This window comes from Rossellomorea sp. DUT-2 (assembly GCF_052665285.1).
On the sequence record NZ_JBQPEO010000001.1, the window covers coordinates 1 to 57,671 of the forward strand.

The 57,671-nt window shown below is 42.9% G+C and carries 54 protein-coding genes, 16 tRNA genes and 2 rRNA genes (1 of these 72 running past the window's edge); 61 read left to right on the plus strand and 11 right to left on the minus strand.

Translation table 11 applies throughout. From position 1 onward, the window contains the following. From ACOSV2_RS00005 to ACOSV2_RS00135, 27 genes are all read left to right on the plus strand, one after another. A 23S ribosomal RNA gene (locus tag ACOSV2_RS00005) occupies positions 1-126 on the plus strand; the annotation flags it as partial. Positions 127-401: 275 nt separating this feature from the next. Continuing rightward, positions 402-518 (plus strand): 5S ribosomal RNA (gene rrf / locus ACOSV2_RS00010). Between the two features lie 7 nt (positions 519-525). Next, a tRNA-Asn gene (locus tag ACOSV2_RS00015) sits at positions 526-600 on the plus strand. A 6-nt stretch (positions 601-606) separates the two neighbouring features. Next, positions 607-698, plus strand: a tRNA-Ser gene (locus tag ACOSV2_RS00020). A 19-nt stretch (positions 699-717) separates the two neighbouring features. Beyond that, positions 718-792: transfer RNA gene (locus ACOSV2_RS00025), tRNA-Glu, on the plus strand. A gap of 40 nt (positions 793-832) precedes the next feature. Next, positions 833-908: transfer RNA gene (locus ACOSV2_RS00030), tRNA-Val, on the plus strand. Positions 909-982: 74 nt separating this feature from the next. After that, positions 983-1,056: transfer RNA gene (locus tag ACOSV2_RS00035), tRNA-Met, on the plus strand. A gap of 107 nt (positions 1,057-1,163) precedes the next feature. Continuing rightward, positions 1,164-1,240, plus strand: a tRNA-Asp gene (locus tag ACOSV2_RS00040). Between the two features lie 18 nt (positions 1,241-1,258). Continuing rightward, positions 1,259-1,334, plus strand: a tRNA-Phe gene (locus ACOSV2_RS00045). A 13-nt stretch (positions 1,335-1,347) separates the two neighbouring features. After that, positions 1,348-1,423 (plus strand) — tRNA-Thr (locus tag ACOSV2_RS00050). Between the two features lie 19 nt (positions 1,424-1,442). Further along, positions 1,443-1,526, plus strand: a tRNA-Tyr gene (locus ACOSV2_RS00055). 8 nt (positions 1,527-1,534) lie between these two features. After that, positions 1,535-1,608 (plus strand) — tRNA-Trp (locus ACOSV2_RS00060). An 11-nt stretch (positions 1,609-1,619) separates the two neighbouring features. Further along, a tRNA-His gene (locus ACOSV2_RS00065) sits at positions 1,620-1,695 on the plus strand. 39 nt (positions 1,696-1,734) lie between these two features. Then, a tRNA-Gln gene (locus ACOSV2_RS00070) sits at positions 1,735-1,806 on the plus strand. A gap of 4 nt (positions 1,807-1,810) precedes the next feature. After that, positions 1,811-1,885 (plus strand) — tRNA-Gly (locus ACOSV2_RS00075). Positions 1,886-1,892: 7 nt separating this feature from the next. Continuing rightward, positions 1,893-1,966, plus strand: a tRNA-Cys gene (locus tag ACOSV2_RS00080). Positions 1,967-1,974: 8 nt separating this feature from the next. Next, positions 1,975-2,058 (plus strand) — tRNA-Leu (locus ACOSV2_RS00085). Between the two features lie 3 nt (positions 2,059-2,061). Further along, positions 2,062-2,135: transfer RNA gene (locus ACOSV2_RS00090), tRNA-Gly, on the plus strand. A gap of 369 nt (positions 2,136-2,504) precedes the next feature. Continuing rightward, the gene (locus ACOSV2_RS00095; RefSeq protein WP_397553171.1) at positions 2,505-3,446 is read left to right on the plus strand and encodes a carbohydrate ABC transporter permease; all 942 of its coding nucleotides are present in this window, start codon (positions 2,505-2,507) and stop codon (positions 3,444-3,446) included. Beyond that, positions 3,446-4,273, plus strand: a complete 828-nt coding sequence (locus ACOSV2_RS00100; protein ID WP_428973473.1) for a carbohydrate ABC transporter permease — start codon at positions 3,446-3,448, stop codon at positions 4,271-4,273. Before ACOSV2_RS00095 ends, ACOSV2_RS00100 begins: the two co-directional genes overlap by 1 nt. Before the next feature lie 82 nt (positions 4,274-4,355). Next, on the plus strand, positions 4,356-5,633 hold the full coding sequence (locus tag ACOSV2_RS00105) for an ABC transporter substrate-binding protein (RefSeq protein ID WP_428973474.1): 1,278 nt from the start codon (positions 4,356-4,358) through the stop codon (positions 5,631-5,633). 142 nt (positions 5,634-5,775) lie between these two features. Beyond that, positions 5,776-7,587, plus strand: coding sequence for a sensor histidine kinase (locus ACOSV2_RS00110; protein ID WP_428973475.1), 1,812 nt, complete (start codon positions 5,776-5,778; stop codon positions 7,585-7,587). Beyond that, positions 7,568-9,142 (plus strand): response regulator transcription factor, encoded by a 1,575-nt coding sequence (locus ACOSV2_RS00115; protein ID WP_428973476.1) that lies wholly within the window; start codon positions 7,568-7,570, stop codon positions 9,140-9,142. The genes ACOSV2_RS00110 and ACOSV2_RS00115 overlap by 20 nt, the downstream gene beginning before the upstream one ends. Before the next feature lie 15 nt (positions 9,143-9,157). Next, positions 9,158-9,883: a ThuA domain-containing protein gene (locus tag ACOSV2_RS00120; RefSeq protein WP_428973477.1), complete on the plus strand. Its 726-nt coding sequence runs from the start codon at positions 9,158-9,160 to the stop codon at positions 9,881-9,883. 21 nt (positions 9,884-9,904) lie between these two features. Then, positions 9,905-10,930, plus strand: a complete 1,026-nt coding sequence (locus tag ACOSV2_RS00125; protein WP_428973478.1) for a Gfo/Idh/MocA family protein — start codon at positions 9,905-9,907, stop codon at positions 10,928-10,930. 14 nt (positions 10,931-10,944) lie between these two features. Continuing rightward, positions 10,945-11,985, plus strand: a complete 1,041-nt coding sequence (locus ACOSV2_RS00130) for a Gfo/Idh/MocA family protein (protein WP_428973479.1) — start codon at positions 10,945-10,947, stop codon at positions 11,983-11,985. A gap of 12 nt (positions 11,986-11,997) precedes the next feature. Further along, positions 11,998-12,966: a sugar phosphate isomerase/epimerase family protein gene (locus ACOSV2_RS00135; protein WP_428973480.1), complete on the plus strand. Its 969-nt coding sequence runs from the start codon at positions 11,998-12,000 to the stop codon at positions 12,964-12,966. A gap of 364 nt (positions 12,967-13,330) precedes the next feature. Here ACOSV2_RS00135 and ACOSV2_RS00140 read toward each other — a convergent pair whose 3' ends face one another. Further along, on the minus strand, positions 13,331-14,002 hold the full coding sequence (locus ACOSV2_RS00140; protein ID WP_428973481.1) for a B3/B4 domain-containing protein: 672 nt from the start codon (positions 14,000-14,002) through the stop codon (positions 13,331-13,333). A 119-nt stretch (positions 14,003-14,121) separates the two neighbouring features. On the opposite strand from ACOSV2_RS00140, the gene queG reads away from it, so the two are divergent. The 13 genes from queG (at position 14,122) to proC (ending at position 26,013) form a co-directional block, all read left to right on the plus strand. Further along, complete coding sequence (queG, locus tag ACOSV2_RS00145; RefSeq protein ID WP_428973482.1) at positions 14,122-15,255, plus strand: tRNA epoxyqueuosine(34) reductase QueG; 1,134 nt, start codon at positions 14,122-14,124, stop codon at positions 15,253-15,255. A gap of 94 nt (positions 15,256-15,349) precedes the next feature. Continuing rightward, positions 15,350-16,228, plus strand: coding sequence for an amidase domain-containing protein (locus tag ACOSV2_RS00150; RefSeq protein WP_428973483.1), 879 nt, complete (start codon positions 15,350-15,352; stop codon positions 16,226-16,228). Positions 16,229-16,294: 66 nt separating this feature from the next. After that, positions 16,295-16,768: a tRNA (uridine(34)/cytosine(34)/5-carboxymethylaminomethyluridine(34)-2'-O)-methyltransferase TrmL gene (gene trmL, locus ACOSV2_RS00155; protein ID WP_113971500.1), complete on the plus strand. Its 474-nt coding sequence runs from the start codon at positions 16,295-16,297 to the stop codon at positions 16,766-16,768. 88 nt (positions 16,769-16,856) lie between these two features. Continuing rightward, positions 16,857-17,606 (plus strand): oxygen-insensitive NADPH nitroreductase, encoded by a 750-nt coding sequence (gene nfsA, locus ACOSV2_RS00160; RefSeq protein WP_428973484.1) that lies wholly within the window; start codon positions 16,857-16,859, stop codon positions 17,604-17,606. A gap of 438 nt (positions 17,607-18,044) precedes the next feature. After that, positions 18,045-19,940 (plus strand): PrkA family serine protein kinase, encoded by a 1,896-nt coding sequence (locus tag ACOSV2_RS00165; RefSeq protein WP_428973485.1) that lies wholly within the window; start codon positions 18,045-18,047, stop codon positions 19,938-19,940. A gap of 97 nt (positions 19,941-20,037) precedes the next feature. Further along, complete coding sequence (locus tag ACOSV2_RS00170; protein WP_428973486.1) at positions 20,038-20,220, plus strand: hypothetical protein; 183 nt, start codon at positions 20,038-20,040, stop codon at positions 20,218-20,220. A gap of 85 nt (positions 20,221-20,305) precedes the next feature. Further along, positions 20,306-20,479 carry a multidrug ABC transporter ATPase gene (locus ACOSV2_RS00175; protein ID WP_397553185.1) on the plus strand — a complete coding sequence of 58 codons (174 nt, stop codon included), beginning with the start codon at positions 20,306-20,308 and terminating at the stop codon, positions 20,477-20,479. A gap of 267 nt (positions 20,480-20,746) precedes the next feature. Continuing rightward, positions 20,747-21,907 carry a sporulation protein YhbH gene (yhbH, locus tag ACOSV2_RS00180; RefSeq protein ID WP_397540970.1) on the plus strand — a complete coding sequence of 387 codons (1,161 nt, stop codon included), beginning with the start codon at positions 20,747-20,749 and terminating at the stop codon, positions 21,905-21,907. Between the two features lie 141 nt (positions 21,908-22,048). Continuing rightward, positions 22,049-22,540: an STAS domain-containing protein gene (locus tag ACOSV2_RS00185; protein WP_428973487.1), complete on the plus strand. Its 492-nt coding sequence runs from the start codon at positions 22,049-22,051 to the stop codon at positions 22,538-22,540. Between the two features lie 107 nt (positions 22,541-22,647). Then, positions 22,648-23,364 carry a DUF421 domain-containing protein gene (locus ACOSV2_RS00190; RefSeq protein WP_428973488.1) on the plus strand — a complete coding sequence of 239 codons (717 nt, stop codon included), beginning with the start codon at positions 22,648-22,650 and terminating at the stop codon, positions 23,362-23,364. Positions 23,365-23,537: 173 nt separating this feature from the next. Then, positions 23,538-23,858, plus strand: a complete 321-nt coding sequence (locus ACOSV2_RS00195; protein WP_428973489.1) for a YciI family protein — start codon at positions 23,538-23,540, stop codon at positions 23,856-23,858. An 11-nt stretch (positions 23,859-23,869) separates the two neighbouring features. After that, a complete protein-coding gene (locus ACOSV2_RS00200) occupies positions 23,870-24,889 on the plus strand; it encodes a phosphotransferase enzyme family protein (RefSeq protein WP_428973490.1) in 1,020 nt (339 codons plus the stop codon). Positions 24,890-25,206: 317 nt separating this feature from the next. After that, a complete protein-coding gene (gene proC, locus ACOSV2_RS00205; RefSeq protein ID WP_428973491.1) occupies positions 25,207-26,013 on the plus strand; it encodes a pyrroline-5-carboxylate reductase in 807 nt (268 codons plus the stop codon). Positions 26,014-26,182: 169 nt separating this feature from the next. Here the strand turns inward: proC and ACOSV2_RS00210 are convergent, their stop codons facing one another. From ACOSV2_RS00210 to ACOSV2_RS00220, 3 genes are all read right to left on the minus strand, one after another. Beyond that, positions 26,183-26,836, minus strand: a complete 654-nt coding sequence (locus tag ACOSV2_RS00210; protein WP_428973492.1) for an SIMPL domain-containing protein — start codon at positions 26,834-26,836, stop codon at positions 26,183-26,185. An 8-nt stretch (positions 26,837-26,844) separates the two neighbouring features. Continuing rightward, positions 26,845-27,282: a hypothetical protein gene (locus ACOSV2_RS00215; protein WP_428973493.1), complete on the minus strand. Its 438-nt coding sequence runs from the start codon at positions 27,280-27,282 to the stop codon at positions 26,845-26,847. Between the two features lie 88 nt (positions 27,283-27,370). Further along, positions 27,371-28,321 (minus strand): L-lactate dehydrogenase, encoded by a 951-nt coding sequence (locus ACOSV2_RS00220; protein ID WP_113969478.1) that lies wholly within the window; start codon positions 28,319-28,321, stop codon positions 27,371-27,373. 307 nt (positions 28,322-28,628) lie between these two features. Here ACOSV2_RS00220 and ACOSV2_RS00225 point away from each other — a divergent pair, with 307 nt between their 5' ends. From ACOSV2_RS00225 to ACOSV2_RS00235, 3 genes are all read left to right on the plus strand, one after another. Then, complete coding sequence (locus ACOSV2_RS00225; RefSeq protein ID WP_428973494.1) at positions 28,629-29,165, plus strand: GNAT family N-acetyltransferase; 537 nt, start codon at positions 28,629-28,631, stop codon at positions 29,163-29,165. Positions 29,166-29,180: 15 nt separating this feature from the next. Further along, positions 29,181-29,666: a tetratricopeptide repeat protein gene (locus ACOSV2_RS00230; protein ID WP_428973495.1), complete on the plus strand. Its 486-nt coding sequence runs from the start codon at positions 29,181-29,183 to the stop codon at positions 29,664-29,666. A gap of 67 nt (positions 29,667-29,733) precedes the next feature. After that, positions 29,734-30,297, plus strand: coding sequence for a histidine phosphatase family protein (locus ACOSV2_RS00235; RefSeq protein ID WP_428974256.1), 564 nt, complete (start codon positions 29,734-29,736; stop codon positions 30,295-30,297). Positions 30,298-30,353: 56 nt separating this feature from the next. On the opposite strand, the gene ACOSV2_RS00240 is transcribed toward ACOSV2_RS00235, so the two are convergent. Next, positions 30,354-31,655 carry an NCS2 family permease gene (locus ACOSV2_RS00240; RefSeq protein ID WP_428973496.1) on the minus strand — a complete coding sequence of 434 codons (1,302 nt, stop codon included), beginning with the start codon at positions 31,653-31,655 and terminating at the stop codon, positions 30,354-30,356. Between the two features lie 239 nt (positions 31,656-31,894). On the opposite strand from ACOSV2_RS00240, the gene ACOSV2_RS00245 reads away from it, so the two are divergent. Continuing rightward, positions 31,895-33,538, plus strand: coding sequence for a M20/M25/M40 family metallo-hydrolase (locus ACOSV2_RS00245; protein WP_428973497.1), 1,644 nt, complete (start codon positions 31,895-31,897; stop codon positions 33,536-33,538). Positions 33,539-33,631: 93 nt separating this feature from the next. Here the strand turns inward: ACOSV2_RS00245 and ACOSV2_RS00250 are convergent, their stop codons facing one another. Continuing rightward, complete coding sequence (locus ACOSV2_RS00250; protein WP_428973498.1) at positions 33,632-33,787, minus strand: hypothetical protein; 156 nt, start codon at positions 33,785-33,787, stop codon at positions 33,632-33,634. Positions 33,788-34,024: 237 nt separating this feature from the next. Here ACOSV2_RS00250 and cydD point away from each other — a divergent pair, with 237 nt between their 5' ends. Together cydD and cydC are read left to right on the plus strand one after the other, a co-directional pair. Next, positions 34,025-35,758, plus strand: a complete 1,734-nt coding sequence (gene cydD / locus ACOSV2_RS00255) for a thiol reductant ABC exporter subunit CydD (protein WP_428973499.1) — start codon at positions 34,025-34,027, stop codon at positions 35,756-35,758. Further along, a complete protein-coding gene (cydC, locus tag ACOSV2_RS00260) occupies positions 35,755-37,473 on the plus strand; it encodes a thiol reductant ABC exporter subunit CydC (protein ID WP_428973500.1) in 1,719 nt (572 codons plus the stop codon). Before cydD ends, cydC begins: the two co-directional genes overlap by 4 nt. 47 nt (positions 37,474-37,520) lie before the next feature. On the opposite strand, the gene ACOSV2_RS00265 is transcribed toward cydC, so the two are convergent. Further along, the gene (locus tag ACOSV2_RS00265) at positions 37,521-38,132 is read right to left on the minus strand and encodes a nitroreductase family protein (RefSeq protein WP_428973501.1); all 612 of its coding nucleotides are present in this window, start codon (positions 38,130-38,132) and stop codon (positions 37,521-37,523) included. 149 nt (positions 38,133-38,281) lie between these two features. Here ACOSV2_RS00265 and ACOSV2_RS00270 point away from each other — a divergent pair, with 149 nt between their 5' ends. Then, positions 38,282-38,590, plus strand: coding sequence for a winged helix-turn-helix transcriptional regulator (locus ACOSV2_RS00270; protein ID WP_428973502.1), 309 nt, complete (start codon positions 38,282-38,284; stop codon positions 38,588-38,590). Between the two features lie 31 nt (positions 38,591-38,621). On the opposite strand, the gene ACOSV2_RS00275 is transcribed toward ACOSV2_RS00270, so the two are convergent. Beyond that, entirely contained in the window at positions 38,622-38,762 is a 141-nt protein-coding gene (locus ACOSV2_RS00275) for a hypothetical protein (protein ID WP_428973503.1), read from the minus strand. A gap of 162 nt (positions 38,763-38,924) precedes the next feature. On the opposite strand from ACOSV2_RS00275, the gene ACOSV2_RS00280 reads away from it, so the two are divergent. The 8 genes from ACOSV2_RS00280 (at position 38,925) to wrbA (ending at position 48,083) form a co-directional block, all read left to right on the plus strand. Then, entirely contained in the window at positions 38,925-39,887 is a 963-nt protein-coding gene (locus tag ACOSV2_RS00280; protein WP_428973504.1) for a LacI family DNA-binding transcriptional regulator, read from the plus strand. A gap of 202 nt (positions 39,888-40,089) precedes the next feature. After that, positions 40,090-40,551, plus strand: a complete 462-nt coding sequence (gene mscL, locus ACOSV2_RS00285; protein WP_428973505.1) for a large conductance mechanosensitive channel protein MscL — start codon at positions 40,090-40,092, stop codon at positions 40,549-40,551. A gap of 98 nt (positions 40,552-40,649) precedes the next feature. Continuing rightward, positions 40,650-41,582, plus strand: a complete 933-nt coding sequence (locus tag ACOSV2_RS00290; protein WP_428973506.1) for an ATP-grasp domain-containing protein — start codon at positions 40,650-40,652, stop codon at positions 41,580-41,582. A 227-nt stretch (positions 41,583-41,809) separates the two neighbouring features. Next, positions 41,810-42,991 carry an ATP-binding protein gene (locus ACOSV2_RS00295; protein WP_428974257.1) on the plus strand — a complete coding sequence of 394 codons (1,182 nt, stop codon included), beginning with the start codon at positions 41,810-41,812 and terminating at the stop codon, positions 42,989-42,991. Positions 42,992-43,360: 369 nt separating this feature from the next. Further along, positions 43,361-45,628: an RNA polymerase recycling motor HelD gene (gene helD, locus ACOSV2_RS00300; protein ID WP_428973507.1), complete on the plus strand. Its 2,268-nt coding sequence runs from the start codon at positions 43,361-43,363 to the stop codon at positions 45,626-45,628. A gap of 126 nt (positions 45,629-45,754) precedes the next feature. Continuing rightward, positions 45,755-46,585: an aldo/keto reductase gene (locus tag ACOSV2_RS00305; protein WP_428973508.1), complete on the plus strand. Its 831-nt coding sequence runs from the start codon at positions 45,755-45,757 to the stop codon at positions 46,583-46,585. Between the two features lie 284 nt (positions 46,586-46,869). After that, positions 46,870-47,277 carry a DoxX family protein gene (locus tag ACOSV2_RS00310; protein WP_397553208.1) on the plus strand — a complete coding sequence of 136 codons (408 nt, stop codon included), beginning with the start codon at positions 46,870-46,872 and terminating at the stop codon, positions 47,275-47,277. A gap of 191 nt (positions 47,278-47,468) precedes the next feature. Continuing rightward, positions 47,469-48,083: an NAD(P)H:quinone oxidoreductase gene (gene wrbA, locus ACOSV2_RS00315; protein WP_428973509.1), complete on the plus strand. Its 615-nt coding sequence runs from the start codon at positions 47,469-47,471 to the stop codon at positions 48,081-48,083. A 50-nt stretch (positions 48,084-48,133) separates the two neighbouring features. Here wrbA and ACOSV2_RS00320 read toward each other — a convergent pair whose 3' ends face one another. Next, positions 48,134-49,018 carry an RluA family pseudouridine synthase gene (locus ACOSV2_RS00320; RefSeq protein ID WP_428973510.1) on the minus strand — a complete coding sequence of 295 codons (885 nt, stop codon included), beginning with the start codon at positions 49,016-49,018 and terminating at the stop codon, positions 48,134-48,136. Between the two features lie 171 nt (positions 49,019-49,189). Between ACOSV2_RS00320 and ACOSV2_RS00325 the strand changes: the two genes are divergently transcribed. Beyond that, positions 49,190-49,591 carry a DUF5365 family protein gene (locus ACOSV2_RS00325; RefSeq protein WP_428973511.1) on the plus strand — a complete coding sequence of 134 codons (402 nt, stop codon included), beginning with the start codon at positions 49,190-49,192 and terminating at the stop codon, positions 49,589-49,591. Positions 49,592-49,778: 187 nt separating this feature from the next. Here ACOSV2_RS00325 and ACOSV2_RS00330 read toward each other — a convergent pair whose 3' ends face one another. Beyond that, complete coding sequence (locus ACOSV2_RS00330; protein WP_428973512.1) at positions 49,779-50,252, minus strand: thioredoxin family protein; 474 nt, start codon at positions 50,250-50,252, stop codon at positions 49,779-49,781. 1 nt (position 50,253) lies between these two features. Further along, the gene (locus ACOSV2_RS00335; RefSeq protein WP_428973513.1) at positions 50,254-50,679 is read right to left on the minus strand and encodes a disulfide oxidoreductase; all 426 of its coding nucleotides are present in this window, start codon (positions 50,677-50,679) and stop codon (positions 50,254-50,256) included. Between the two features lie 166 nt (positions 50,680-50,845). Between ACOSV2_RS00335 and ACOSV2_RS00340 the strand changes: the two genes are divergently transcribed. The 5 genes from ACOSV2_RS00340 to ACOSV2_RS00360 form a co-directional block, all read left to right on the plus strand. Beyond that, on the plus strand, positions 50,846-52,519 hold the full coding sequence (locus ACOSV2_RS00340; protein WP_428973514.1) for a glycoside hydrolase family 13 protein: 1,674 nt from the start codon (positions 50,846-50,848) through the stop codon (positions 52,517-52,519). 283 nt (positions 52,520-52,802) lie between these two features. Then, entirely contained in the window at positions 52,803-54,344 is a 1,542-nt protein-coding gene (locus ACOSV2_RS00345) for a GNAT family N-acetyltransferase (protein WP_428973515.1), read from the plus strand. A gap of 185 nt (positions 54,345-54,529) precedes the next feature. Next, positions 54,530-56,281: a phospho-sugar mutase gene (locus tag ACOSV2_RS00350; RefSeq protein ID WP_428973516.1), complete on the plus strand. Its 1,752-nt coding sequence runs from the start codon at positions 54,530-54,532 to the stop codon at positions 56,279-56,281. Positions 56,282-56,469: 188 nt separating this feature from the next. Beyond that, complete coding sequence (locus ACOSV2_RS00355; protein ID WP_428974258.1) at positions 56,470-57,585, plus strand: GAF domain-containing sensor histidine kinase; 1,116 nt, start codon at positions 56,470-56,472, stop codon at positions 57,583-57,585. A gap of 12 nt (positions 57,586-57,597) precedes the next feature. Next, on the plus strand, positions 57,598-57,671 hold the 5' end (the start) of the coding sequence (locus ACOSV2_RS00360) for a response regulator (RefSeq protein ID WP_428973517.1). It continues 562 nt past the right edge of the window; only the first 74 of its 636 coding nucleotides appear in the window; its start codon is at positions 57,598-57,600; its stop codon lies off the right edge, out of view.

Here is a 57,671-nt window from a genome sequence, read left to right on the forward strand (position 1 = left end):
CGAGATGAGATTTCCCATCACGTAAGTGAGTAAGATCCCTAGAAGATGACTAGGTAGATAGGTCAGAGATGGAAGCATGGCGACATGTGGAGTTGACTGATACTAATCGATCGAGGACTTAACCACATTATAAAGCGGAGGCGGCTTGAACAGAGACGACAAGCATTTCTGGGCAATCAGAAGAGGGTGCTTTTTACCCTCAGCTGATTGAACTGAAATGACCTCGAGTCTCTAGCCGCCGGAGCTAGATTGCAACAATTGGTCGATATTCGGCTTTCTTGACATCAATTCTTTATCTAGTTTTCAGGGAATAAATTTTATATGAAAATATAAAAAAACCTTGAAAAAATATATTTACGCGATATAATAGTACTTGTCCTTAAAAAAGAGACAAGAAATAGTCTGGTGACAATGGCGAAGAGGTCACACCCGTTCCCATGCCGAACACGGAAGTTAAGCTCTTCAGCGCCGATGGTAGTTGGGGGATCTCCCCCTGTGAGAGTAGGACGTCGCCAGGCATATCGTTCCGCAGTAGCTCAGTGGTAGAGCTATCGGCTGTTAACCGATCGGTCGCAAGTTCGAATCTTGCCTGCGGAGCCATCATATGGAGAGCTGTCCGAGTGGCCGAAGGAGCACGATTGGAAATCGTGTAGGCGGTTAATGCTGTCTCAAGGGTTCAAATCCCTTGCTCTCCGCCATAACATTTCTTCTTATCAAGGCCCATTGGTCAAGCGGTTAAGACACCGCCCTTTCACGGCGGTAACACGGGTTCGAATCCCGTATGGGTCACCAACACTTTTTTTGAAAGTGAAAATAAAACAATCATTATATTGGAGGATTAGCTCAGCTGGGAGAGCATCTGCCTTACAAGCAGAGGGTCGGCGGTTCGATCCCGTCATCCTCCACCATGATTTTTTACGAAACGAAAGCGGAGTAAAATAATCTTCATTAATTTATAAGTTTAACTTAACACTTATATCGTCGCGGGGTGGAGCAGTTCGGTAGCTCGTCGGGCTCATAACCCGAAGGTCGCAGGTTCAAATCCTGTCCCCGCAATACCATTTTTGACTTGGGATAGGATAATCCTTTATGAGTCACGCATGGATAGTTATTTTGACTGTCGTCAAGGTAATGAAAGTTATTTTGCTGACGCAAAAAACTCTGGTCCGGTAGTTCAGTTGGTTAGAATGCCTGCCTGTCACGCAGGAGGTCGCGGGTTCGAGTCCCGTCCGGACCGCCATTTTTATTTTTACATAGTGGCTCAGTAGCTCAGTTGGTAGAGCAATGGACTGAAAATCCATGTGTCGGCGGTTCGATTCCGTCCTGAGCCACCATTTATTACTTGATGCCGGTGTAGCTCAACTGGTAGAGCAACTGACTTGTAATCAGTAGGTTGGGGGTTCAAGTCCTCTTGCCGGCACCACCCGAGTAATTTAATATGTGGAGGGGTAGCGAAGTGGCTAAACGCGGCGGACTGTAAATCCGCTCCTTCGGGTTCGGCAGTTCGAATCTGCCCCCCTCCACCATTTATTTTAGGGGTATAGTTTAAAGGTAGAACGAAGGTCTCCAAAACCTTTGGTGTGGGTTCGATTCCTACTACCCCTGCCAATTTCATTATGGCGATTGTGGCGAAGTGGTTAACGCACCTGATTGTGGTTCAGGCATTCGTGGGTTCGATTCCCATCAGTCGCCCCATAAAAGTCACATTTTCATTTCCGTGACATATACTATCAGTGGGCTATAGCCAAGCGGTAAGGCATCGCACTTTGACTGCGACATGCGTTGGTTCGAATCCAGCTAGCCCAGTAGTGCGGAAGTAGTTCAGTGGTAGAACACCACCTTGCCAAGGTGGGGGTCGCGGGTTCGAATCCCGTCTTCCGCTCCAATATTAAGGCGGCATAGCCAAGTGGTAAGGCATGGGTCTGCAAAACCCTGATCACCGGTTCAAATCCGGTTGCCGCCTCCAAATGTAATGCCGGTGTGGCGGAATTGGCAGACGCGCACGACTCAAAATCGTGTTCCTCTGGAGTGCCGGTTCGATCCCGGCCACCGGTACCATACGCGGGTGTAGTTTAGTGGTAAAACCTCAGCCTTCCAAGCTGATGATGAGGGTTCGATTCCCTTCACCCGCTCCAACTTACATACGATAGACTTTCTCATTAGAGGGAGTCTTTTTTTATTGTTTAATTATGAAAAGTCATCTATTTAGCATCATTTTTAACATTATTGACGTTTATCTGATCGACTTAGGTCCATTTGCTGATCAATATATTTTCAAAACTGGACCATTTATTTTCAATACCACGATTTTATTTTCAAAAACGCATTGCACCCTACGGTCACCTAACCAAAGAACCCCAACCTTTCCATTTACCCATCCGAAACCAATACAAACCCATCTAGTCAAAATTTTGCACCTTCTTAGTCAATTGAGTTCCCCTATTAAAGAAAGCGCTACCATTATAATGAAAGAAAGCGATTACACAGTTAGGGTGGTGATACGGGTGGAACCAAAGATTCAGACTGGACCAGTAAGCCCAGACGTACAAATGAAGGCAGTGACGAAGAAGAAGTTTAAGTATAAGAGCTTGCTGACGTATGCTGCCTTTGTTGGACCGGCACTTTTATTTTTCTTAGTGATTCAGATTCTTCCGTTCTTGATGGGAGTGTATTATTCCTTTACTTCATGGAATGGTGTCAGCTCGGTTGTTGAGTGGGTTGGGTTTGAGAATTATAAGAAGATCTTTACGGATGATAAGACGTTCTTTAATTCTTTTATGTTTACGACGAAGTTTATGTTTGCGGCAGTGATTATTAGTAACTTAATAGGTTTTGGGTTTGCGTTACTGTTAAACGCGGCATTGAAAACCCGTAATATTTTACGTACAGTGTTTTTTATTCCGAACGTGATCGGTGGACTGCTACTCGGGTTCATTTGGCAGTTCATTTTTGTTAAAGGGTTTGCATCACTCGGGAATATGACGGATATCGGATTCTTTAAAATGCCTTGGCTTGGTGATGAGACGACGGCATTCTGGGGGATTGTCATCGTGTTTGCATGGCAGATCAGTGGTTATATGATGGTCATCTATGTTGCGGCATTGCAAGGGGTGGACAATTCACTTTTGGAAGCAGCGAGGATAGATGGGGCATCAAACTGGACATTGTTGACGAAGATTATCATTCCGTTGATTCTACCGGCATTCACGATTTGTTTCTTCTTGACGATTTCAATGGCCTTTAAGATATTCGATTTAAATATCTCGTTAACAGGTGGGGGACCATTCAATTCTACTCAATCTGTAGCGATCAATATTTATCAAGAAGCGTTTCAAAACAACCGTTATGGCCTGGGAACAGCGAAATCGATTCTGTTCTTTGTGGTAGTGGCAGTGTTTACGACGATTCAGGTGATGGTGACGAAGAAGAAGGAGGTTCAGGCGTAATGGGCAATCGCTATACGAAGAGAACATTTGTATTAGAGATCATCGGGATTGTCATCGGGCTCATTTTCCTTATCCCTTTCTACTTTGTACTGGTCAACTCGGTGAAACCATTCGCTGCAATCTTGATTGATGCGGCAGCATGGCCTAAGGAATTTATGTTTTCTAACTATGCTAAGGTGTGGGAGATCATCAACTTCCCCCGTGCATTCTGGAACTCCTTGGTCATCACTGTATTCAGCAACATTGGATTAGTGCTCATCAGCTCCATGGCGGCGTGGAAAATGGTACGTACGCCAGGGAAATTCAGCAAAATCTTATTTGTCATCTTTGTGTCAGCCATGGTCATCCCATTCCAGACGGTGATGATTCCTCTAATGAAGGTTGGAGGAACTCTAGGGCTTACGAATAGCATTCCAGGTCTGATTATTATGTACTTCGGATTTGGGGTCCCACTTTCTCTGTTCTTGTATCATGGGTTCGTGAAAACCGTTCCGATTGAGATTGAAGAATCCGCGATGATTGATGGATGCAGTCAGTTTGGTGTGTTCTGGAGAATTGTATTCCCATTACTTAAGCCAATCACAGTGACCGTGATCATTCTGAACACCTTATGGATTTGGAATGACTATCTGCTTCCACTTCTTGTATTACAGGATGCGGAACTGCGTACGATTCCACTCGCAGCGAGTTCGTTCTTCGCTCAGTATACGAAGCAATGGGATATGGGTCTTGCAGCGTTGGTGCTTGGCATTACACCGATCATCATTTTCTTCTTATTTTTACAGAAGCATATCATCAAAGGTATTGCTTCAGGGTCCATTAAGTAGATATAAAGTTTCTGTCGAGATGGTCTATCATTGATACAGAAATTTATATAAAATAATTTATATCAGGGAGGTCAATCCATTTATGAAACGTATACTTTTACTTTGTATGTCTTTGGTTTTAGTATTTGGAATTATTGCTGGCTGTTCTTCTAAAGACACGACAAGCAAATCAGGTGGAGAGTCCGGATCAGGTGACGATGTAGTAACCCTTAATTTCTTCCAGTTCAAGGTTGAAATTGCCGATCAACTGCAAGAAATGATCAAGGAGTTCGAAGCTGAGCATCCAAACATTAAGATCAAGCTTGAAACAGTGGGTGGAGGTGCCGATTACGGTGCAGCTTTGAAAGCGAAATTTGCTTCTGGTGAAGAGCCGGACATTTTCAACAACGGTGGTTTTAAAGAATTAGAGCTTTGGAAAGAGAAGTTAGCGGATCTTTCTGGAGAGCCATGGGTTGAACATGTTCTTCCGATCGGTAAAGTTCCGATGACGGATGAAGACGGCAAGCTTTATGGTATGCCGGTTAACCTTGAAGGTTACGGATTTGTATACAATAAAGATTTATTTGAAGAAGCGGGGATCACTGAGCCGCCTGCAACGATTGATGAGTTAAAAGACGCTGCGAAAAAGCTGGAAGCGAAGAAAATCACGCCTTTCTCAGCGGGTTATGGCGAGTGGTGGGTAATTGGTCAACATTTACTTAACATTCCTTTTGCTCAGCAGGAAGATCCGGATGCGTTCATCGCCGGGCTTTATGATGGTTCTGAGAAGATTGTAGGAAACGAAAAGTTCAAGCAGTTCAAAGAAGTTTTAGATGCTGAGCTTAAGTATGCAAATGATAATCCGTTAACGACGGATTACAATACACAAGTAACGCTTTTTGCTTCTGGTGAAACGGCGATGCTGCAACAAGGGAACTGGACTGAAAACATGATCACTGAGATCAATCCTGAGATCAACATGGGCTTCCTTCCAATTCCTATCAGCAATGATGATAGTGCTGATCGCCTTCCTGTAGGTGTACCGAATAACTGGGTATTAAACAAGAACTCCGAGAATCTTGAAGAAGCGAAAACATTCTTGGAATGGATGGTTTCATCTGAAACTGGTAAGCGTTATATCACGGAAGAGTTTGCATTCATCCCGGCATTCGATAACATCGAGCCAAATGGTCTTGGAGACTTGGGTCAGTCTATCCTTGACTACTCTAAAGAAGAGAAGACGATTCCTTGGACTTGGTTCAAATGGCCGGATGGAGCGAATAAGGAATTCGCTGCAACGATCCAGGAATATGCCGCAGGGAAAATTGATTACGATACGGTACTTGAGCGATTCCAGCAAACATGGGATAACTTGAAGTAAATCGAATAATAGAAAGCATGTCTACTAAAGGCATGCTTTCTATTTTATAAGTTAAATAGGAATATTTCGAAAAAACACTTCCAAGAGCAGGGAAAAACACTTTATACTAGTGTATAAGTGAGACCTGGGAGGTCCGTCCCTCATGTTAAAGACCAGCATTCGGAATAAGTTGATTGTGTTGTTGATGATTACGACGATTGTGCCGTTTGGCAGTTCGATTATTATTACATATTTGTATACGAAGGATTCCATAGAGGAACAGGTGGTGGAGGAGAGCAGCAATCTTCTTTATCAGGGAAAGGTGAATCTGGAGAGCTATATTAATGAGCTCAACGGATTGACTCTATCACTCTATAATAATCCTGATTTTATTAACTTCATGAGATCACCCGGTCAAGAGAATAATTACTTGACGATCGGCATTGTAAAAAATGTTGTGCAAACGATTCTCTACACGGGTGATACAATTAACGGGGTACGTATTTCCTTCGCAGATGGTGACCGCGTCATCTCGGCAACCAAGCGCTCTACCGTTGTATTTTCCAATAAGGTAAGGGATTCACAATGGGAATCTTTCAGAAATGCCGAGCGTAGCCCTTATAACATGTATATTGAACCAACCCATAGTCAGGAAGAAAAGAATATTAACCGGTCGAAGGATATTGTCACGATTCACCGGGCATTCCGAAACGTTCCCGGTGATGAGGTGCTTGCCTATATTTCATTGGAGGTTTCTCCTGACAAGATCATTGATTTGAGCAGAAATCTGTATAACGCTAAGTCAGAAGAATTCTACCTTCTTTCTTCCGAAGGGGAAATGATTTATAGCTCGGACAGGGATGTGTCGGACGATGGCAGCAACCAGAAATGGATTAAGCGGATAATGGAATCGAAAGATGTATCAGGGACGCTAGAGTGGAAAGAGGGTTCCTTCAACGGGGTGATGATGTACGACCAGCTACCTGCTTCGGCTGGAGGTTGGTTGTTAGTGAAAAGGGTTCCTTACGTGAATCTTTATGAAAGCGCATTTAGTGTCGCGAAGATTAATATTCTATTCGGAGTTCTTGGACTATCCCTTGTGGTGCTGGCGACCTTATTTGTTTCTTTTAAGATCACGTCACCCATACGCATTCTGCTTCAAAATATCCAGCAGGTTGAAAAAGGGAATATGAAGGTACAGTCTGAATCGTTCGGTTCCGATGAAATCGGGATCCTCGGCTTCCGGTTTCAGCAAATGATCGAGCGGATCAATCATCTGATCAACCGTGAGTACAAGCTGGAGCTCGAGAACAAGACGAATCAATTAAAGGTCCTCCAGTCTCAAATCAATCCGCATTTTCTCTATAATGCCCTGCAATCCATAGGGACGATTGCTTTGAAGAACAAGGTTCCGCAAATCTACTCCCTGATCACCCACCTTTCCAAAATAATGAGGTACGGGATGAACATGGAGGAGGATATGGTTCCATTAAGCAAGGAAATCAATTACACGAACGCCTATCTTCTTTTACAAAAAGAGCGTTTCGGTGAGAATCTGGATTACAATGTAGAGGTAGAAGAAGAGGTGAAGGAGATCCCGGTACCGAAGATGATCCTTCAGCCTCTCATTGAAAACTACTTCAAACATGGCTTCGATATCCGGGACGGGGTAGGACGTATATGGTTATCCTGCTTTCGGGATGAGGGAGAACTGGTGATGATGGTCCGTGATAATGGAGTCGGCGTAACCGAAAGCAGACTTCGGGAAATCGGGGATCATTTTAAAGCAGATGCTTGGAATAAAACGGGGGATGAGACCAATATTGGACTGAAGAATGTGTATGTTCGCTTAAAGCTCTACTATGACCACCAGGCCACTTTACAGCTTGAAAATCATGATGGGGGAGGCTTTATGGTCACCATGAGGCTGCCAATAAGAATGGAAGGTGAAGCAAATGAAAGCAATCATCATTGACGACGAAAAGCATGTGCGTGAGGGGTTACTTTTATTAGCGGAATGGGACAAGCATGGAATCCACACCATTCTGGAGGCGGAAGATGGAGACCAAGCCATCGAATTGATCACAAAGCACCGGCCGGAAATCATTTTCACTGATATGAGGATGCCGAAGCGGGATGGCATCACCCTTTTAAAATGGCTTCATGCCTCTGACCTTAAAAGCAAAACCATCGTTGTAAGCGGGTATGATGATTTCGAGTATATGAGAAACGCGATTTATTACAAAAGCTTTGATTATATTCTGAAGCCGATTGAACCGGATGTGTTAAATGAAACACTGGATAAAGCGGTAAAAGAGTGGAATGAACAGGCTCAATCAAGAAAATCCCAGGTCGAGGAAAATCGGGTGATGAATGAAGTGAAGCCCCTCTATTGGGATCGGTTATTCTCAAGTCTCTGTGCGAAGGAGAGCATGACCACAGAGATGGTAGAAAAGGTGGAGCAGGAGTTTGGGATTGCCATTACAAAGCTTGCAAAGACCGTTGCCCTCATCCCCATCAAACCGATCGTGGAGAAACTCTTTCAAGGAGACCGGGACCTGGCCTTTTTTACCCTTAGCAATATTTGCAATGAATTGCTGCGAAAGCAAAATGATGGGGTTTGCTTCCGGAATGGGAACAAAGAAGAAGAGCTTGTGATTCTCTTCTGGAATGATAAAAATGTGACGTATCTGTTAGAGGAAATCTACTCATTGATCTATCAATATAGTAAACTCTTTACAATCATTGCACTTGGGCAGAAGTCTAGGAAAATTAACGAAGCGTATGAATCTGCTTTACAAGTTTATCTTAAGCATACCCTGCTCGATCAAAAGAAGATCGTTACCCATAAAGATGTGAAACCGAGGCCCCTGCTGCACCTATTGGATCACTCCAATGAATTAAAATGGGCAATCCGTTCAGGCAGCAGCGATCAGGTTCGGTCCCAGTTGGAGGGGATATTCTCACAGATGGAAACGGGGCATGCCCTCTCACTGGAACAGCTCCAGGTGTGGGAAAATCAATTTGAGTTATTACGGAATAATTGGTTGAAAGAGTATGAGATTCAGCATCAAGCACCATTCTATAGGGGCCTGGATTATTGGAATGAAGACGGCTCGTTTTCGTTCAGGAAATTTAAAGAGGAAAAGGCGAAAGAGTTCAGTGAATTAATTCAAACCCTTTCAAAGGCAAAGTATCAGCGGGAAAAGAACAATATGCAGCAGATTGAAGAATATCTTCAGCAGCATTATCAAGAGGATATCACCCTTCAGGACATTGCCGATCGCTTTTACTTAAGCAGGGAATACATTTCACGTAAGTTCAAACAGGATTATGGATCTACCATCACGGATTACGTTACGAATATCCGGATGGAAAAAGCGAAGAAACTGCTTGAGAACCCTTATTTAAAGATCTATGAAGTCGCCTATGGTGTAGGGTATGGGAATGAAAAGTATTTCAGTAAAGTATTTAAAAAGCACGTCGGTATGACACCAAATGAATACCGGCACTTACAATCAAACACTTAACTTGGAGGTTTTACAATGTTGAACGTTACTGTATGGAATGAAAATCGTCATGAACAGAAGAATCCGAAAGTGAGAGAGGTGTACCCTGAAGGAATTCATGGTGCCCTTGCTTCCTTCCTTGGAGAAGCATCATTCAATGTGAAAACGGCTACATTGGACGAGGGTGACCACGGACTGACAAAGGAAGTATTAGATGGAACAGACGTATTGGTTTGGTGGGGACATATCGCCCATGATGAAGTGAAAGGTGAAGTAGTTGAAAGAGTGAAACAGCGTGTCCTTGATGGGATGGGATTGATCGTCCTTCATTCAGGTCATTTCTCTAAAATCTTCAAAACATTGATGGGTACTTCCTGTGACCTGAAATGGCGGGAAGCTGATGAGAAAGAACGCATCTGGATTGTCGATCCAAGTCATCCGATTACAGCGGGCTTAAGTGAATACATCGAGCTTGAGAAGGAAGAAATGTATGGAGAGCATTTTGACATTCCGACTCCTGATCAGCTTGTGATGGTGAGCTGGTTCGAAGGTGGGGAAGTGTTTAGAAGCGGGTGTACGTATCAGCGTGGCAACGGAAAAGTATTCTACTTCCGTCCAGGACATGAAACGTATCCAACCTATTACAATGAAGACGTTCAGAAGGTCATCGTCAATGCAGTGAAATGGGCATCCCCTGTAGATCATGCAAGACCGGTATACGGAAACGCACAACCGTTAGAAGAAATCAAAGGATCTAACTAAAGAACAAGAGGAGGAAAAATCATGAGTAAATTGAAAATCGGCGTTATCGGGTGTGGAAGTATCGCACAGCATCGTCATCTGCCGGAATATGCAAACAATGAAAACGTTGAAGTGGTAGCGGTGTGTGACATCGTGGAAGAACGCGCATGGAAAGTAGCCGATGCAGTGGGAGTGAAAGCGTATACCAATTATAAAGAACTACTGGCAAACGTTGAAGTGGAAGCTGTGAGTGTGTGTACACCGAACTACCTGCACGCACCGATTTCCATCGATGCCCTAAACGCTGGAAAGCATGTATTATGTGAAAAGCCTATGGCCACTTCAAGTGAAGAAGCTCAAAGCATGATCGATGCCGCTGCTAAAAACGGTAAAAAATTGATGATTGCTCATAACCAGCGTTTTGTCCCTTCGCATCAAAAAGCGAAGCAGCTGATTGAAAGTGGTGAAGTTGGTAAAATCTACAGCTTCCGTTCTGCATTTGGTCACGGTGGACCTGAAGGCTGGAGTGCTGATGGGAAGGACAGCTGGTTCTTTAAAAAGGATGAAGCGTTCATTGGGGCCATGGGAGACCTTGGTGTACACAAAACCGATCTCCTTCGTTACATCTTAGGGGAAGAATTTGCAGAAGTCGGTGCTTTCGTTGAAACAAGTGCAAAGGAAAATGCAGATGTGGATGATACGGCTGTCTGTGTATTGAAAACGGAAAGCGGTACAATCGGTACCCTGGCTGCAAGCTGGTCTTATGTTTCTAAAGAAGACAACTCTACAATCATTTATGGAGAGAAAGCGATTCTCCGCTTAGAGGATGATCCCGTGAACTCTCTTATCGTTCAATACTCAAGCGGAGAAGTAGTGAAGTATGAGCTTGGAGGCATTCAAACAAATGACGATGGCGGCCAGACGAATTCGCGTGTGATCGATCAATTTGTTCACTGTATCCTTCATCATGCAGAGCCTCCTGTACCGGGTGAAGAAGGAAAGAAATCTCTTGAGGTTGTTTTGTCTGCTCTGGAATCAAGTGAAACTAAGCGAATCGTAAAGCTATAGAGGTGAATGCATCGATGAACAAACTTCGGATGGGAGTGATCGGCGTTGGGGGCATTGCCCAAACGCGTCACATCCCTACTTTTATAAAACTATCAGATTCTGTATCCATAGAAGCAATCAGTGATATCAATCCTGTCACTGCTCAAACCGTGGCAGAAACCTTTAACATTCCGAACGTGTTCAGTGATTATCGGGACATGTTCGGGCATGTGGATGCTGTGACGATATGTACCCCGAATAAATTTCATGCGGAAATTACGATTGCCGCGCTCAAAGCAGGTCTTCATGTGTTTTGTGAGAAACCGATGGCCATGACTCCTGAAGAATGTGAACGGATGATCGAAGCTGCGAAAGAGTCAGGGAAGCTTCTGGCTATCGCTTATCATTATCGTTTTATGAAGGACTCACGTGCTGCGAAGCGAGTGATCATGGAAGATGAAATTGGCGAACCAATGGTGGCAAGGGCAAGAGCGATCCGTCGCCGCAAAGTACCTGGCTGGGGAGTGTTTACCAACAAGGAGCTGCAAGGCGGAGGCAGCTTGATCGACTACGGATGTCACTTTCTGGATCTATCCCTATGGCTCCTTGGGAACCCGGCACCTGTAGAAGTAACAGGGACGACCTATAACAAGCTTAGTAGAATGCCAGATCAAGTAAATCAGTGGGGAGACTTTGATAAAGAGAAATTTGAAGTCGATGACCATGTTACGGCTTATATCAAGTTCGATAACGGTGCATCCATGCTCTTCGAAACGTCTTGGTCTGCAAATGTCAAGAGCGATGAAGAAAGCATGAGCATCTCAGGGGAAACGGGGGGAATCGATCTATTCCCGTTCCAAATGAATCAAATGAAACACGGCATGCTTCTGAATAGTGAAGCGGATTGGGTTCCCGGTGAAGATGATCCGAGTCTTCCACAAGCCCGGAACTTCATCAACAGCTGTCTCGGTTTAGAAGAGCTGGTTGTGAAGCCCCAGGAAGCTATGCAAGTGTCTCAAATAATAGATGCCATCTACAAAAGCAGTGAAACCGGACAAAGCATCCGGTTGAAATAGGAGGAAGTACAAATGAAACTAGGCGTATTTACTGTATTATTTTCACAAAAAAATCTTGATGAAATGCTTGATTATGTAAAAGAAGCCGGGCTTCACGCAGTCGAAATCGGCACGGGAGGATATCCCGGAAATGCCCACTGTGACCTGGACGCCCTTTTAGAAAGTGAAGAAAAGAGAAACGAATACTTAGAAAAAGTAACATCAAGAGGACTTCAAATCAGTGCCTTCAGCTGTCACGGAAATCCGATCTCTCCAGATGCAGCATTTGCGGAAGAATCACATGTGGCACTTCAGAAAACGATCAAGCTTGCCGGTCTGATGAACGTACCTGTCGTGAATTGTTTCTCAGGAACAGCAGGCGACCATGAAGGAGCAAAGCATCCGAACTGGCCTGTGTCCCCTTGGCCGAATGAATACGGAGATATTCTCAAATGGCAATGGGAAGAAAAGCTGATTCCTTATTGGAAAGAGACAGGGAAGCTTGCAGAGGATCATAACGTAAAAATCGGTCTCGAGCTGCACGGAGGTTTCCTTGTACATACTCCGTATACGTTATTGAAGCTTCGTGAAGAAACAAGTGATGCGATCGGTGCCAACCTTGATCCCAGTCACCTTTGGTGGCAAGGAATCGATCCGGTTGCCGCGATTAAAATCTTGGGTAAAGAAAATGCGATTCACCATTTCCATGCGAAAGATACGTATATCGATCAGGACAACGTCAACATGTACGGTCTGACGGATATGCAGCCATACGGCAGCATCCAAACAAGAGCTTGGTCATTCCGTTCAGTGGGCTGTGGGCACAGCTTGCAGGAATGGTCCGATATGATGAGTGCGCTGCGCACATTCGGATACGATTATGTAGTAAGCATCGAGCACGAGGATCCGATCATGTCGATTGAAGAAGGCTTCGGACGTGCGGTGAAGAACTTGAAATCTATCTTGATTGAAGAGCAGCCTTCGGATATGTGGTGGGTGTAGATTGGTAAAAAGGGAGTCCATTGGGCTCTCTTTTTTGTGGAGTGGCGTGAGTGTGTGAGTCTCAAATATGTAGTGTTTAATTTACAGTTAATGTCAATCGGCTGGATTATTTGCAAAAACGGCTGGATTTTCACAAGAAATGGCCGGATTAATCGTGATTTCGGCTGGATTGTCTGAAAAAACGGCCGGATTATCGTGAATTTCGGCCGGATTGACTCCGGCCACAGTCGAAATCGGGGTGGATATTTCCATTCATCTAAGGAATAAGCCAGTATGAAGAGATTTCTTGAGATTAGCTATGGTTCTCGTACAAGATTGTCTATAAAAACAGGATCCCACCAACCAGGGGATCCTGCACAAACTTCTATCCACCCACCACTTCAAACGATCCTTCCCCGCCATGAATCCCGATGAACATATCCATCAACGATTTCGTCAGTTTCCCGCTTTCTTCTATAGAAAGGGAAGGCTTCAGAAAGATGATCTGCACGGCATTTTTGGTTTCTTCGCCGACGGGGGCCCGGTCTGAGTCGACGAATGGACTTCCGAAAGGTCCGTCCCCGTCACATGCGACAATCAGGTTTTCTAGGGAATTTTCCCGGCCGTTTAGGCCTATGTAGGTTTGTCCTTTTCCCCCTACTTTTAACTCGATGCTATCCCCCTTGAGCCCTGCACAGTCGTAAATGCCGATGGGCACTTCGTATTGAAGGGAGAAGAAGTTGTTGAGATCGATACTAGAGTTAATGGTAGTCAGGTAGTTCTGTTTTTTGACCCGGCGAAAAAGGGCTTCGGCAGAATGACGGTAGCGATTCGGGTCTTTTCCTGTTTTCTTGAAGATGTCCCGCCACGCGGCAATCCCTTCTATTTCCGTCACATTTTTATCATGAAGATCAAAGAAGATGGATTCCTGGAATAGCTGAAGTCTGCCTTTCAGCATTTGAGGAGAAGCGCCGACTTCGATATGATGGTATTGAATGAATCCTACTTTAAAATCAGGGATTTTAGACGTTATGGATGAATCGATCGTGATTTCCACTTATTTTCCCTCCACATTTGTTTTAAAATAGTTTATCATAATACACATTGCCATTTCACGTAAGCTTATTTAAAAGCGTTATAAAATATATCATCAGAATCAGAAAGGAGGAAAGGGCAATGGATATGGATCGATTAAAGCAGGATATTATGGCGTACAGCAAGGAAATCGGCATTGATAAGATTGGCTTTACAACGGCGGATACGTTTTCCGAAATGAAAAACAGACTCCTGCGCCAGGAAATGCTCGGGTATCAATCCGGGTTCGAGGAAAAGGACATAGAAAAGCGGGTTGATCCTTCTTTGATATTCGATAAACCGAAATCGATCATCGCCATTGCTCTCGCCTATCCTTCCAAGATGAAGGACGCTCCACAAAGCAAACGGGGAGAAAGACGGGGGATCTTTTGCCGGGCATCATGGGGGACGGATTATCACCATGTACTTCGGGATCGTCTTTCAAAGCTGGAAGAATATATCGTATCAAGAGTTCCACAAGCACGTTTCAAATCAATGGTGGATACAGGTGAACTCGTGGATCGTGCTGTGGCAGAGCGGGCAGGCATTGGCTGGAGTGGAAAGAACTGCTCGATTATCACGCCTGAGTTCGGGTCCTATGTGTATCTCGGGGAAATGGTGACGAACCTTCCGTTTGCCCCTGATACACCGATGGAGGACCAATGTGGTACATGCAATAAATGCGTGGATGTCTGTCCAACGGGAGCTCTTATCGAAGGCGGTCAATTGGATGCCCAGAAATGCATTGCCTTTTTGACGCAAACAAAGGGCTTTCTTGCGGATGAGTACCGGGTAAAGCTTGGGAACCGTCTATATGGATGTGATACCTGCCAGACCGTATGTCCTGAAAATAAAGGAATGGACTTTCATTTTCACGAAGAGATGGAGCCGGATCCAGAAATCGCAAAGCCGCTATTAAAGCCGCTTTTAACGATCAGTAACCGTGAGTTCAAAGAAAAGTACGGTCATGTATCCGGTTCATGGAGAGGTAAGAAGCCGATTCAGCGAAACGCGATCATCGCACTCGCCCATTATAAGGATACAACAGCCATTGACGATCTGGTTGATGTGATGAAAAAAGATGTGAGGCCCGTCATTCGCGGGACCTCTGCCTGGGCCCTGGGCAAAATCGGCGGTGAAGAAGCACAGCAGGCATTACTGAAACAACAGTCAGTAGAAACGGATGACGATGTACTAAACGAAATTCAAAAGGGTCTTAACCTTATAACCAAATAGACCAAAAGGATAAACTCACAAATCCACCTGAGTTTATCCTTTTTTGTTTTGAACAGTCCCTTCCTCGCATAACAATTAGGGAGGAGGGAAGACAATGATCAGAAAGCTGTTAATGGAAAAGGTCCAACATGTGATTGATGAATATACATCTCGCAGTCAGTCAGACTATCACAGTGACAAAGTGAAAAGAAAGAAGGAATCTTGTCTTCAGCGAAATGCGGAAATTGTAAAGGTGGATGCAGCAGGGAAAATCCAAAGCATGACACCTCAGCGAAATGAAACACAAACCATTTTATATGATGTTCACTATAAATATCTTATTAAGCAGGGCGATCTTCTTTATTTAGAAGAAGAAGTAGAGAATAGACATGCATCCTTTTATAAGGATAAAATTTATGAAGACAGTGAGATTCCGATTCAATATGATGAGAATGTCGTACGTGAAGAGAGTTCAACCTACGGCGAGAAAGAGGCTAGAGCGGTGTATCAATATGATCGTCTGAGTGCGGTGCAATATGCTGAACGGTGGTGGAACAATTATAACCCTGCGTTTAAGAAGTTTGAGAATGATTGTACGAACTATATTTCACAGTGCCTTCATGCCGGGGATGCTCCCATGCGGGGGTATCCGGCGAAGGGGAAGGGCTGGTGGATGAGAAATCAGAACTGGAGCTATAGCTGGACGGTGGCGAATTCCATGAGATGGTATATCCCGAACTCGACGGCCGGGTTAAGGGGAAGACAGGTGAATGACGCTAAAGAGTTAAAGCTTGGAGATGTCATTTGCTATGACTTCGAAGGGGATGGGCGTTTTGACCATACAACGATTGTGACCGGTAAAGATGCTGCAGGAGAGCCTCTCGTGAATGCCCATACGTTCAACAGCCGAATGCGATATTGGAAGTATGAGGACTCGACTGCGTATACACCCCATATCAAATATCGATTTTTTACAATAGTAGATGACGGCTAAGTCTTGTTCTATGGGGAGGAAATGGTATAATGTCACTTAGAGTTTTATGAATGAGGTGACAGGAACATGGGAGTACATGTTGTATTATATCAACCAGAAATCCCTGCTAATACAGGGAATATTGCGAGAACGTGTGCAGCAACGGATACAACTCTGCACTTGATTCGTCCACTCGGGTTCTCAACAGATGATAAAATGTTAAAACGGGCTGGCCTTGATTATTGGCAGTTTGTAAACATTGTATACTATGATTCAATTGAAGAGTTCTTCGAGAAAAATGACGGCGGAGAATTTTTCTACTTAACAAAGTACGGAAAGATCCCTCACACTGACTTTGATTACAGTGTGGAAGAAAAGGATTACTTCTTTATTTTTGGCAGGGAAACATCCGGACTGCCGGATGACATCATCCAAAATAACTTAGATCGTGCCCTGCGCATTCCAATGAACGAAAACGTCCGTTCATTGAACCTTTCCAATACAGCGGCGATCCTGATTTATGAAGCATTAAGACAAAGAAATTATCCGGGTCTTTTATAAAAAAAAGAGGAATGGGAATCATATGATTTTCATTCCTTTTTTTATTTGGATTATACTAAGGGAAAGAATGTGAAGGGGAGAGTACATAATGAACGAAACCATTGAAACGATTCTTAAGCATCGGTCCATTCGTCATTTCAAGAATGAGCCATTAACAGAGGAGCAAATTCGGACAATTGTCTCGAGTGCCCAGGCTGCGAGTACGTCCAGTTATATTCAAGCATATACAATCATCGGGGTGAAGGATCCTGCTAAAAAGAAGAAGTTGGCAGAGCTTGCAGGTCCACAAACATATGTAGAAGAAAATGGCCACTTCTTCGTATTCTGTGCCGATTTGTATCGCCACGAGAAAATCGGTGAGTGGGAAAGTGCAGATGTCATTCCAACACTTGAAAGCACAGAGAAATTCATGGTGGCATTAATTGATGCGTCACTGGCGGCCCAAAATGCGTCTCTTGCCGCAGAATCGATGGGAATGGGCATTTGTTATATTGGGGGAATCCGAAATGATCTGGAATCAGTGAGTGAACTGCTGGAGCTTCCTGATCGGGTCATTCCTTTATTCGGTTTGGCAGTCGGCTTTCCTGAAGGAAATTCTGATGTGAAGCCGAGGTTGCCTATGGAAGCCATTTACCATGAGGATTCCTACCAAAGTGATGAAGAATCCATGAAAAAGGAACTCGATCGTTATGATGAAACCATTTCTTCCTATTATCATGCACGAACGGCCGGCAAACGATCAGATCGCTGGACCAAGCAAATGGCCAACATGCTGTCCGGTAAGAAAAGGATGTATATGAAGGAATTTGTGGAGAAAAAAGGCTTTAATAAGAGATAGGCTTCAGAGGAATAATCTAGTCAAATGAAAAAGAACTGACCTTGTGAAGGTCAGTTCTTTTTCGGTTTTTATGGATTAGTTTGAACCCGGTTTATCATCATATCCAGCAGTGAAAATCGCTACTAAGAACGCTAAAGATACACCTATAATCATTATAGTACCCATGTTTGGTAACCTCCCAGTTTCACTTATTCCACAGTCTGTCTTTAGTATAGCCTATTTTTAATTTGATGTGAATGAAATCGGTTAATTTTTTGTTGATTTGTGACAGCTTGACGAAATGGTAATGAAACCATTTTATTCTAAAATACTCATCCTACTGTTTATAGTGAATACGGAACCTTTGTCTGTAATAAATATATCTTGTTAACATGTTCAGGTGAACAAGCGCATAGAGTATATTAATCGTCTCTCATTAAGCGACAGGGGGAGGTCCTTATGGATATTTTAAAAAAAATCGAACATTACCGAGAAGAAGAAGAGAAACTGAAATGGGAAGGGACGTTTGCTCAGTATTTAGACCTGCTGAAAGAGAAGCCTTGGGTTGGGCAATCCGCTCATTCAAGAGTCTTTAATATGATCAAGGATGCCGGAGTTGAAGAGGTCGAGGGGAAAAGAAAGTATAAATTCTTCAGCAATCAATTATTTGGCTTAGAAGAGGCGCTGGAAAGACTCGTTGAAGAATACTTTCATCCTGCTGCGAAGCGATTAGATGTCAGGAAGAGAATCTTGTTGCTGATGGGGCCGGTCAGTGGAGGGAAATCAACCCTTGTTTCCATGCTGAAACGCGGGCTGGAGCATTATTCCCGGACTGAAAGAGGAGGCGTCTTTTCAATCAAAGGCTGCCCGATGCACGAAGATCCATTGCATTTGATTCCTCAACATTTACGAGAAGATTTTTACAACGAGTATGGCATTCGCATTGAAGGAAATCTCTCTCCATTGAATACTATGCGTTTGGAGAAAGAATATCATGGCCGCATAGAAGACGTTCAGGTCGAAAGAGTCTTTTTCTCTGAAGATAAACGTGTTGGAATTGGTACGTTCAGTCCCTCTGATCCAAAGTCACAGGATATTGCCGATTTAACAGGAAGTATCGACTTCTCCACAATTGCCGAATTTGGTTCTGAATCAGATCCACGGGCTTACCGATTTGACGGGGAATTAAATAAAGCGAACCGTGGATTGATGGAATTCCAGGAAATGCTGAAGTGTGATGAAAAGTTCTTATGGCACTTATTATCCCTTACTCAGGAAGGAAACTTCAAGGCAGGGCGGTTTGCACTGATTTCGGCTGATGAGCTGATTGTAGCCCATACGAATGAAACTGAGTACCGATCCTTCATTTCAAATAAAAAGAATGAAGCTTTACACTCACGTATTATCGTCATGCCGGTTCCTTACAACCTGAAGGTCACCCAGGAAGAGAAAATATATGAGAAAATGATCAACGAAAGTGATGTGTCGAACGTCCATGTGGCTCCTCATACGTTACGGGTAGCGGCGATGTTCACCATTATGACCCGATTGAAGGAACCAAAGCGCGGTGATATTGATTTAATCAAGAAAATGCGCTTATATGACGGTGAAAATGTCGAAGGTTTTAACTCCGCAGATGTGGATGAAATGAAGAAGGAATACCAGGATGAAGGAATGAGCGGAATCGATCCGCGTTATGTCATTAACCGGATCTCGTCTACGATCATTCGAAAAGAGATTCCGACTATTAACGCTTTAGACGTTCTTCGGGCATTGAAAGAAGGACTGGATCAGCATCCATCCATTACGAATGAACTTCGTGATAAGTATTTGAACTTTATCTCCCTCGCCCGTAAGGAATATGATGACATCGCCAAGAAAGAAGTTCAAAAAGCCTTCGTGTACTCATATGAAGAGTCTGCGAAAACGCTTATGGATAACTATCTTGATAACGTTGAAGCTTATTGCAATAAGGCAAAGCTTCATGATCCTTTGACCGGTGAAGAAATCAATCCAGATGAAAAGCTGATGCGTTCCATTGAAGAACAAATCGGTATTTCAGAAAATGCGAAGAAAGCATTCCGTGAAGAAATCCTTATCCGTATCTCTGCCTATGCCCGTAAAGGAAAGCGATTTGACTACAATTCACATGATCGCTTGAGAGAAGCCATTCAGAAGAAGCTATTCGCTGACTTGAAGGACGTTGTGAAAATCACGACATCATCGAAAACGCCAGACGAACAGCAGCTGAAGAAAGTCAACGAAGTGGTTGCCCGCCTCATCGATGAACATGGCTACAACTCAACATCCGCCAATGAATTACTGCGCTATGTGGGCAGCCTGTTGAATCGCTAAAAACAAAGAAATCGGGAGGTGCCAAGCACCTTCCGATTTTTCTATGTGGTTTATTTTTTCTGGTAAAGGGAAAAGTAGTAGCCAAGAGGTGAATGATATGAGCAAAAACAAACATGAACTGGATAAAAACTATGAACCTGAAAATGGCTCCATGGCATCTGATATGGAAGAGATGGAGCAGTTGGGAAAGCAAATGGACAAGCTAAGAACGAATGAAGAGCTGAAAGAGGACAAAAAGCAGCCCGATCCTGCTCAATATAAAGAAAAAGACAAGGAATAAGTAATAGTTGACGGAAAACTCTGAATATAATAGTCTATAAATAGAGAGCTGGGCCCATTATCTTAAATGAAAGTGGGTGAAGAGGATGTCTTCTAAACCTCAGCGTCGAGAAGAAGCAGAACCTCTTAACGGAAGCATGGCCTCCAATATGGAGGAAGTCATTAAGCTAGGGAAGCAGATGGAAAAATTACGTTCCAGTGGCGAATTAAAGATACACAATCGAGTATCAGACCCGGCTCAATATGAAGAAGAAGCTTAATCAGGTGATTCCGCCTGGTTATTTTTTTTGGGAGGAAATCGGTCATTCACGGACACCTCCACAACCTGTCAGAAAAATAGGCTCGTCCAACCGTAAAAGAACGTTTAATTGTCGAAATTATTTGTAAATTTATCAATACTTCTGCATAGGATAGAGTAATCCCCGTTTCACTTCATGGGATACATGCAGTTTAGACAGTCAACATAGTGTATGCAGGAGATTGAAAAAATGTGAAAAAATTTTAAGGAGGGGAATAATTTGAGTCAAATGGATAATCATCAGTTTGTCATTTCCAAGGAAGATTGGGCCCTCCACCGCAAAGGTCACGATGATCAACAAAGACATCAAGAGAAAGTACAGGATGCGATTCGAAACAACTTACCTGATTTGATTACGGAAGAAAACATTGTCATGTCCAATGGTCGAGACGTCGTCAAGATCCCGATTCGTTCTTTAGATGAATATAAAATTCGTTATAACTATGATAAGAATAAACATGTCGGGCAAGGTGACGGTGAGAGTCAGGTAGGAGACGTCATTGCAAGAGACGGCTCACCGCAGCAGCAGGGTCCAGGAAAAGGTCAAGGGGCCGGAGATAAGGCCGGTGAAGATTACTATGAAGCAGAAGTGTCGATGCTTGAGATTGAAGAAGCCTTATTTAGCCAATTGGAACTACCGAACCTAAAGAAGAAGGAGCAAGATGTTCAAACCGTCGAGCACATTGAATTCAACGATATCCGTAAAACAGGCCTAATGGGGAATATAGATAAAAAGAAGACGATGATGTCTGCCTTTAAGAGGAATGCCATGAAAGGAGCACCAAGCTTTCATCCGATATATACCGAAGACTTGAAGTTCAGAACGTGGAATGAAGTATTAAAGCCTGAATCTAAAGCGGTCGTATTGGCCATGATGGATACAAGTGGTTCCATGGGAGTTTGGGAAAAATATATGGCAAGAAGCTTTTTCTTCTGGATGACACGCTTTTTGAGAACAAAGTATGAAACCGTAGAAATTGAATTCATTGCACATCATACCGAGGCCAAAGTGGTATCAGAAGAACACTTCTTCTCGAAAGGAGAAAGCGGAGGAACCATATGTTCATCTGCTTATCGCAAAGCGTTGGAACTCATCGATGGTAAGTACGCTCCAACCCGCTATAATATTTACCCGTTCCATTTCTCTGATGGAGATAACCTGACGTCTGATAACGTCCGGTGCGTCAAGCTTGTAGAAGAATTAATGAAAGTATCCAGCATGTTCGGATACGGGGAAGTGAACCAGTATAACCGTCACTCCACCTTGATGTCAGCCTACAAAAATATTAAAAACGACGATTTCCGTTACTACATTCTCAAACAAAAAGCCGATGTATTCCATGCCATGAAAAGCTTCTTCCACAATGAGCAGGAAAAAGCATTCGCTTGAGAAAAACCAGCCGATGAGGCTGGTTTTTCACTGTCATCTGCGTATCTATTTACATATGAAAATATTAGGTTATTCTGTATGCATAGTGCTAGAATAGAGAGAGGTACTTTTAAAAACATTCTATAAGCAGTGAGGTTTATCATGACAGATGAAAAGCAGGAAATTCAACAACTAAAGAATGAAATTAAAGAATTAAAAGAACAGCTGGTTCAATCAGAACAACTCATCATGGAGATCTCAGCACCCATAATCCCCTCCATCGTCCCTGAAACGATCCTGATCCCCATTACGGGCAGACTCAGTCCTGAGCGCTTTGAAACGATCATTTCCAAGATATTAGACGTCTCGTACGGTGGGGACATCAACACAATCATTGTAGATTTCTCAGCCATATCAGAAAAAGAAATCGGGGAAACGGACATCTTCGGCACCTATATCCATAACATGGCCAAGGCAATTGGATTAATGGGGATCGAAACCTTATTTGTCGGGTTTACGCCTGCCCTTACTCAAGTGATGATCAATTCAGGAGTGAGAGAGCTTAAAGGGATTAAAAGCTTCCTCACATTTCGGACAGCTTTGCAATATTTGATGAGGGAAAAGGAAATTACATTCCAGAAGATAAATGAGTAAAAGAACCAGCCTACACGGTTGGTTCTTTTTTTATGCAAACAACCATCATGTTTGTTCTGTGATAGGGGAAACTACCCCTATCAGATAAAAAAGGATTTGAATAGCTCATGATTGATTTTAAAGACTTAGGTATTGTATCGTTAAGAATCTTTACGATACTTCCATTTATGATTTTTGTCACATTATATATGGGGAAACGTTCCATTGGGGAGTTGCCGGTATTTGATTTTTTAGTGGTCCTTGTGTTTGGTTCTGTCGTAGGAGCGGATATTGCGGATCCTGACATCAAACATATCCATACCATCGTCGCAATGATTCTGATCGGCATATTACAAAAGATCTTGACCAAAATGAAAATCTCTTCACGAAAAATAGGGAAACTGCTTTCATTTGAACCTACTGTGGTCATTGAAAACGGTCAGGTTCTAAAAGAAGACTTAAAGAAAACCGGTTATACGATTGATAATATCCTGATGCTTCTTCGGGAGAAAGAAGTATTCTCATTGCAAGATGTGGAAATTGGAATCATTGAATCGAATGGGAGTTTATCGATTCATAAGATCCCCCCGAAACAAACGGTTACAGTGGAGGATGCGGGAGTGATGAAGCGGACGAGCCTTGCATTTCCTCTTATTGTAGATGGCGTATTGCATACGGGCGTTTTAGATAAATTAAACGTGGAGGAAAAATGGGTTCGGGATGAAATGCGAAAAGAGGGATTCACGTCAATCGATGAGGTATTCTATGCTTCCATCAATGTCCGAAAGGAAATTCATATCGTGAAAACATCTGATATCCATTCGTATCCCCCTTTCTTTAATTGAGGTTTCATCCTGAAAGCAGCAGAATTACGTCAATGGTTGAGTAGAGCGCAGGTTGCCTCGCTCAGTTTAATATAAACTCAGAAGCTGTTGAGTATATTGAACAGCTTTTTTGCTTATAAAGGAATCTTGGTAAGAGAGGTCGTATATATAGTGGAGAAGGAGGTTGATTCACAATGGAATTTATCTATGTATTAAAGCTGATTCCGCGCTTACATAAGGAAGAAAATTGGACAACCGAAGATGAGGGAATTGTTCAACGTCATTTTGAGAGGCTAAAGGAGCTTACGGACTCTGGAGTGGTAATCCTTGCCGGCAGAACATTGAATGAAGAAGAAAATGCTTTTGGAATCGTTGTTTTTGAAGCGGAAGATGTGGAAAAGGCCAGAGAGTTCATGAAGGAAGACCCTACCGTAAAAGAAGGGATTATGACAGCAGAACTGTTTCCATATCGAGTGGCTCTCCTGAGAAAAGAAACCAATACTTTAGTAGAGTAGGAGAAGGTATTATGGAAAAATGGATCGAAGAACTTTTTACAGAGGGGCTATTTGCGGAAGCAGCCTCAAGATATGGCTGTTACACTGCCAAAGCGAAGAAACTCGGAGACTTTGAAAACTATGTGTATGAGGTGCATAAGGGAGACACCCCCTATATCCTCCGCCTCACTCACAGTTCTCATCGAACGGAAAGTGAAGTGGAAGCTGAGCTGAAATGGATGAACTACTTACATAAACACGGTGTGAATGTATCATTAGTCAATCATTCTGATAAAGGAAAGCTCGTAGAAGTCATCAAAGCAGGAGACACGTATTTCTATGTGTGTTTATTTAATAAAGCTCCAGGCAGTCCTGTGAAAGTGAATGATCCGTTATTCGATGAAGAACTATTTTATAAATGGGGGAAAATGACAGGACATATGCACCGGGTAACAAAAGGATACGGGCAGGCTGGCATCCACCGTCTTCGATGGGATCAGGACGATGTGCTGGAATTCAAGAAATATTTATCGGTACAAGACGGGTCCATCATTGAAAAAGGTCATAAAAACAAAGAGATGATAAGAAGCTTTGTGGAAACGAAAGATACTTTTGGGCTGATTCACTCAGACATCCATCCAGGGAACTTTTTTTATCATGAGGGTGATCTTCATGTGTTTGACTTTGACGATAGTACACAGTTCTTTTTTATAAGTGACGTTGCCATTCCTCTATACTATTCTGTGTGGTGGAAGCTTCGTAATGAGAATTTAGTTACCCGTAGCCAATTTGGCGGAAAGTTTCTCGTTTCATTTTTAAAAGGATATTTGACGGAGTGTGATCTAGAAGAAGAGTGGGTGGACCGGATCCCCCATTTCCTGCTGCTCAGGGATTTAACACTGTATTCTGTCTTTCATAAAAAATGGGATCTTGAGAATTTATCGGATGTCGAGGAGTCGCTTCTTTCTCAAATCAGGGACAGATTGCTCCATGATGAGCCAATCGTCGATCTGGACTATGGTGAAATTATTGAAAAAGCGCGAGCAAAATGATTTGGGCACTACTTATTACAGGTGTGATCATCGGAATATTAGTCCGTCTTATGAGGACGACCTTTAAGAGTGGGTATGGGATGTCAGAGGATTTATTTGATCAGCCTGTGTATGTAAAGACATGCATTCATTGTCACAGGAGGATTCCAAAGGATTATCAAAAATCTCTTTGTCCCCATTGCGGGAAGCTGGTGGAATGATGAAAGGTTTGAAGGATTTCTCCTTTGAGCCTTTTTTAATGGCGTTTATTTTATATGTGGAGATAAATTTGGTATGATGCTAAAGACGATTTACATACAAACTGATGAGGTGAAAAAATGGATAAAACCATTGGGTTTATAGGATGCGGAAATATGGCACAAGCGATCATGGGGGGCATACTGAGGTCTGGATTAGTGGATAAACATGCGATTAAAGCCAGTGCCAGAACTCAGGAGACACTGGATAAGGTAGCAGAGGAATTTGGAGTGGGGGTTACCAGTGATAATATAAGTGTAGCAGCCTTTTCGGATATTGTGTTTTTATCAGTGAAACCTGACCACTATCGGAGCATCATCGAATTGATAAAGGGTTCCCTGAAAGAGGATGCGATCATCATTACCATTGCAGCAGGCATCACGATTCAATGGATGGAGAGTCAGCTTTCTGAATCAATGAAAATTGTCCGGACCATGCCTAATACCCCGTCTCTTGTAGGAGAAGGCATGACAGCCTATTGTGTAAATAATGAAGTAACCGAAGAAGATCTTACAGATGTACAAGCCATTTTAGAAAGCTTCGGAAAGGCTGAAATGGTAGAGGAAAGCCTGATGGATGCCATTCCGGCAGTGAGCGGATCTTCTCCCGCGTATGTGTTTATGTTCATAGAAGCGCTGGCTGATGGAGCGGTTCTGCAAGGCATTCCCCGCAAGCAGGCCTATCAGCTCGCATCGCAGGCTGTACTTGGAGCAGCAAAAATGGTCCTTGAAACGGGCACTCATCCAGGAGAACTGAAGGATGCCGTTTGCTCACCGGGAGGAGCAACGATTGAAGCGGTATCAGCTCTGGAGAAGAATAATTTTAAAGGAGCCATTTTAACGGCCATGGAAGCATGCAGCCGTAAATCGAAGTCCTTGGGCGAGTAGAGTGGAAGGCATTGACCTCAAGCCGTTAAAGAACTCTAAATCTGCCAAAATACACACTTATAAACTGAAAATTTTTCAATCTAACAAAATTTCAACCAACTCAGGAGGTCCGTCCCTCTCAACTTTATTCAAACTGCCAAGGTATTGATATACTTTGGCAGTTTGTTGTTTATCGGGTTTGGTATTCGACTGTCAAGATGGCTGTGACGCTGATTTGTCCTGGTTGGACGGCTGTACTTTCTTCAGCGGCTTTCACAAATCCGGTTGTTACAAAGGGGGTGACGATTGGGCTTGATTGCTCTGTGATGGACTTTGGCTGGGGATTGAGCTGCTGCCCTGATTGGCTCGATAATGTGAGTGCTTTTTGGTATGCCTTTTGATATGCGGAGGTAAGGGCTAACTGATAGGATTCGTTGGGGTTTGAACGGACAAATTGAATGTTTTCTACCCGATTGGCTCCGCTTTTAATAGCATCATCTATAATCGTACCTACTTTTTCAATATCTTTTATAGTAACGCGAAATACTTGGCGAACCTCATATCCTGTGAAAATTTGCTTCCCGTCCTCATAGTTATACTGCGGGAATACTTGATAGGTGGAGGTTTGGATATCTTTTTGTGACACACCGTTATTTAATATTGATTGTACGACTTGACTGGACTGCTGCTGGTTCTCGTTTTGTGCCGCTTCAAGTTCTTCATCTTTAGTGACAACACCGATAGAGACGATGGCTTGATCGGGATCCACATAGAGTGTATGCTCACCAGTCACAGTAATTGTCCCATTGGTGTTGCCGGTTCTATAGTAAGGATATGAATACATGAGCAAACCTACACGCACGTAAAGGATTCAATTTTATCTAAATCGATGCCGAAGTATACCCATGTGAATCCGATCCATCTCCACCCGGCAATGGAACGGCGTCCAACGAAGACAGGATAAAACCAGAAAGCATCTCTTCTTAACCAAATATACGTGTAACGGAATAAACATCTTCTGATGGCACCTGGGTCTACTGCAAAGACACTTGGTCCACCTTGTGTTCCTTGCATCATCGTTTTTTGCGGTTGGAAGTTCGGTGGTGGTCCGGGTGGTGGTTGATTTTGTCCGCCTTGCCCGCCTGTAGGTGGTGGTGAGCTTGGTGCGCCTTGTCCTCCACCTGGAAAGCCTGGAAAACCGCCGCCCGATCCTTGACCTCCACCAGGAAAGCCGGGGAATCCGCTGCCTCCCCCGGGAAAACCAGGGAATAGTTGTCTGTGATCGTACATAGAAGAACCTCCTCATAAAGAATTCTCTTTATCTTATGAGGAGGTTGGGTGGGCGTGCGTGTCTATTACTATTAACGAAGGGTGTAAATCAAGTGTCCATCGCTTTCTTCATCACATTTTTTAGCGTTTCTGCAGAGTGGGCGAATTGAGTTCTTTCTTTATCATTTAATGGGAGCTCGACGACTTTTCTGATGCCCTCGCCATTAATGATGGCAGGAACACCGATGTATATGTCTTCTTGATCATATTCTCCTTCAAGGAGGGCAGAAACGGTTAAAATGCTATTTTCATTGTTAAAGATCGCTTTGGTAATCCTGGCAAGACCCATGGCAATGCCGTAATAGGTTGCGCCTTTTCGTTCAATGATGTGATAGGCTGCATCTCTTACATTGACGAATATGTCGTCGAGTTGTTTCTGCACATCATCCTGGTGGAGATCAATCAACTCACTTAAATGACTCGCTCCTACAGTCGTGTGGCTCCAAACGGGAAACTCCGTGTCGCCGTGTTCTCCCATAATATAGGCGTGAATATTCCGTGTATCAATATCAAAATGCTCTCCGACTAAGTAACGAAGTCTGGCTGTATCTAGAATCGTTCCAGATCCGATGACTCTCTCTTTAGGTAGACCGGAAAACTTCCACGTTGCATACGTCAAGATGTCGACAGGGTTCGTTGCCACAAGGAAAATGCCGTTGAATCCACTATTCATGACGGAGTCTACAATGTTTTTAAAGATTTTCACATTCTTTTCCACCAGGTCCAGACGGGTTTCACCGGGCTGCTGGTTCGCTCCTGCCGTAATCACGACCAAGTCAGCATCCTTGCAGTCACTGTAATCCCCTGCAGATATTTTCATAGGAGAAGCGAAAGCAAGGCCATGATTTAAATCACGTGCATCTCCATCAGCTTTCTCCTTATTCAGATCGATCATCACAAGCTCATGTGCGATACCTTGATTGAGAAGAGCAAAGGCATAACTTGAGCCTACAAATCCTGTACCGATTAAAGCTACTTTGTTTGTGCATTTGATTGTCATACGTCATCACCTATTCATGAGTTTTTTGTTAGCATGATTCATAGCAATGTTCCGTCTTTAAAGAATGAAATGAGGGCTGTAAGATATTTGGTTTATATATTGTGAAGTAATTCACAACCAAATGATAACATGAAACACATTGATATTCTACTCTGAAATATAGCATAACATACTTAATTGTGAATTAATTCACAAACTTGTCATACTCAGGGACTTACCCAGGTGACTTGTCCCTCAAATAAAAAAGGGTTTTTTCTGATGTGTGATGAATGTATAGAGGAAGAGGAGAGTTATGGGAGGTGTGTGTATGAATGTCAGGAGTGGGGAATTATTTATCCGTCCTTTAGTGGAAGGGGATAAACACACGTTGGCAAGGTGGTTACAGGATCCCGAGGTACTGGAGTTTTATGAAGGCAGGGACCGCCCCTTCACCCTTCAGCTGGTGGAGGAGAAATTCCTTGCAGAGAGGGACGTCTCGGGTTGTCTGGTGGAGTTTGAGGGGAATGAAATCGGTTATCTCCAGTATTATCAGCTCGATGAAGAAACCATGATCCGGTATGGTTATACGAATTTAGATGAAGTGATCTACGGTACGGATCAATTCATCGGAGAAGCGACATATTGGAACAGGGGGATAGGGACGCAACTCATTCGAACTGTTGTGGAGTACCTGCTCAAGAAAGAGGGGGTCCACCGCCTTGTGGTGGATCCCATGACCTGGAACACCAGGGCGATCCGATGCTATGAGAAATGTGGATATAGTAAAGCGAGAATACTGCGGGAGCATGAGCTTCATGAAGGGGAACATCATGATTCCTGGCTGATGGAGTTCATTCCCGAATAAATGGGAGACTTTAAGATGAATAGAAAAATAGAAGAAGCCATTGCATTGAGAGAGTCGGGAGAATACGAAGCTTCCATTGAAAGGTGGAAGCGATTGATTGGGGAAGAACCGGATAATGGTTTTCTGCATTACCAATGTGCATGGAGCCATGACACATTGGGACTCGAAAGTGAAGCAGTTCCTTATTACGAGAATTCGATTCAATTGGGCCTGGATGATAAAGATTTACAATGCGCCTTTCTTGGACTAGGTAGTACATATCGGACATTGGGTGAGTATGAAAAAAGCAAATCGGTGTTCGAGAAAGGAATCGGACGATTTCCTGAAAATAAAGCGATGCCGGTCTTTTATGCCATGACCCTCTACAATTTGAACAAACACAGTCAAGCAATGGAGCTGCTGCTCACATGCATTGGAGAATCATCACAAGACCCCACCATTGAACCTTATAAAAAGGCGATATCATTTTATGCCGGTCAATTGGACGCGGTGTGGAAATAAGGGTAGCAGTTCTTCATGACAGCTCTTTTTGTTCAGAAAGTAAAAAAAGGAGTGAATGAAGTTGGCAATAACACAACTGTATCTGGTGAGGCATGCTCACTCCGAATACACCCCCGAGGAATTAACCAGGCCCCTATCTGACATAGGAAAAGTGGATGCTGAGCATGTAACGGAATTATTAAAGAAGGAAAAAATTGATGCAGTATGTTCCAGTCCATACAAAAGAGCGGTGGAAACCGTTGAAGGAACAGCCCGGCACATTGATCAAAAAATCAGTATTTATGAAGAGATGAGGGAACGGACTCTATCAAGTAAACCCGTGAAAAACTTTGATGAGGCAATTTCATTGGTGTGGGAGGATCCTGCTTTTTCCTTAGAAGGTGGAGAGTCGAATCTCACCGCTCAAAAAAGAGGCGTACAAGGGATATTTAAGATCATTGAAGAATATAATGGGAAAAACGTTGTGATTGGAACACACGGTAATATCATGGTTCTGATCATGAGTTACTTTGATCCTCAATATGATATCAGGTTTTGGAGAAAGCTTGAAATGCCGGATGTATATTGTCTAACTTTTGATGATGAAAAAAATTTAAAGATCGTTAAGAGAATATGGACCCAATCAGCTTAATTTGCCGCACAAAAAGACCGTTCATTATGAACGGTCTTTCGAGTATCTATATCGAGTTAATGAGGCAGGAATGCCAGCTGATAGAAGAACAGGACAGCAAAGATATACACGAGTGGGTGTACTTGCTTCCATTGTCCTTTCACAACTTTCAGTAGTGGATACGAAATGAATCCTAATGCAATACCTGTTGCGATGCTTGAGGTTAATGGCATGCTTAGAATGATTAGGAATGCTGGGAAGGCTTCGTCTAACTGATCCCAATTAATTTGAGAGATGCTTCCCATCATCAAGCTTCCGACTATTATGAGGGCAGGAGCTGTAATAGCTGAGATTCCCGACACTGCACTCACGAGTGGTCCGAAGAAAGCAGCGGCAATAAACAGTACCGAAACAGTTAGTGTCGTTAATCCTGTTCTTCCCCCAGCAGAGACACCTGCTGAAGATTCAATATAAGCGGACGTAGGACTTGTCCCAAACATCGCCCCGACAGTTGTAGCGATGGAATCCGCCAGTAGTGCTTCACGGGCTCTAGGCATCGTATTGCCCTTCATAAGTCCAGCTTGCTGAGCCACTCCGATCATGGTTCCCGTTGTATCAAAGATGGTTACAAGTAAGAACGAGAACACAACGGCATATAGTCCATATTGAAAGACATCAGCAAATGCCGTAAGAGGATTTGCTACGATCAGTCCTTCTGGAAGATGTGGAAGAGCCACAAATCCTTCTTTAAATGATAACTCTCCTGTGAAGAAGGCAACAAGCCCAGTGACAATCATTCCGATAAATAATGCTCCATGGACGCGTAACACCATAAGGATAAGGGTAACAGCCAACCCGATTAATGCTAAGATCGCTGAAGATGAATGAAGATCTCCAAGCTGTACTAAATTCGTTGGGTGAGCCTGGATCAATCCTGTTAGTCGTAATCCAATAAAAGCAATGAACAAACCGATGCCTGCGGTGATGCCGTGCTTTAGATTTTGTGGAATGGCTTCGATCAATTTTTTTCTGAATGGGGTTAATGAAAGAATGATAAAGATGATACCTGCTACAAAAACAGCGGAGAATGCAACAATATAAGAAATGTCATCATTCGCTCCTACTACAGAGTAGGTAAAGTAAGCATTCAATCCCATCCCTGGTGCGATGGCAATCGGGTAGTTTGCAAACAAGGCCATCCATAACGTTCCGGCTACGGCTGAAATAATGGTTGCTAAGAATACTTGATCAAATGGGACACCTGCGTCGGCTAAAATAATGGGATTGACAACGACAATGTAAACCATTGTTAGAAATGTTGTAATTCCAGCCAATATTTCAGTTTTAGGATTAGTGCCGTGTTCCTTTAATTTAAACATCGTAATACCTCCAATAAAAACGAACATTAAAAACGCGCAACTTCTATAATATTCGGTATTAGGTCGGATTTCAATAGAAAGATAGGAATTTTTTTTAAGAAATAATCCTGAAACCCCTTCCAAACCCCTTTCATTTTCGATAAGATGTTATCAATTATAGAGAATCAGTGTCTATAATGGCATGACGTAAACGTTACCACGCAATAGTGACATTTCTTACGGAAAGGAGCGGTACTAACGTGTATACTCAATTGAAAAACAAATCAATCTCCCAGCAGATTGACTACATCACACGATCCTTAGTCGCTCTGAAAAGTTATAACGGAACAATAGGCGAAAGTGAGAAAGCCCGATTTATATATGAAGTGATTTCTTCATTCCCTTATTTTAAAGAGCATCCGGATCAGGTCTGGCTGCAAGAAGTCCCGAATGACCCGATTGGAAGGAAAAACGTATTTGCCCTTGTGAAAGGCGCGTCTTCTAAAACCGTTTTATTCCATGCCCACTATGATACGGTGGGAACCGATGATTATGGTGCACTGCAGGATATGGCTCATGATCCCGACTTTCTTCAGAAGTTCTTTATGGACTATGAAGGAGAGGAAAAGGTGAGAGAGGATGCCCTCTCTGGAAACTGGCTGTTCGGAAGAGGGGCATTGGATATGCAGAGCGGAATTGCCGTACACATGGCGAATCTCTTGTACTATACGGGACAGGAAACGCCCGACGGACATTTACTCTTCCTATTTAATGGTGATGAAGAAAGTGAACATGCCGGAATGATTGCAGCTTTAAGTGATCTCTATCGTTTGAAAAAAGAGGGCTTTGATTATTTGGCCGCGATCAATACCGATTTCATTTCTCCGATCTATGATGGGGACTGTAAACGATATATTTACACGGGTGCTGCAGGAAAGCTCCTGCCAAGCTTTTATATATATGGAAGAGAAGCGCATGTAGGGGATGTGCTGACATCCATCGATCCTACTGTGATTGCTTCCAAAATCAATCTCGAAATCAATCAGAACTTTGATTATCTGGAGGATATACCAGGAGAATTCACCCTGCCTCCATCGTGCTTGTATTTCAAAGATGATAAGCATACGTATAATGTTCAAACCCCTCTTAGCGCTTCTCTTTACTTCAATTACTTTGTATACGAGAGAACCGCCAGAGAAGTGCTCTACGATATGAAAAAGGCAGCATTAAAGGCAGTAAGTGAGCTGGAAGAACGGAGTAAAAAACAATTTGAGCAATATCGGAGCTATCATGGTTTCCCGGAAAGGGAGTTTTCTTGGGAAGTAGAAGTTCTGACGTTACGGGAGTATATCTTCTGGCTGAAGGAAAGAGGCATCGATCCGGATCCTGTTATGAAAAAGGTCTTTTATGATCTGGAGGGAGAAGACAGAAGGACGATTGCATATGCCATGGTGGAAGCACTGCAGCATCTGGATCCCGATCGAACGCCAAGAGTGATCATTTTCTTCGCACCGCCGTTTTTACCTCATAACTTTGTGAATGAAGAAAATGAGTATGGAAAGAGGGTAAGAGAAGCGTTGGGCTCATGCTTAAACGATATAGCCAAAGAAACCGGCGAAGAATTTGTCATTAAACGGTTTTTCCCTTATCTCGCAGATGGCAGTTTTCTCTCTCTTCATGAAGAAGACGAGGATATTGACGTATTCAAAAAGAACCTGCCGCTGATCGATCAGCTGTATCCTGTTCCCATCGATATGATCAGAAAGCTGAACATCCCTTCTATTAATATCGGAGTTTATGGAAAGGATGGACATCAGTGGACGGAGAGAGTGTATAAACCTTACACCTTCTCAGTACTGCCGGAGATTATCCAGCGTGTGACGAAGGATTTATTGAAGATATGATGTTCCGAGTATAACTGAACAAAGAGAGAGGTCATTCGCTTAGGGATGTGCCTCTCTCTTTTTATTGATGTGAATTTATTTCGTTTTTTTCAATTATTGTAAAATGGCTGGATTAATTAAGAAAACGGCTGGATTATCACCAGAATCGGCTGGATTATTGATGATTTCCGCCGAATTATTCAGAAAAGCGGCCGGATTATCTGTGATTTCGGCTGTATAAGTAAGGAAATCAATGAAATACCAGACCAAGAACGCCAAGAATCCCTTGAAAAAGTAGATTTTAAAATGAAGTATCCATATTTCCTATGAATCGAGCAGATTTTTAATTGTAGGACACTCACCCCCATTCAAAACTACCTTTGTTCTGGAATTGTCACAAAAAGGTCAATCCTAAAAGATGCATAAAGGGAACAAGTTTACTATAATAGAGTCATCGGATTTGTGAAATGTTTCACTAACTTTTAACTTTTGGAGTTGAGAGAAGTTATGATAGAGCTTAATCGATTGGCTAAGCAGCAAAAATCATCCATGATGACACTTTACGGAACATCCCTATTAATGGGGGGAGTCGTGATTGGACAAGCTTACTTGCTGGTTAGCATTGTAGATAAAATGTTTATAAAAGGGGCAGAATTTCAAGACGTTCTCCCAATGCTTGGTGCTTTACTGATTCTTTTAGTGGGGAGAGCGGTACTATCCTATGTGAATGGACGAACAGGAATCAGAATGGCTACGAAGGTAAAGAGCGACTTGAGAAAACGACTCTTGAATAAGTGGGCAAAGAATCCACTGCAAGCCTCCCTTCAAGGGCAGTCTGGACAAAAGGTCAGTACAATGATGGATGCCGTCGATGGGCTGGACGGGTATTACAGTCAGTACGTACCACAAAGAATTCAAACGACCATTGTCCCGTTGATCCTGTTGATCACTATTTTTACTGAGCATATTTATACCGGTCTGATCATGGTCATAACGGCCCCATTCATTCCTTTGTTTATGGCGATTATCGGAGTCATGACAAAAAACAAATCAGAGAAGCAAATGGATAAGCTGACGGCATTTTCCGGACGATTTTTAGATACACTGCAAGGACTGACTACCTTGAAGCTCCTGGGAAGAGGGGAAGAACAGAAGGACGGGATCCGTGCCAGCAGTCTTGACTTTCGTGAAGCCACGATGGAAGTGTTAAAGACCGCCTTCTTATCTTCATTAATGCTTGAGTTTATCTCTATGTTAAGTATTGGACTGATTGCTCTGGAAGCAGGGCTGCGATTAGTCGTCTTCCAAAGTATTTCATTCTTCACAGCTTTCTTTGTTCTCGTGCTTGCCCCGGAATTCTACCTATCATTGAAAGAGCTCGGGCAAGCCTTTCATACTGGCCGGGGAAGTATGGGTGCCGCGAAGAAAGTCATGGAAGAGCTTGAAGAAAAAGATCGACCCGTGCAATGGGGAGAGAAGAAGCTCGAAACAAACGGCACTCCTGCCACAATGGAATTGCGTAATGTCGGGTTTTCCTACGGAGATAAGGGATTTGATCTTCGAGGCATGACGGCTGCTTTTCCTCCCTGCAGCCAAGTGGCGATCGTCGGTCAGAGTGGAGCAGGAAAAACAACGCTCCTTCATCTCTTAGCCGGACTTCTTGATCCCTCTGAAGGAAACATCGTGATTAATGGACATTCAAGAAGTGAATATAGGGAAAGTGACTGGTTTGATCATCTGAGTTATATTTCACAGAATCCGTATTTAATTTCAGGGACAATCTTAGAGAACATTGTGCTTGGAGGAGAAGAGGGCGTGACCCGGGAAGAGATCGAATACGCTGCTGAAAAAGCAGGAATCTCACAAATGATTGCCGGTCTCGATAAAGGATATGACACACCGATCGGTGAAGCGGGGAGAGGACTGTCCGGAGGAGAGAAGCAGCGTATTGCCTTAGCCAGGGCTTTTCTCAAAAACCCTTCTCTCATTCTTTTTGACGAACCGACAACGGGATTGGATCTTAAAACTGAGGGAATCCTTCAAGCCTCCATTCAGGAATTATCCAAAAATTCAACGGTGATCACAGTGGCTCACCGCCTGCATACAATTCGTGAAGCGGATCAAATCCTGTTTTTGGAAAACGGAAAATTAGCGGGCATAGGAAATCATGAGGAGTTAATGAAGTCCTCTTCACGCTATCATGAGATGGTGACTGCACAGCAAGGAGTGAATACAGGATGAAAGAGCTAAGATTTGTCGTAAAGCTGATGATGAAGGAAAAGAAGGATATTGTGTATTCTATTCTTTTTGGCTTCTTGGCTGGAATGACCGCTGTCGGATTATTTGCTTCCAGTGGCTATTTAATTTCTAAAGCGGCTCTGGAAGTACCTCTTTACGCTCTGACGGTGATGATTGCGCTCTTGAAGCTGTTCGGTTTTACAAAGGCGTTAAGCCGTTACGCTGAACGTTATTTTTCCCATCGTGCTACATTCACGATTCTGGCCAACTTACGAGTCTCGATTTATGAAGCAATCGAGCCGTTAGCTCCGGGGATTTTCGGGCGATACAGAAGTGGAGATCTTCTCTCAAGAATTGTCGGAGACGTAGAGAGCCTCCAGAACTTCTTTCTCAGGGTCTTTTATCCACCGATTATTCTGGTGATGGTGTTCTTAAGTACAATTTTATTTACGATGTTTTATTCGGTATCTGTTGCATTGATTCTTCTCTTGGGCCTTCTGCTGACGGGATTCATCGTTCCTGCTTATTTCGCTCTTAAACAGAGAAAGATTGAAATGACGTTAAGAGAAAGTCGAGGGGACTTGTCTACTGAGGTAACGGAATTTCTGTATGGATTCAAAGACCTGAAAATCTATCAAAGACTGGAGGATAAAGAGAGGAGTCTCGTTCATGCATCAACAAGCTATGTGAGTGAGCAGGAACGGGAGAATATCCATTCCCTCTTTAGTCATTCAACCAATATCCTGGTCTCGCTTCTTATTTCATGGATCGTTTTAGCCGTAGGGGCATATTCTGTGGGAGCAGGTCAACTGGATGGAATATACCTTGCTATGCTTGTCATGATCTCACTGACCGTATTCGAAAACGCCACACCCATGGCAATCCTCCCTACACACTATGAAGATTCCCGCAGAGCGGCAGCCAGGCTCTCTTCGGTTATTCCCGAAGAAAGCATCGAGAGGGACGGACCTTCATTTGGCGGGAAACTTGACGGGGAAGCTCCGTCCTTTCGCCTGAAGGATGTAAGCTTTTCCTTTGAGGGAGAGGAAAGAAAGGCATTGGATGGTGTGGATCTTGAGCTGCCTGCAGGTTCGAAAACAGCGATTGTAGGACCTTCGGGATCAGGGAAATCAACATTGCTTCAATTGTTATTAAACTTTTACTCAACGGATCATGGGTCGATTTTCGTGAATGATGTTTCAATTAAAGATATCGATAAAGAGTCGTTGTGGGAGCATGCCAATGTGGTTCTTCAAGAAAATCATTTCTTCTACGGCACAATAAAGGATAATCTTATGCTGGTGCATGACGGACTGGAAGACAGGGAGATGGAATCAGCATTAGAAAAAGTGAAGCTGTGCCACTTTTCGTTAGAGGACATTGTACTGGAAAAAGGAGAGAATCTATCTGGAGGAGAAAAGCAACGATTGGCCATTGCAAGGGCTCTTTTGAAGGGCTCCCCCTTATGGATGCTGGATGAACCGACTTCTTCGGTTGATGCTTTGACGGAAAAGGAGATCTTTGACCATCTTTATACAGCGGCCGGTGGAGACACATTGATTCTGATTTGTCATCGTTTAATCGGTCTTGAAAGCATGGATCAAATCGTCGTCATGGATCATGGGAAGGTTGTAGAAGCAGGAAGTTTTGATGAGCTAATGAGGAAAAAAGGCTACTTCTATGAAATGAAACAGATTGAAAAAAGTGTACTCTTTTAACAGTATGAAAAAGCCGCATCCCTTAAGGATGCGGCTTTTTCATAGGTTTATTCCGCCCAATCAATTAAGTTGCGGATATCTAAACGATCTGTTTTTCGTGCTTCTTGAAGTGGTTTTCCTATTGTAATCAGCATAATCGGGATATAACGGTCCGACACATTGAATTCGGAAACGAGAGCTGCCGGATTGAAACCGCCGATCGGGCAAGTATCCCAGCCTTTCGCTTTTGCAGCAAGCATGAATTGCATAGCGGCTAAGGAAGCGTTACTGAAAGCGGCGTCTCTCGGATATTCGTCACGGCTGTATGCACCGTCAATTTGTTTCTTTAGTACCTCTTTGATTTCAGCCGTCATTTCACCTTTTTCAATGGCAGGGTCAAAGACAGGGTCGACGTTCTTATTGGCTTCCAGGTCACCAAGTATAGCCACAACTGCAGAAGCATCATGTACCTGTTGTTGATGATAAGCAATCGGAAGTAAGCGTTCTTGAACTTCTTTCTGATCGAACACCAGGAATTTCCACTGTTGAAGATTCCAGGCAGATGGTGCTTTTCCTGCAGTTTCGAGCAGGCTGACTAATTCCTCACGGGGGATCTCCACTTGAGGATCGTATACTTTCGTTGAGCGTCGTTCATCGACGACTTGAAAGAAATTATCCATGATAAAGCCTCCTTGATGTTTAAGAAAGTGTTATAATATGGTATATATTTGTATGTTACTTACTTTTTGTAAGTTTAAAGCAATATGAACAATATAACCGACGTTTTAGTATGCGTCAAGGGATAACGATTTAGGATGTGAAAACTTATATGGAAACAAAACTTTGCCCGAAATATGCTGCTGCCTTTGAATTATTAGGCAAGCGCTGGGTCGGTATGATCATAAAGGTATTATTTGAAGGAACGTGCCGTTTTAAAGATTTAAATGCAGAAATACCAAATATCAGTCAAAAGGTGTTAACCGACAGATTAAAGGAGCTGGAGGAAAACGGAATCGTTTATCGGGAAGTTCTCGACGAAAAGCCAGTCAAAGTCCTTTATAGCCTGACGAAAAAGGGAAGTGAACTGGAGCCCGTGATGGAGGCCGTCCAGGGGTGGGCAGTCAAATGGGTAAAATAAAAGCCTGCTTCATTGAAGGCAGGCAGGTGAACTAGTCGAGTTCACGATTGTATATATGCTCAAATGGATCCTGTTGATCGTGGGGAGTATAGAAATGGATGGGCTTTAATGCGGCGTAGCTTCCTCCAATGATGATGATACACAGAACGGGTAAGAACAAAATACCAAACATAATATAGCCTCCTTATCATGTTTTAGGGGTAGGAAATTCCAATGTGACCCCTTGCATGATTAACTCTAAAGTGTGAAACGCGTTTCAGAGCAAGCGTTTATTAAAAGTTTTGCGCAAAAGGGACAGGTAGGCCGTTCATACTATTTAATGAGGGGTATGGGGATGACAAATATTCGCAGTATCGCGAAGCTTGCGGGAGTATCTGTTTCAACGGTTTCAAGGGTATTAAATGAACACCCTTACGTAAAAAAAGAAAAACGTCAGAAGGTTCTCGATGCCGTCGAGCAATTAAATTATATAAAAAACGCAAACGCTGTCCATTTATCGAAAGGCAAGACCTATAGCATAGGAGTTGTTTTGCCATATTTAAATCTTCCTTACTTCGGAGAAATTCTTCAAGGTATTGCAGGGGAAGCATTAAAGCATGGATATCATCTTCAACTTTTTCAAACGAATTATGATAAGGGAGCCGAACTTGATGCCTTTCATCGTCTGCAAATGAAGGAAGTAGACGGATTGATCTTAACGTCACGCTCAAATTCACTGGATGTCCTCACTCCGTTCATGGAAAATGAAAATGTTGTTTTTTGTGAAAATGTGTACGGGCACTCGTGTAAAAAAATATATATCGATCACTATCAAGGAGTCAGGAATGGTCTCGAATATCTTTATTCAAAAGGTCACTCCCGCATAGGGCTATGCCTGCATCGAATGTTTGGGACGAATAGTGAAGAGAGAATCCGGGGGTATTACGATAGTTCAGAAGCTGCCGGCCATCCTGTGCGTGATGAATGGATCTTCAATAACTGCTATCATCTGGAGGATGGAAGAGACGTGGTGAAGAACTGGGAACAACTGAAAGAAAAGCCTTCAGCCCTTATCGTAACCAGTGATCAGGTTTCAGCCGGTATGGTGACAGAGGCAGGGAAAAGAGGGATCAGGATACCCGATGATTTGGCTATTTTAAGCTTTGATAATCATCCTATTGCGGATGCCCTGGACATTACATCCTTTGAAGTGCCGATACGAAAAGCAGGAGAAGAGTCGTTTAAACTATTTCTTGAAAATACGGCCCCTGGCCACGTGATATTGGAAACAAAGTTATTTGAAAGAGGGACCGTGTAAGTTCCTTAAGAAATGGAGGAAGCGATAAGGATGTTAGGGAATAAAGAAGAAAAAATGTTGATCATCCTAATGGGGGTAGTCGCTTTTATTGTGTTGCTTGCCATTGCTTGGAAATATCTAATGTAGCTTTTTTGCCCTTGTCTTCATAACTCACTTGTTTCTGCCATATGTTAAGAGTAATGAAGCGGTAGGTGAATTCATCATGTGGTCTGAATTTAAACAATTCATTTCAAGGGGGAATGTAATTGATTTAGCGATTGCAGTCATCATTGGTTCAGCGTTTGGCAAGATTGTGGAGTCTCTCGTTCAAGACATGATGATGCCGGCAATCGGCATTTTATTTGGCGGCATTAACTTAGAAGGCCTGCACCTTCGAATTGGAGCAGAGGTGATTGAATTGGGAAAGTTCCTACAAGCCCTTGTAGACTTTCTTCTCGTGGCCATGAGCATTTTTCTGATGATAAAGGTGGTCAACCGCTTGAAAGGCGGAGAGCAGCAATACAAAGTGAAGCAAACGACGAACCTTGAAGTCTTACAGGAAATCAGGGATATCTTGAAGGACGATCATAGCCCTTCCCATAGCGATGATTTCCCGAAAGCAATCGATCAGCCTACCAAAAGTGGTATGAAAATTCAGATGAGAACCGACAGAAAGACCAAATAAATTCATCATCATTGACCTAAATCCTACTTTTATAGTAGGATTACTTTGTGTTGTACGGCTATTTTAAAAAAATCATACGGACAAATGGGGTAATGATCGTGAAAAAAATTCATATCATTCATGAAAATAGTGATTGGACCAATCATTTAACGACTCGTCTCGACGAGCTTCAATTGCCTTATGAGGAATGGTTCCTCAATCAAGGTCTCGTCGATTTATCATCAGATCCTCCAGAAGGTGTTTTCTATAATCGGATCAGTGCATCTTCTCATACGAGAAACCATCGTTTTGCACCTGAGTTAACGGAAAGCGTTCTTTCATGGTTAGAGAGATATGAAAGAAAGGTGCTGAACGGGACACGTGCCCTCCGGTTGGAAGTGAGTAAAGTGAATCAGTATATGGCCTTGAACGCTGCCGGCATCAAGACACCGAAAACCATTGCAGCCGTTGGAAAAGAGCAGATCATAGAAGCCGCACAAAAGCTCAACAAGCCATCCTTCATCACCAAGCATAACCGTGCAGGGAAAGGATTGGGTGTTCAGTTGTTTCATTCAGTGGACGCACTGAAAAACTATGTCTACAGTGATACATTTGAAGAACCGCTGGATGGCACAACGCTTATCCAGGAGTACATTGAAGCACCGGACGCTTCGATCACACGCTGTGAATTCATTGGCGGCAAATTCATGTATGCTGTGAGGGTGGATACGTCAAAAGGATTTGAATTATGTCCGGCCGATGTCTGCCAGGTCGATGATTTATTCTGTCCTGTGGGAGAGCAAGAGGAGAAACCCAAATTCCAAATCAGGGAAAACTTTTCCCATGGCATCCTCTCATCTTACGAAGCATTTTTAAAAGAGAACCGGATTGCTGTAGCCGGGATCGAATTCATTCAAGACAATGAAGGCACCATCTACACGTATGATGTGAACACCAATACAAATTACAACAAGGATGCCGAGGCGAAGTCAGGACAATACGGGATGCTTGAGTTGGCAAAATTTCTTGGTGAACAATTGAAAACTGTATAAGTTGATGACTCTCCTGTACATGTACAGGAGAGTTCTCTTATATAAATGCCCGATTACCTATATAATTGTAACGATTTGTTTAGTAGTATGGTAGAATTTCTATAAAGTAGACAATATCTGTGAAAGGTCAAAGGGTAAGTATGATTATCTTTAATCAGGATGTTATTAATAATTTCTTTTATATCATATTGAGTATTTTTTTAATTTTTTTCCTTATTGAAAGAAAGATGATACATGGCTGGTATACAAGGTTAGCAACCCTTGTTTCTTTGAGTATGGCCATTATCCTGTGCATGCTTTCCCCGATTTATCAGAATCCATACTGTGTTCATGACCTGCGGATGATTCCTTTCGTACTCGGAATCATGTATGGAGGACCATATACAGGGCTCGCACTTTTAGTTATTTTATTGGTATCCAGGACAATGATATATAGTTGGAGTTTAGTAGCATTTGTTATTTATATGGTGATCTACCTCTTGACGGTTATCTGGATGAAGTGGTTCGATTTTGACCGGTTAACGAGCCGCAAGAAGATTATATTCTCAGTGATTCTCTTTACCGTTCATTCCATAGTGGCGGCCCTTATTGCCAATGCCATGACCGTGTTTGTGATTGATGAAAGCTATCTCATCAATTTCATCTTACTCCCTTCAGTGGGGATGCTTATCCTGACATACATATGTGAAACATTGCTTAAACAAATTCAAATCAAACAAGCACTCGTGAAGATAGAGAAAATGGAAGTACTTGCTCAACTCGCAGCCAGCATTTCACACGAAGTGAAGAATCCTTTAACCGTTATTAAAGGGTTTCTGAGACTGCTCAAACAAGAAAATCTTCCAGTTGGAAAAAAAGAGCAATACTTAGCGATCGCATCATCAGAATTGAACCGGGCAGAAGAGATCATCAATGACTATCTCACGTTTGCCAAGCCGGACCCAGATCAAGTAGAGAACATTTCAATTTCTAAACAACTCAATAAACTCGTTGATATGGTAGAGCCCCTGAGCAACCAGCAATCGGTGGACGTACATAAAAGCATCATGGACGCCACCATCGTCGGTAATACAAGGAGCTTTCAGCAAGCATTTCTCAACATCATCAAAAATGCGATCGAATCGATGCCAAAAGGAGGTACCCTTACGATACTTTCGAAGGTTCAAAAAGGGAACGTCAACATCACCATCACTGACACTGGAGTAGGGATGACCTCTGAACAACACGCCAGACTGGGAGAGCCTTATTTTTCTACGAAGGAAAAAGGAACCGGCCTTGGGCTTATGGTATCCTATCGCATCATTGAAGCGATGAGAGGCGTCATTACAGTTGAGAGTAGAATTGGAAAGGGAACAAGTTTTCAGATTATATTTCCTTCGGATCGTATGAAAGACCCTTCATCTTTATAGGTGGAGGGTTTTTATATTTTACTGACCCCCAACGCCTCCAGGTCAGCGATTATTAATTGTGTATTGAACTTTCTCGAATTATCTGATAATATATATTCCTGCTCCCAAACGCCTACATAATTTATCCAGATTTCGATATGTCTTTATATTGTCTAGCTCCGGCGGCTAGGCCCTCCGAGGTCATAGGCTGAGTCTGGCAAGAAGGCAAAACGCGTCTTCTCGCCAGACTCATCTTATGCTTGTCTGGCCTGATCGAGCCGCCTCCGCTTTTCGTTATAAACGTTTTCCCACCAAGAGTCATTACCTTGGTGGGATTCATGAGACGTTTTTTTCTCCATTGCGGCTACTAACATTTGGAAGGAGAAATGTATGACGAAGGAATCGACTATTCATCCCGATTTTTCAATTGAATCAGAACGCCTGGAGTTTACGAAGCGCTACATTGATGTAGTCATCAGCACATCCCAGACGAGTAAGGAAAAGTATAAGGAAAACATGGAAAAAGCTTTTGGAGATATTGATTGGGGCGAATCGAGTGCTGCGTACATCGATATCTTGACGAACTCAAGCTTCTTTGAGATGTCTAAAGAAGAACTGGAGTCCCTAACGAAAGCGAAAACGAAACCGTATTTTGCCAGGATTGATTTTCAGCATGAAGGCTCGGAAAAGGTGGAGAAGCACTATATCGGGAAGACCTCCCTGTATCAGAGGGAGAATCAAGAACAAATCATCGTGGACTGGCGGTCTCCCATTGCAAACCTATATTACGAAGGAAGGATCGGCGATGTTTCGTATGAAGCGGAAGACGAGACATATGAGGGTGATCTTTCATTAAAACGTCAGTACATGATTGAGGATGGTTGGTTAGAAGAAATCAGGGATATAGATTTAACGACCACTGATGAACTGCTTCAGGATTCATTAGCCAAAAGCTCCAGCAATCGTTTAACTGAAATCATTTCCACCATTCAAGAAGAACAAAACCGGATCATCCGTGCCGATTTAAACAAGCCCATCATTGTTCAAGGAGCGGCAGGAAGCGGAAAGACAACCATCGCCCTTCACCGGATTTCATACTTCATTTACAACTACAAACAGCATTTCGACCCGAAACAACTGATGATCCTTGCACCAAGTAATTTGTTTATCGACTACATTTCAGAAGCCCTGCCGGAACTCGGTGTTGAACGGGTAAGGCAAACGACGTTCACGGATTATGTCATGACCTGCTTAGAGAAAAAGCTGAAATTAGTAGAAGATAACAAGCTCATTCAGTTAATTGAAACCCACGGTGAAGAAGTAGAGACTGCCTCCTGGATATCAGGGTTTAAAGGCTCCAAAGCATTCAGGAGAATTCTTGATTATTATATAGAAGAAATTGAACAGCGCTTTTATACATCAAAGGACTTCTATGTTGATAAATACAAGCTCTACTCGGCAAAAAAATTCACTCACCTTTTTAAAGAGGAATATACGTATATGCCAATCTATCGCCGGATGGAAAAGCTCAAGGCTCTCTTACAGAGTTATGTTCGGACGAACAAGAAGCAGATGGTGGAGAAGGTAGAGAAGTTTTTCGATGAACGGATCGAAACAGCTCTTTTTCAAAGGACACAGGCAGCAAACCGGAAGGACTATGTATCAAAAGCATTGGACAAGAAAAGTGAGCGGGTTGAAGAAATTAAGAAGGCGATCCGAACAAGCGTTACGGCCTACATGAGGCAGTTTGAAAAGAAAAACCTGGATCAATACTTCATGGAATTATTCTCAGATCCGAAACGGCTGGCTTCTTACTCGAAAGGTGAGCTAAACATGCAGCAGGCAGAACAGCTTAGTCAATATACGTTAAAATACACGAAGAAGAAACAGTATGAGGTAGAAGACTTAGCCATCCTTCTTTACTTGCAAACTCACTTGTTTGGAATCGATAAATTTTATAAAGCAAAGAATATCGTGATAGATGAAGCACAAGATTATAGTTATTTGCAGCTTTATTCGTTGAAGAGGGCACTTGAAACCGACATGTTTACACTGGTGGGGGATCTTGCCCAGGGGATTCACTCCTATCGTGGACTGCAGTCTTGGGAACCGGTGTATAGAGATGTGTTTCCGAGGGCCACCTATACCGAGCTACAAAAAAGCTATCGAACCACGATTGAAATCATGGAGGAAGCGAATAAACTGCTGAATCTGCTACCCTATGATTTTCCTAAAGTGAATCCAGTCGTGAGACACGGGGATTCTCCCAGCTTCGATGAGTATGTGGATTTGGAAGAATTGGCTTCCGTTATCGAGGAGAAGGTGGATGCTGGACGGGAAGAAGGATTCCAAACCTTCGCCGTGATCGGAAAAAGCATGAAGGATTGTGTGAAAATCAGCGGAATCCTTCAAGACCGGCAGCCCTGGAAAGTGAAATTATTAGAAGAACGGGAATCAATCCCGAAAGATCAAATCGTCGTCGTCCCATCTTATCTGTCAAAAGGACTCGAATTCGATGTCGTCATCATCGCAGCGGTTGATGAAGCATTCAACCCGGAAAACGAACTCGACATCAAGCTCCAATACGTGGCCATGACACGCCCCCTCCATAAGCTCGCGTTTATTGGAAAGAGAAGAGATCAATTTATCGGCCGGTGATCAAAAGAGGTCCGTCCCTCATGGTGAGGGACGGACCTTAATCTAGTAAAAAAACGAAATTCACAATCATAATATTAGCAAAAAGCTGAGTGGATTTGTAAAATAGGAAATCAGGAGGGATGCAATATGTTAAAAAACTTACAGAGCACGAAGACACTACATAACGGAATCGAAATTCCTTATGTCGGTTTAGGAGTTTACCAAATGAAAGATCCGTCTGAAACGGTACAGGCCGTTCGAACAGCGATTGAGTCAGGGTACCGTTCCATCGATACAGCGGCGATCTACGACAACGAAGAAAGTGTAGGTCAAGGTGTGAAAGAAGGTGGAGTAGCGAGAGAGGAACTGTTCATTACATCGAAAGTATGGAATGGTGATCAAGGCTACGATACGACATTGAAAGCATTCGAAACCAGCCTGAAAAAGCTTGATATGGACTACCTGGATCTTTATTTAATTCACTGGCCAGTAGAAGGGAAGTACAATGATACATGGAAGGCACTAGAAAGGCTGCATAGCGAAGGGTTAGTGAAATCGATCGGTGTAAGTAACTTCCATCAGCATCACCTTGAAGATTTGATGAAGAACAGCAATGAAAAGCCTGTATTAAATCAAATCGAATTACACCCTCGTCTGAATCAGGAAAAAATAAGAGAATTCTGTGCATCACAAAATATTGCCGTGGAAGCATGGTCACCAATCGCTCAAGGGCGTGTACTGGATGAACCAACACTGAATCACATCGCTGAAAAGCATGAAAAATCCGCTGCTCAAGTGATTTTGCGCTGGCACCTTCAGAATGATGTCATCATCATTCCTAAATCTGTGCATGAAAGCCGCATCAAAGAAAACGCAGATCTATTCAACTTCGAACTATCATTGGAAGAAATGAACCAAATCAACGGATTGAATCTCGACGAACGCTTCGGCCCAGATCCGGACAACTTCGATTTTTGATCAAACAATATATAGAGGTCCGTCCCTCCAAATGAGGGACGGACCTCTTGTTTTTGCCCTTTTGCCTCCAGACACCCATTTAAATTTAATTTGTAAAATAGTTATTGACAGGGACGAGAAGAGTAGTATACAATTATCTCGAAATCAAAATAAATAGATTCGAGATAACGTGTACTCATTTTTTTACGCATATATCTCAAATTAAAGATAAATGATTTGAGAATAATTGAATTTGAAATGTTTGAAGCTGCATCTCGATGGGAAAACATAAAGGAGGAAGTAAGATGACAGCATTAGCTGCGTTCGGTTTATTGGTCATTCGTTTAGTAGTGGGGTTAACCTTCGCTGCTCACGGAGCACAAAAATTATTTGGCTGGTTTGGTGGACATGGACTACAAGGAACAGGTGGTTTCTTTGAGTCCATTGGAATCAAGCCGGGAAAGACGATGGCATTATTTGCAGGACTTTCTGAAGTTGCAGGCGGATTGCTATTCGCAGCAGGTTTCCTGACGCCATTAGCAGCGTTACTTATCATTGGGACGATGATTGTAGCGATCGTGAAAGTTCACGGACCAAATGGTTATTGGGTAACACAAAATGGTACAGAATATAATGTGATGCTCATTGTTGTTGCTCTTGGAGTAGCACTGGTAGGGGCAGGATCATTTTCTATAGACGCACTTTTATTTTAGTTAAGTTTTTTCAATAGAAATTATCTGATGTGGAAAACCAACATAGAGAATCGGCATGCAATCCAACATCACTACTTTTCATTAGTCAGCAAATGAATAATGCAGGTGAATATTGATTGATTCACCTGCAGTCTGATTCGGTGTTTCACTTTTTCACTATATAAACCATATTTAAAGGAGAGATTTCGATTATGTCTAACGTAAAATTAGCAATCATGTACTACAGTTCAACTGGAACAAATTATCAAATGGCAAAATGGGCAGAAGAGGCTGCGAAAGAAGCAGGCGCTGAAGTGAAGGTACTTCGTTTTGAAGAAACGGCCCCTGAAGGAGCGATCGCTTCTAATCCAGCATGGGAAAAGCACTATAATGAAACAAAAGATATCGTACCTGTTGCGACACTTGACGATCTTGAATGGGCAGACGCTTACCTTTTCAATGTTCCAACACGATTCGGAAACGTTCCTTCTCAAGTCAAAGCCTTCCTGGATACTACTGGAGGTCTTTGGTTCAACGGAAAACTTGCAAATAAAGTAGTAAGTGCCACTTCCTCTGCAAGCAACTCACACGGTGGACAGGAGCAGACGGTACTGGCTCTATACACAACCATGATGCACTGGGGTGCAATCATAGCAGCTCCTGGATATACAGACCAATCAAGCTTTACTACAGGAGGAAACCCATATGGAACGAGTGTAACGGTCGATCAAGAGGGCAATATGATTGAATCCGTAGAGCCTGCAGTGAAACACCAAACTCGCCGTACAATCCAAATCGCTGAAGCGGTGAAAAACGGATTGAAATAATGAACATATAAAAAACGAGTCGCTCGAGAGCGGCTCGTTTTTTATTGTTCTCACAGCCCAACATCATCGGCACAATCAGCCTCACACTCAATCCATTCGCCGGTCAGGGGATGAGGAAATGAAATCCGTGCAGCATGCAACGCTTGCCTTTTGTAAATCGGCTTTCCTCCATATAATATGTCTCCGACCAAAGGATGACCGATGTGACTCATATGGACGCGAATCTGGTGGGTACGACCCGTAGCAAGCTCGACCTCCACTAATGTATAAGGGTTTTTATACTCCAGCACCTTGTAGTGGGTGACTGCATTCTGACCAGAAGGTGAAACTCTTCTTCTAGTATTGTGATGGCGGTCCCTGCCAATCGGTTCAGAGATGGTGCCTTTTTTCTGCTTCAATCGACCATGAACGAGAGCGTGGTATGTACGCTTGATCTGCCTTTCAGTGAGAAGGCGGTCAAGAATCGCTTTACTTAACGGGTGCTTGGCGAAGATGATCGCTCCAGATGTATCATGATCCAAACGATGAATGTGCAGGACGCGGCAGCTTTTTCCCAGGGCTTGATAGTGAAAGGCCACTAGATTTGCAAGGGAATCCGTCTCCTTCGGATGGTTTGGGTGAGTATCAATTCCCGCAGGTTTGTTGATGACAATCAGATGGTCATCCTCAAATAACACATCGATCTCTCCGTAGGTCGGGGGGACATCGTATTCTACTTCTTTAAATAAATGAAGCTGAAGCGTATCTCCCGGAGAAAGGGGCTGGGTCCAGGAAATCGATTCCCCGTTCACTTTAATATCACCCGCCATCCTCAAGGAATGAATCAGTTTCTTAGGTGCTTGCCAGTGATTTCTAAGAATTGTTTCAATCGTTACATTTTTCCATTTATCTGGGATGACTAGTTCAAATAGTTCTCCTTTTTTCTGTGTTTTCATCAAAAAACTCCTTCAAATGACAAAAATCTTATACACGTGTGGGTATTTAAACCTAATTTAACACCTATTCAACCCAATTCATGGGTATAATTACCACGCAGTGGGTTCTACTTCTATGTTATCCTTAATATATCTATTACAGAGAGATTACAACCATTACAAAGGTGGGTTATGACGGTGAAAGTTTTACTAGCATCAACACATGAACAGGAAGACAAAATTCAAGAGCTCATACAGTACATGTATTGTACTATTTTCCCTGATTATTTCACAGATGATGAAATTGAGCAATTTGATGATATGCAAGTATTACATACGACGACGAGAAACTTTGAATACTTCGGAACCCTTAAAGAAGCGTTTCAGGTGATTTCAAGCTTACAAACATTGATTTCCATTGTCGAGAGTGGATCAAAAGAAGATGTGTATGAAGAAATGTTTTACCACAATGCTGAGATTCTTCAGGGATTTGGTATGTTTTTCCCGCTGTCTTATGATCAATTCACTGGAGAATCGGATTGTAAACATAGCTTAAGTATCTATTCGAGAGCGGATAACCAGCTGCTTGTGTAAGTGAATCACGCCGGGAAAAGATTGATACTTTAGAAAATTCGTATAAAAATGTTTAGAAGATTCCTGTGAGGGGAAAATAGCTTGTAATAAGTTAATCCTGAAGATACTCAAGTGTCTTCATCTTGAAATTCCTCCTCACTTGAAAGGGGCTGACTCGTGGAAAAGTCAGCCCCTCTTTTTTTGTTATTTATTCTTTCGTAACGTTCTCTTCAAAAAACTTCTTAAATTCTTCTTCAGGCTGTTCTCCTACGATTCTCGCCACTTCTTTTCCATCTTCAAAATGTACCAGTGTCGGAGTGGATTCGATTCGGTATTGGTCCCATCCTTGTTCAAATTCAAGTAGATTGTACTGAACCATATCGACTTCCATGTCTTCGGCAAGTGGAGCAAGTACAGGAGTAGTCCTCTTACAATGAATACACGATGAGCTGTAGAAATACACAGTCACATCTTCGTTATTCTTTAATTTCTCTTCTAATTCCTCTGGCAGGATCACATTCTGATAGTTAGGGTCGTCCAGCAGTTCGACGGTAGCCGGGTTAAGGTTCGCTTTTTTGAACTTATTCCCCTCTGCCTTTTGACTGTTTTGCATGCTTGTGATGAGAGCGATGGCAGCAAATAATGCGACAATCGCTACTAGAAATATAATGATTTTCTTCAATCTATTTGTCCTCCTTTAATGCTCTTAATACCATTACACTTGCGATAAAGATGATGATGAAACCGGTCAATGCCAGGAATGGGATGGTGATAAAGCCGAACAGGTTGATGTATTCGCCTGTACATGGGACCCGTCCGCAGGCAGGTGCACTCTCTGATAGGAATGATACTTTTTGAAGAGAGTAGTGATACAAGGAGACGAGAAGGCCGATTCCGGATAAAATAGTAGAATATAATGCCGCTTGAAAATCTTTGCGGACATAAGCCACTCCTAATAGAATGACCATCGGATACATTAAAATACGCTGATACCAGCATAATTCGCATGGTTCATATTTCATGATTTCAGAGAAATATAAACTCCCCAGAGATGCCACAAGAGAGGAAGCCCATGCCAGGAATAACAGAGAATCTGCTTTTTTATTCATATAGAATTCCTTTCTACGTATATTCTATCAAATTATAGTATGTTATTATTATAAATGTAAAATGAGAAAACTTTATGAAGAAATATGATATTTTTTTAACGATTTGTGCAAACGCTTGCAGAAAGTGTTATATTCTTTGATTTGATCTAACAGGAGGAAAACACACATGACGAAACAATGGTGGAAAGAATCGGTCGTCTATCAAATTTACCCTCGCAGCTTCATGGATTCAAACGGGGACGGCGTCGGGGATATTAGAGGAATTATTTCTAAATTGGATTATCTGAAAGAACTGGGCGTTGATGTAGTCTGGTTATCTCCTGTGTACGAATCTCCCAATGATGATAATGGTTATGATATCAGCAATTATAAAAAGATTATGGACGAGTTCGGCACGATGGCTGATTGGGAAGAAATGCTTGAGGAAATGCATCGGCGTGATATGAAGCTTGTGATGGATCTAGTGGTGAACCACTCTTCCGATGAACACGGCTGGTTTGTGGAATCAAGGAAATCAAAGGACAATCCATATCGTGATTATTATATTTGGCGTGAAGGAAAAGACGGAAAAGAGCCGAATAACTGGGAGTCTGTATTTAGCGGTTCTGCTTGGGAATATGATGAAACGACAGAGGAATATTTCCTGCATCTTTTCTCGAAAAAACAGCCGGATCTAAACTGGGAGAATCCGAAGCTGCGCCAGGAAATCTATGACATGATGAAATTCTGGCTGGATAAAGGGATCGATGGTTTCCGTATGGACGTCATCAACTTCATTTCGAAAGTGCCAACATTTCCAGATGCGCCGAGTCCTGAAGGCAAAACGTATGCTTCAGGTCATGAGTACTTTATGAACGGTCCCCGTATTCATGAATTTCTCCAGGAAATGAATCAAGAGGTTCTCTCTCATTATGATGCGATGACGGTTGGTGAAATGCCTGGTGTGACACCGGATGAAGCCGTCCTTTACACAGGTGAAGACCACAATGAAGTGAATATGGTATTTCAGTTTGAGCATATGGATGTGGACTCGGGTCCAGGAGGGAAATGGGACGTCATTCCTTTCGACCTTGTAAAATTGAAAGCCATTTTAACGAAGTGGCAGACAGAACTTCACGGGAAGGGCTGGAACAGTTTGTACTGGAACAACCACGATCAGCCAAGGATTGTGTCGCGACTTGGTGACGATGGAGAGTACCGCGAGAAATCTGCGAAAATGCTGGCAACACTTCTTCATTTGATGCAGGGGACGCCTTACATTTATCAAGGGGAAGAAATCGGAATGACGAATGTCCGATTCTCGTCCATTGAAGAGTACAAGGATATTGAAACCCTCAACATGTACCGTGAAAAAGTAGCAAAAGGCATGGATCCGGAAGCAATCATGAAGTCCATATATGTAAAGGGAAGAGACAATGCAAGAACCCCTATGCAATGGAACAGCGGGGACCATGGCGGGTTCACAGAAGGAAATCCATGGATCGCCATTAACCCGAACTACAAAGAAATCAATGCCGAAGAAGCGTTAAAAGATTCAAAATCAATTTATTACTACTTCCAAAAATTGATCGCTCTTCGTAAAGAGCATGAAATTATCCCATACGGATCATTCGAGCTTCACTATGCAGATCATCCCTCCGTATATACCTATACGAGAGCCTATGGAAACGAGAAGATCCTGGTACTTTGCAATGTATCCGGGGAAAAACAAGTCATTGATAACGTGGCTTCCTTTGATATCAATCAGGCTGATGTTCTGATCACCAACGAAGAAAACAATAAAGATAATGCATTTACATTAAATCCTTGGGAAGCAACAGCTTACTATTTTAAAGGGTAATGGAAGGAAGAACCCATATGATCGGGTGCTTCTATTTTTAAGGACATTTTTTTGTGAAGTTTGTTTGGTGTTAAAGATCTATGAAATAAATAATAACCAAGTTGATTGGAGAGGAAATCAATCACTACTGGCTATTTTAAAAATATTTAACACCAAATCAAATTTCTTCAAATCATACACCCCCCTTTGCTAAAATAAAAGGGATGGACTGTCATGAACTTCGTTTCAACAGTGCACTATAAGGGTATATAATTCAGGTATTTTATGAAGGAGTAGATCATAGATGGCAGAAAAACTAGACTTATCACAGTTCGAAAAGAAAATGATCATTCGTCCAATGGAACCTAAGGACATTCAAGATATCATCAACATGCAGTCTGTCTGCTTTCCAGGGATGGACCCCTGGAAGGTTGAGCACCTGGAAAGTCATTTGGACGTGTTTCCGGAAGGTCAGCTTGTCGCCGAATTAGAAGGGGAAATCATTGCATCATGCTCGAGTCTGATCATTAATTTTGACGAGTATGACGACCGCCACACTTGGGATGATGTAACGGATAATGGTTACATAACGAATCACAATCCCGATGGCTATAACCTTTATGGAATCGAAGTGATGGTTCATCCGGATTACCGACGCATGAAGGTAGGTCACCGTTTGTATGAAGCAAGAAAGGACCTTGCAAGGCAGTGGAATCTAAAGAGTATCATCATTGGGGGACGCATCCCGAATTATCACAAGCACTCTGAAGAAATGTCACCAAGAGAGTACGTGGATTCAGTAGGGCGTCATAAGATCTATGATCCCGTGCTTTCATTCCAGCTTCTGAATGGCTTCACCCTGATGCGGATCAACCCTAACTATTTGCCTGACGACAAGCGGTCCCATAAGTACGCCACACTGATGGAATGGAATAACGTCGATTACCGTCCGTCCAGCAAGAGGCATTTCAAAACGAGTTATCCTGTCAGAATCTGTGTTGTTCAATACATGATGCGTAAAATCAATTCCTTCGAAGAGTTCGCGAACCAGGTTGAATACTTCACAGATGTAGCATCAGATGCAAAGTCTGATTTCGTCGTGTTCCCTGAAATTTTCACCACACAGCTCATGTCATTCTTGAACATCCAGTCACCGAGCCTTGCTGTAAGAAGGTTGACAGATTTCACTGAGGACTACATTGAATTATTCACGGATCTTGCGGTTCGTTACAACGTAAATATCATTGGGGGTTCTCACTTCGTCAAGGAAGAAGACGATGAAATCTACAACATCGCTTACCTGTTCCGTCGTGATGGAACGATCGAGAAACAGTACAAGGTTCATATCACACCAAATGAACGAAAATGGTGGGGAATAAGTCCGGGAGATTCCGTAAGGGTATTCGATACGGATTGCGGGAAGATCGCGATTCAAATCTGCTATGATATCGAATTCCCTGAGCTTGCCCGTATCGCAACCGACAAAGGGGCGAAGATCATCTTTACTCCATTCTGTACAGAAGATCGCCAAGGGTATCTCCGTGTCAGATACTGTGCACAGGCCCGTGCTGTGGAAAACCAGATTTATACGGTCATTTCCGGTACAGTCGGTAATCTTCCACAGACTGAAAACATGGATATTCAATACGCTCAATCAGGTATTTTTGCTCCGTCCGACTTTGAATTTGCCCGTGATGGAATTGTCGGAGAGACGAATCCGAACATTGAAATGGTCATGATCGGAGACGTGGATCTCGAAGTGCTGCGACGCCAGCGTCAATCGGGTACGGTCCGCCAGCTGAAAGATCGCCGCCATGATGTGTATGGAGTGACCTATAAGAAGTAATAAAGTAAAAGCCTCGCTGAAGTGCTCAGCGAGGCTTTTTTGAGGAAAAAGACAAATTCTTTTTAGAAAAACTATGCTAAAATAAGGTCTGAACGAATCTTGTCGACATGTGACGGATTGTTTTAGCAGGATTTCTACAATATGTGATAGAATTTATTATTATACAGCATTAGGAGGGGATCGTTTTGAGTTGGAAAACATCTTGGGAAAAATGGAGCAACTACTTGCATCTGGATGAAGAGATCAACGAGCTTTTAGGAGCATTGAAAAACGACGAGAAAACCTTAGAAGACGCATTCTACAAAAACCTGGAATTCGGTACTGGTGGAATGAGGGGAGAAATTGGTCCCGGAACCAACCGAATGAACATTTATACAGTTAGAAAGGCCTCTGAAGGATTAGCACGATACATAGAAGAACAAGGTGAAGAGGCTAAAAAGCGCGGAGTTGTAATCGCTTACGATTCCCGTTATAAATCTCCTGAATTTGCCATGGAATCAGCTAAGACGTTGGCTACACATGGTATTCAAACATATGTGTTCGACGAACTGAAACCAACTCCGGAGCTTTCATTTGCCCTTAGACAATTAAAGGCATTCTCTGGAATTGTGGTCACGGCAAGCCATAATCCACCTGAATACAATGGATACAAGGTATACGGTGAGGATGGAGCTCAGCTGCCTCCACACGTAGCCGATGCCGTTATCGATAAAGTGAATGAAGTGGAAAATGAGCTGGAAATTGAAGTGAAGTCAGAAGAAGAATTGAAATCATCCGGCTTGATTAAAATGATTGGCGAAGAGATTGATCAATCTTACCTGGGGCATCTGATTTCGATTTCTGAAAAACCGCAAATCGCCAAGGAAGTCGACCTGAAAATCGTATTTTCTCCATTACATGGAACAGCCTTAAAGATGGCTGAAAAGGGTCTGAAAGCTTTAGGATATGAGTCTGTGCATATTGTGAAGGAACAGGCCATTCCAGATCCTGAGTTTACGACTGTAAAATCCCCGAACCCGGAAGATAAAGCAGCCTTTGAATATGCCATCCGTGACGGGAAGGAAGTGGACGCAGATATCCTGATTGCGACAGATCCGGATGCAGACCGATTAGGTGTAGCCGTTAAAGGTGAATCAGGCGAGTATATCCTTCTCACTGGAAACCAGACAGGTGCAATTCTGCTGGATTATATTCTGGCACGTAAACAGGAAAAGAATATGATTCCTGAAAATGGACGAGTATTCAAAACCATCGTTACATCCGAATTGGGCCGTAAAGTGGCAGAACATTATGGAGCTTCAGTAGAAGATGTACTGACAGGCTTCAAATTTATCGGTGAAAAAATCAAGAAGTATGAAGAAACAGGCGAATACTCATTCTTATTTGGTTACGAAGAAAGTTATGGGTACTTAATCGGCGACTTCGCCCGGGATAAAGATGCCATTCAAGCCGTGCTGATGGCAGCAGAAGCTGCAGCTTTCTATAAGAAGCAAGGCAAAACACTATATAATGTATTGAATGATTTATTTGAACAGCATGGCTTCTATCAAGAGGGATTAAAGAGTTTAACTCTTAAAGGAAAAGAGGGCGCTGAACAAATTCAGGGGATTCTGAAGGACTTCAGAAACGAGCCTTTGAAAGAAGTGGCAGGTATTCAGGTCGTTTCATCGGAAGATTATAAAGTAAGTAAGAAAGTCGATTTACAATCAGGTGAAGAATCATCCATTCACCTTCCATCTTCCAATGTATTAAAATACTATCTTGAAGACGGATCCTGGATTTGCTTGCGCCCATCTGGAACCGAGCCGAAAATCAAGTTCTACTTCAGCGTGATTGGTGAGACGCAAAGCGACAGCGATAATAAATTACATGCTCTGCAAGAAGCCATCATGGCCAAAGTGGAAACGATGGTAAGTTCATCTGTAGGAGAGGCATAGAGGCTTTCGGCAGTATTGCATTGTCTAATACAAAACAAGAGATGTGTTGGTGCATCTCTTGTTTTTTTGTTTGGGAGTGGAACGTATGTTTTCAGTCAAAGGTCGTAGAACGTTTCATTCTTTTTGAGAATACCGGATTTGTGTAAAATCTATATAATAGTAGTGGAGGATCGGAGAGGACGATGAAGATGAATCAAGAATCCCTTTCAAATATCGGGCTTTTAAAAGAGATAGCCGAATTGCTGAACAATGAAACAGAGCTATCTTCCATGCTTTCAGGTGCAGTGAAGAAGTTGATCAGAGGAACAAGCTTCACGACGGGATGGATTTTCTTTATTGAAAAGGAAGGAAGTCACGAGCTTGTCTCCTATGAGAATCTCCCAAAGTCACTATCTGACCGGAAATGTGAACTGATGAAAGAGGGCGGCTGCTGGTGTGTCAATCGCTTTCGGAATGGAAAGCTGACGAAAGCATCCAATATCATCGAATGTCAGCGGATCGAGCAGGCCATCGAAGAAAACAGAGGAGATACGGATGAAATAACGTATCATGCAACCGTCCCTCTTCAGTCCGGAAATGAATCCTTTGGGTTATTGAATGTCGCAGCTCCGAATAAGACCCACTTTTCTACTGATGAACTGGCTCTCCTGGAATCGGTTGCCTTTCAAATCGGTTCGGCCATTAAACGCATTATGCTGACTAAGAAGGAGCAGGAAGTCGCTCTTATTGGCGAAAGGAACCGATTGGCAAGAGATCTACATGACTCTGTGAACCAACTGTTGTTTTCCCTTACGTTAACGGCAAGAGGCGGAGCGGAGATGACCATGGAAGAGGATGTAAAGGACACCTTCAAGACCATACAAAGTCTTGCCCAGGAAGCGCTATCGGAAATGCGTGCCCTCATCTGGCAATTAAGACCCCATGGTTTGGAAAACGGAGTGGTGGAAGCGGTTAAAGGATACGCTGACATGCTCGGTTTAACCCTTGAATTGAAAGTAGAGGGAGTCCTGTGCCTAAGCTCTAAGATTGAAGAAGTATTGTGGCGTGTCAGTCAGGAAGCATTGAATAATTGTAAAAAACACTCTGGTGAAAAGAACATATGCTATACATTAAAGAGTGAAGCTCAATCGATTCGATTAACGATTGAAGATAGAGGATACGGATTTCAATATGACAGGAAACAGTCCCTGCCGTCAGTGGGAATCCAAGGTATGCGAGAACGTGTGAAAAGCATTGGTGGGGAACTAACGATAGATAGTGGACTTGGGAAAGGAACGACGATTGTCGTTCAAATACCGTATTAGGAGGTGCCATGCATGATCAGAGTGTTAATAGCCGATGACCATCACGTCGTACGAAGAGGTCTTGTCTTCTTTTTAAAAACACAAAA

Excerpts from the sequence above, each read along its gene's own strand:
- ACOSV2_RS00100 (WP_428973473.1), top strand. The coding sequence starts at position 3,446 with ATGGGCAATCGCTATACGAAGAGAACATTTGTATTAGAGATCATCGGG.
- ACOSV2_RS00105 (WP_428973474.1), top strand. The coding sequence starts at position 4,356 with ATGAAACGTATACTTTTACTTTGTATGTCTTTGGTTTTAGTATTTGGA.
- ACOSV2_RS00110 (WP_428973475.1), top strand. The coding sequence starts at position 5,776 with ATGTTAAAGACCAGCATTCGGAATAAGTTGATTGTGTTGTTGATGATT.
- ACOSV2_RS00115 (WP_428973476.1), top strand. The coding sequence starts at position 7,568 with ATGAAAGCAATCATCATTGACGACGAAAAGCATGTGCGTGAGGGGTTA.
- ACOSV2_RS00120 (WP_428973477.1), top strand. The coding sequence starts at position 9,158 with ATGTTGAACGTTACTGTATGGAATGAAAATCGTCATGAACAGAAGAAT.
- ACOSV2_RS00125 (WP_428973478.1), top strand. The coding sequence starts at position 9,905 with ATGAGTAAATTGAAAATCGGCGTTATCGGGTGTGGAAGTATCGCACAG.
- ACOSV2_RS00130 (WP_428973479.1), top strand. The coding sequence starts at position 10,945 with ATGAACAAACTTCGGATGGGAGTGATCGGCGTTGGGGGCATTGCCCAA.
- ACOSV2_RS00135 (WP_428973480.1), top strand. The coding sequence starts at position 11,998 with ATGAAACTAGGCGTATTTACTGTATTATTTTCACAAAAAAATCTTGAT.
- queG (WP_428973482.1), top strand. The coding sequence starts at position 14,122 with ATGGATATGGATCGATTAAAGCAGGATATTATGGCGTACAGCAAGGAA.
- ACOSV2_RS00150 (WP_428973483.1), top strand. The coding sequence starts at position 15,350 with ATGATCAGAAAGCTGTTAATGGAAAAGGTCCAACATGTGATTGATGAA.
- trmL (WP_113971500.1), top strand. The coding sequence starts at position 16,295 with ATGGGAGTACATGTTGTATTATATCAACCAGAAATCCCTGCTAATACA.
- nfsA (WP_428973484.1), top strand. The coding sequence starts at position 16,857 with ATGAACGAAACCATTGAAACGATTCTTAAGCATCGGTCCATTCGTCAT.
- ACOSV2_RS00165 (WP_428973485.1), top strand. The coding sequence starts at position 18,045 with ATGGATATTTTAAAAAAAATCGAACATTACCGAGAAGAAGAAGAGAAA.
- ACOSV2_RS00170 (WP_428973486.1), top strand. The coding sequence starts at position 20,038 with ATGAGCAAAAACAAACATGAACTGGATAAAAACTATGAACCTGAAAAT.
- ACOSV2_RS00175 (WP_397553185.1), top strand. The coding sequence starts at position 20,306 with ATGTCTTCTAAACCTCAGCGTCGAGAAGAAGCAGAACCTCTTAACGGA.
- yhbH (WP_397540970.1), top strand. The coding sequence starts at position 20,747 with ATGGATAATCATCAGTTTGTCATTTCCAAGGAAGATTGGGCCCTCCAC.
- ACOSV2_RS00185 (WP_428973487.1), top strand. The coding sequence starts at position 22,049 with ATGACAGATGAAAAGCAGGAAATTCAACAACTAAAGAATGAAATTAAA.
- ACOSV2_RS00190 (WP_428973488.1), top strand. The coding sequence starts at position 22,648 with ATGATTGATTTTAAAGACTTAGGTATTGTATCGTTAAGAATCTTTACG.
- ACOSV2_RS00195 (WP_428973489.1), top strand. The coding sequence starts at position 23,538 with ATGGAATTTATCTATGTATTAAAGCTGATTCCGCGCTTACATAAGGAA.
- ACOSV2_RS00200 (WP_428973490.1), top strand. The coding sequence starts at position 23,870 with ATGGAAAAATGGATCGAAGAACTTTTTACAGAGGGGCTATTTGCGGAA.
- proC (WP_428973491.1), top strand. The coding sequence starts at position 25,207 with ATGGATAAAACCATTGGGTTTATAGGATGCGGAAATATGGCACAAGCG.
- ACOSV2_RS00210 (WP_428973492.1), bottom strand. The coding sequence starts at position 26,836 with ATGTATTCATATCCTTACTATAGAACCGGCAACACCAATGGGACAATT.
- ACOSV2_RS00215 (WP_428973493.1), bottom strand. The coding sequence starts at position 27,282 with ATGTACGATCACAGACAACTATTCCCTGGTTTTCCCGGGGGAGGCAGC.
- ACOSV2_RS00220 (WP_113969478.1), bottom strand. The coding sequence starts at position 28,321 with ATGACAATCAAATGCACAAACAAAGTAGCTTTAATCGGTACAGGATTT.
- ACOSV2_RS00225 (WP_428973494.1), top strand. The coding sequence starts at position 28,629 with ATGAATGTCAGGAGTGGGGAATTATTTATCCGTCCTTTAGTGGAAGGG.
- ACOSV2_RS00230 (WP_428973495.1), top strand. The coding sequence starts at position 29,181 with ATGAATAGAAAAATAGAAGAAGCCATTGCATTGAGAGAGTCGGGAGAA.
- ACOSV2_RS00240 (WP_428973496.1), bottom strand. The coding sequence starts at position 31,655 with ATGTTTAAATTAAAGGAACACGGCACTAATCCTAAAACTGAAATATTG.
- cydD (WP_428973499.1), top strand. The coding sequence starts at position 34,025 with ATGATAGAGCTTAATCGATTGGCTAAGCAGCAAAAATCATCCATGATG.
- cydC (WP_428973500.1), top strand. The coding sequence starts at position 35,755 with ATGAAAGAGCTAAGATTTGTCGTAAAGCTGATGATGAAGGAAAAGAAG.
- ACOSV2_RS00265 (WP_428973501.1), bottom strand. The coding sequence starts at position 38,132 with ATGGATAATTTCTTTCAAGTCGTCGATGAACGACGCTCAACGAAAGTA.
- ACOSV2_RS00270 (WP_428973502.1), top strand. The coding sequence starts at position 38,282 with ATGGAAACAAAACTTTGCCCGAAATATGCTGCTGCCTTTGAATTATTA.
- ACOSV2_RS00275 (WP_428973503.1), bottom strand. The coding sequence starts at position 38,762 with ATGTTTGGTATTTTGTTCTTACCCGTTCTGTGTATCATCATCATTGGA.
- ACOSV2_RS00280 (WP_428973504.1), top strand. The coding sequence starts at position 38,925 with ATGACAAATATTCGCAGTATCGCGAAGCTTGCGGGAGTATCTGTTTCA.
- mscL (WP_428973505.1), top strand. The coding sequence starts at position 40,090 with ATGTGGTCTGAATTTAAACAATTCATTTCAAGGGGGAATGTAATTGAT.
- ACOSV2_RS00295 (WP_428974257.1), top strand. The coding sequence starts at position 41,810 with ATGATACATGGCTGGTATACAAGGTTAGCAACCCTTGTTTCTTTGAGT.
- helD (WP_428973507.1), top strand. The coding sequence starts at position 43,361 with ATGACGAAGGAATCGACTATTCATCCCGATTTTTCAATTGAATCAGAA.
- ACOSV2_RS00305 (WP_428973508.1), top strand. The coding sequence starts at position 45,755 with ATGTTAAAAAACTTACAGAGCACGAAGACACTACATAACGGAATCGAA.
- ACOSV2_RS00310 (WP_397553208.1), top strand. The coding sequence starts at position 46,870 with ATGACAGCATTAGCTGCGTTCGGTTTATTGGTCATTCGTTTAGTAGTG.
- wrbA (WP_428973509.1), top strand. The coding sequence starts at position 47,469 with ATGTCTAACGTAAAATTAGCAATCATGTACTACAGTTCAACTGGAACA.
- ACOSV2_RS00320 (WP_428973510.1), bottom strand. The coding sequence starts at position 49,018 with ATGAAAACACAGAAAAAAGGAGAACTATTTGAACTAGTCATCCCAGAT.
- ACOSV2_RS00325 (WP_428973511.1), top strand. The coding sequence starts at position 49,190 with ATGACGGTGAAAGTTTTACTAGCATCAACACATGAACAGGAAGACAAA.
- ACOSV2_RS00335 (WP_428973513.1), bottom strand. The coding sequence starts at position 50,679 with ATGAATAAAAAAGCAGATTCTCTGTTATTCCTGGCATGGGCTTCCTCT.
- ACOSV2_RS00340 (WP_428973514.1), top strand. The coding sequence starts at position 50,846 with ATGACGAAACAATGGTGGAAAGAATCGGTCGTCTATCAAATTTACCCT.
- ACOSV2_RS00345 (WP_428973515.1), top strand. The coding sequence starts at position 52,803 with ATGGCAGAAAAACTAGACTTATCACAGTTCGAAAAGAAAATGATCATT.
- ACOSV2_RS00355 (WP_428974258.1), top strand. The coding sequence starts at position 56,470 with ATGAATCAAGAATCCCTTTCAAATATCGGGCTTTTAAAAGAGATAGCC.